The 56,616-nt window shown below is 68.4% G+C and carries 51 protein-coding genes and 1 other RNA gene (1 of these 52 only partly in view); 26 read left to right on the forward strand and 26 right to left on the reverse strand.

The features are described 5' to 3' along the window. Positions 1-70 precede the first annotated feature (70 nt). On the forward strand, positions 71-385 hold the full coding sequence (locus tag ACE3QW_RS05605) for a lipoprotein (protein WP_374250773.1): 315 nt from the start codon (positions 71-73) through the stop codon (positions 383-385). 125 nt (positions 386-510) lie between these two features. Continuing rightward, positions 511-1,779, forward strand: coding sequence for a diaminopimelate decarboxylase (gene lysA / locus ACE3QW_RS05610; RefSeq protein WP_250165438.1), 1,269 nt, complete (start codon positions 511-513; stop codon positions 1,777-1,779). Between the two features lie 21 nt (positions 1,780-1,800). Here lysA and ACE3QW_RS05615 read toward each other — a convergent pair whose 3' ends face one another. From ACE3QW_RS05615 to ACE3QW_RS05630, 4 genes are all read right to left on the reverse strand, one after another. Then, a complete protein-coding gene (locus ACE3QW_RS05615; protein ID WP_374250774.1) occupies positions 1,801-2,757 on the reverse strand; it encodes an esterase-like activity of phytase family protein in 957 nt (318 codons plus the stop codon). A gap of 53 nt (positions 2,758-2,810) precedes the next feature. Continuing rightward, complete coding sequence (gene cobT / locus ACE3QW_RS05620) at positions 2,811-4,709, reverse strand: cobaltochelatase subunit CobT (protein WP_374250775.1); 1,899 nt, start codon at positions 4,707-4,709, stop codon at positions 2,811-2,813. Positions 4,710-4,833: 124 nt separating this feature from the next. Then, the gene (gene cobS, locus ACE3QW_RS05625; protein ID WP_029556246.1) at positions 4,834-5,817 is read right to left on the reverse strand and encodes a cobaltochelatase subunit CobS; all 984 of its coding nucleotides are present in this window, start codon (positions 5,815-5,817) and stop codon (positions 4,834-4,836) included. 103 nt (positions 5,818-5,920) lie between these two features. Then, the gene (locus tag ACE3QW_RS05630; RefSeq protein ID WP_024276620.1) at positions 5,921-6,532 is read right to left on the reverse strand and encodes a J domain-containing protein; all 612 of its coding nucleotides are present in this window, start codon (positions 6,530-6,532) and stop codon (positions 5,921-5,923) included. Positions 6,533-6,773: 241 nt separating this feature from the next. Here ACE3QW_RS05630 and ACE3QW_RS05635 point away from each other — a divergent pair, with 241 nt between their 5' ends. The 3 genes from ACE3QW_RS05635 to gyrB all read left to right on the forward strand — a co-directional run bounded on the left by ACE3QW_RS05635 (position 6,774) and on the right by gyrB (position 10,398). Continuing rightward, positions 6,774-7,073, forward strand: a complete 300-nt coding sequence (locus ACE3QW_RS05635; RefSeq protein WP_029556247.1) for a BolA family transcriptional regulator — start codon at positions 6,774-6,776, stop codon at positions 7,071-7,073. A 48-nt stretch (positions 7,074-7,121) separates the two neighbouring features. Continuing rightward, positions 7,122-7,838, forward strand: coding sequence for a 7-cyano-7-deazaguanine synthase QueC (queC, locus tag ACE3QW_RS05640; RefSeq protein WP_374250776.1), 717 nt, complete (start codon positions 7,122-7,124; stop codon positions 7,836-7,838). A gap of 133 nt (positions 7,839-7,971) precedes the next feature. Then, the gene (gene gyrB, locus ACE3QW_RS05645; RefSeq protein ID WP_250165441.1) at positions 7,972-10,398 is read left to right on the forward strand and encodes a DNA topoisomerase (ATP-hydrolyzing) subunit B; all 2,427 of its coding nucleotides are present in this window, start codon (positions 7,972-7,974) and stop codon (positions 10,396-10,398) included. 45 nt (positions 10,399-10,443) lie between these two features. Here gyrB and rnpB read toward each other — a convergent pair. Both rnpB and ligA read right to left on the reverse strand, forming a co-directional pair. Beyond that, an RNA gene (rnpB, locus tag ACE3QW_RS05650) (RNase P RNA component class A) lies at positions 10,444-10,812 on the reverse strand. A 60-nt stretch (positions 10,813-10,872) separates the two neighbouring features. Next, positions 10,873-13,011 carry an NAD-dependent DNA ligase LigA gene (gene ligA, locus ACE3QW_RS05655; RefSeq protein ID WP_374250777.1) on the reverse strand — a complete coding sequence of 713 codons (2,139 nt, stop codon included), beginning with the start codon at positions 13,009-13,011 and terminating at the stop codon, positions 10,873-10,875. Between the two features lie 135 nt (positions 13,012-13,146). Between ligA and ACE3QW_RS05660 the strand changes: the two genes are divergently transcribed. After that, positions 13,147-15,141, forward strand: a complete 1,995-nt coding sequence (locus tag ACE3QW_RS05660; RefSeq protein ID WP_374250778.1) for a cytochrome c — start codon at positions 13,147-13,149, stop codon at positions 15,139-15,141. 123 nt (positions 15,142-15,264) lie between these two features. On the opposite strand, the gene ACE3QW_RS05665 is transcribed toward ACE3QW_RS05660, so the two are convergent. Together ACE3QW_RS05665 and ACE3QW_RS05670 are read right to left on the reverse strand one after the other, a co-directional pair. Then, positions 15,265-15,567, reverse strand: a complete 303-nt coding sequence (locus tag ACE3QW_RS05665; protein WP_029556252.1) for a hypothetical protein — start codon at positions 15,565-15,567, stop codon at positions 15,265-15,267. Between the two features lie 163 nt (positions 15,568-15,730). Then, a complete protein-coding gene (locus ACE3QW_RS05670; RefSeq protein ID WP_374250780.1) occupies positions 15,731-16,456 on the reverse strand; it encodes an arylesterase in 726 nt (241 codons plus the stop codon). Here ACE3QW_RS05670 and ACE3QW_RS05675 point away from each other — a divergent pair. From ACE3QW_RS05675 to ACE3QW_RS05725, 11 genes are all read left to right on the forward strand, one after another. Next, positions 16,455-17,174 (forward strand): ABC transporter ATP-binding protein, encoded by a 720-nt coding sequence (locus ACE3QW_RS05675; RefSeq protein ID WP_374250782.1) that lies wholly within the window; start codon positions 16,455-16,457, stop codon positions 17,172-17,174. The two genes, ACE3QW_RS05670 and ACE3QW_RS05675, sit on opposite strands and share 2 nt — an antisense overlap. After that, on the forward strand, positions 17,171-19,717 hold the full coding sequence (locus tag ACE3QW_RS05680) for an ABC transporter permease (RefSeq protein ID WP_374250783.1): 2,547 nt from the start codon (positions 17,171-17,173) through the stop codon (positions 19,715-19,717). The genes ACE3QW_RS05675 and ACE3QW_RS05680 overlap by 4 nt, the downstream gene beginning before the upstream one ends. A 191-nt stretch (positions 19,718-19,908) precedes the next feature. Next, entirely contained in the window at positions 19,909-20,409 is a 501-nt protein-coding gene (locus tag ACE3QW_RS05685) for a Spy/CpxP family protein refolding chaperone (protein WP_250165447.1), read from the forward strand. Further along, entirely contained in the window at positions 20,409-20,720 is a 312-nt protein-coding gene (locus tag ACE3QW_RS05690) for a GCG_CRPN prefix-to-repeats domain-containing protein (protein WP_038192807.1), read from the forward strand. Before ACE3QW_RS05685 ends, ACE3QW_RS05690 begins: the two co-directional genes overlap by 1 nt. 110 nt (positions 20,721-20,830) lie before the next feature. Beyond that, positions 20,831-21,085: a GCG_CRPN prefix-to-repeats domain-containing protein gene (locus tag ACE3QW_RS05695; RefSeq protein ID WP_250165448.1), complete on the forward strand. Its 255-nt coding sequence runs from the start codon at positions 20,831-20,833 to the stop codon at positions 21,083-21,085. 130 nt (positions 21,086-21,215) lie between these two features. Further along, positions 21,216-22,559 carry a DUF3422 family protein gene (locus ACE3QW_RS05700; protein ID WP_250165449.1) on the forward strand — a complete coding sequence of 448 codons (1,344 nt, stop codon included), beginning with the start codon at positions 21,216-21,218 and terminating at the stop codon, positions 22,557-22,559. A 36-nt stretch (positions 22,560-22,595) separates the two neighbouring features. Next, the gene (locus ACE3QW_RS05705; RefSeq protein WP_029556260.1) at positions 22,596-23,426 is read left to right on the forward strand and encodes an alpha/beta hydrolase; all 831 of its coding nucleotides are present in this window, start codon (positions 22,596-22,598) and stop codon (positions 23,424-23,426) included. Positions 23,427-23,457: 31 nt separating this feature from the next. Next, on the forward strand, positions 23,458-24,096 hold the full coding sequence (locus ACE3QW_RS05710; RefSeq protein ID WP_284145295.1) for an MBL fold metallo-hydrolase: 639 nt from the start codon (positions 23,458-23,460) through the stop codon (positions 24,094-24,096). Between the two features lie 33 nt (positions 24,097-24,129). Next, positions 24,130-24,837, forward strand: a complete 708-nt coding sequence (locus ACE3QW_RS05715; RefSeq protein ID WP_374250784.1) for a DUF1045 domain-containing protein — start codon at positions 24,130-24,132, stop codon at positions 24,835-24,837. Next, positions 24,834-25,448 carry a chloramphenicol acetyltransferase gene (locus ACE3QW_RS05720; RefSeq protein ID WP_374250785.1) on the forward strand — a complete coding sequence of 205 codons (615 nt, stop codon included), beginning with the start codon at positions 24,834-24,836 and terminating at the stop codon, positions 25,446-25,448. The genes ACE3QW_RS05715 and ACE3QW_RS05720 overlap by 4 nt, the downstream gene beginning before the upstream one ends. Before the next feature lie 145 nt (positions 25,449-25,593). Next, positions 25,594-26,580, forward strand: a complete 987-nt coding sequence (locus ACE3QW_RS05725; RefSeq protein WP_029556264.1) for an SIS domain-containing protein — start codon at positions 25,594-25,596, stop codon at positions 26,578-26,580. 69 nt (positions 26,581-26,649) lie between these two features. Here ACE3QW_RS05725 and ACE3QW_RS05730 read toward each other — a convergent pair whose 3' ends face one another. From ACE3QW_RS05730 to ACE3QW_RS05815, 18 genes are all read right to left on the reverse strand, one after another. Further along, positions 26,650-27,438: an N-acetylmuramoyl-L-alanine amidase gene (locus ACE3QW_RS05730; RefSeq protein ID WP_374250786.1), complete on the reverse strand. Its 789-nt coding sequence runs from the start codon at positions 27,436-27,438 to the stop codon at positions 26,650-26,652. Beyond that, positions 27,438-28,142: a TerB family tellurite resistance protein gene (locus ACE3QW_RS05735; RefSeq protein WP_374250787.1), complete on the reverse strand. Its 705-nt coding sequence runs from the start codon at positions 28,140-28,142 to the stop codon at positions 27,438-27,440. The genes ACE3QW_RS05730 and ACE3QW_RS05735 overlap by 1 nt, the downstream gene beginning before the upstream one ends. Before the next feature lie 102 nt (positions 28,143-28,244). After that, on the reverse strand, positions 28,245-29,093 hold the full coding sequence (locus tag ACE3QW_RS05740; protein ID WP_374250788.1) for a quinoprotein dehydrogenase-associated SoxYZ-like carrier: 849 nt from the start codon (positions 29,091-29,093) through the stop codon (positions 28,245-28,247). An 87-nt stretch (positions 29,094-29,180) separates the two neighbouring features. Beyond that, positions 29,181-29,774, reverse strand: a complete 594-nt coding sequence (locus tag ACE3QW_RS05745; protein WP_374250789.1) for a PQQ-dependent catabolism-associated CXXCW motif protein — start codon at positions 29,772-29,774, stop codon at positions 29,181-29,183. An 8-nt stretch (positions 29,775-29,782) separates the two neighbouring features. After that, a complete protein-coding gene (locus ACE3QW_RS05750) occupies positions 29,783-30,676 on the reverse strand; it encodes a substrate-binding domain-containing protein (RefSeq protein ID WP_374250790.1) in 894 nt (297 codons plus the stop codon). Continuing rightward, on the reverse strand, positions 30,648-31,190 hold the full coding sequence (locus tag ACE3QW_RS05755; RefSeq protein ID WP_029556270.1) for a c-type cytochrome, methanol metabolism-related: 543 nt from the start codon (positions 31,188-31,190) through the stop codon (positions 30,648-30,650). Before ACE3QW_RS05755 ends, ACE3QW_RS05750 begins: the two co-directional genes overlap by 29 nt. A gap of 250 nt (positions 31,191-31,440) precedes the next feature. Further along, complete coding sequence (xoxF5, locus tag ACE3QW_RS05760; RefSeq protein ID WP_029556271.1) at positions 31,441-33,246, reverse strand: lanthanide-dependent methanol dehydrogenase XoxF5; 1,806 nt, start codon at positions 33,244-33,246, stop codon at positions 31,441-31,443. Positions 33,247-33,598: 352 nt separating this feature from the next. Further along, positions 33,599-34,573 carry a quinoprotein relay system zinc metallohydrolase 2 gene (locus tag ACE3QW_RS05765; RefSeq protein ID WP_374250791.1) on the reverse strand — a complete coding sequence of 325 codons (975 nt, stop codon included), beginning with the start codon at positions 34,571-34,573 and terminating at the stop codon, positions 33,599-33,601. A gap of 1 nt (position 34,574) precedes the next feature. After that, positions 34,575-35,315, reverse strand: coding sequence for an ABC transporter ATP-binding protein (locus ACE3QW_RS05770; protein WP_029556273.1), 741 nt, complete (start codon positions 35,313-35,315; stop codon positions 34,575-34,577). Beyond that, positions 35,284-36,045, reverse strand: a complete 762-nt coding sequence (locus ACE3QW_RS05775) for an ABC transporter permease (protein ID WP_374250792.1) — start codon at positions 36,043-36,045, stop codon at positions 35,284-35,286. Before ACE3QW_RS05775 ends, ACE3QW_RS05770 begins: the two co-directional genes overlap by 32 nt. Then, on the reverse strand, positions 36,042-37,067 hold the full coding sequence (locus tag ACE3QW_RS05780; protein ID WP_374250793.1) for an ABC transporter substrate-binding protein: 1,026 nt from the start codon (positions 37,065-37,067) through the stop codon (positions 36,042-36,044). The genes ACE3QW_RS05775 and ACE3QW_RS05780 overlap by 4 nt, the downstream gene beginning before the upstream one ends. Before the next feature lie 159 nt (positions 37,068-37,226). Then, the gene (locus ACE3QW_RS05785) at positions 37,227-38,471 is read right to left on the reverse strand and encodes a phenylacetate--CoA ligase family protein (RefSeq protein ID WP_374250794.1); all 1,245 of its coding nucleotides are present in this window, start codon (positions 38,469-38,471) and stop codon (positions 37,227-37,229) included. A 179-nt stretch (positions 38,472-38,650) separates the two neighbouring features. Then, entirely contained in the window at positions 38,651-39,496 is an 846-nt protein-coding gene (locus tag ACE3QW_RS05790) for an ABC transporter ATP-binding protein (protein ID WP_029556277.1), read from the reverse strand. A 133-nt stretch (positions 39,497-39,629) separates the two neighbouring features. Further along, positions 39,630-40,910 carry an ABC transporter substrate-binding protein gene (locus tag ACE3QW_RS05795; RefSeq protein WP_029556278.1) on the reverse strand — a complete coding sequence of 427 codons (1,281 nt, stop codon included), beginning with the start codon at positions 40,908-40,910 and terminating at the stop codon, positions 39,630-39,632. 77 nt (positions 40,911-40,987) lie between these two features. Further along, positions 40,988-42,058 carry a branched-chain amino acid ABC transporter permease gene (locus ACE3QW_RS05800; RefSeq protein WP_374250795.1) on the reverse strand — a complete coding sequence of 357 codons (1,071 nt, stop codon included), beginning with the start codon at positions 42,056-42,058 and terminating at the stop codon, positions 40,988-40,990. A gap of 4 nt (positions 42,059-42,062) precedes the next feature. After that, positions 42,063-42,956, reverse strand: coding sequence for a branched-chain amino acid ABC transporter permease (locus ACE3QW_RS05805; RefSeq protein ID WP_024276586.1), 894 nt, complete (start codon positions 42,954-42,956; stop codon positions 42,063-42,065). Next, positions 42,956-44,905 (reverse strand): long-chain fatty acid--CoA ligase, encoded by a 1,950-nt coding sequence (locus ACE3QW_RS05810; RefSeq protein WP_374250796.1) that lies wholly within the window; start codon positions 44,903-44,905, stop codon positions 42,956-42,958. Before ACE3QW_RS05810 ends, ACE3QW_RS05805 begins: the two co-directional genes overlap by 1 nt. Before the next feature lie 22 nt (positions 44,906-44,927). Beyond that, the gene (locus tag ACE3QW_RS05815; protein ID WP_245279297.1) at positions 44,928-45,776 is read right to left on the reverse strand and encodes an ABC transporter ATP-binding protein; all 849 of its coding nucleotides are present in this window, start codon (positions 45,774-45,776) and stop codon (positions 44,928-44,930) included. Positions 45,777-45,945: 169 nt separating this feature from the next. Here ACE3QW_RS05815 and ACE3QW_RS05820 point away from each other — a divergent pair, with 169 nt between their 5' ends. The 9 genes from ACE3QW_RS05820 to ACE3QW_RS05860 form a co-directional block, all read left to right on the forward strand. Further along, complete coding sequence (locus ACE3QW_RS05820; protein ID WP_374250797.1) at positions 45,946-47,577, forward strand: AMP-binding protein; 1,632 nt, start codon at positions 45,946-45,948, stop codon at positions 47,575-47,577. Positions 47,578-47,885: 308 nt separating this feature from the next. Next, a complete protein-coding gene (locus ACE3QW_RS05825) occupies positions 47,886-48,572 on the forward strand; it encodes a TetR/AcrR family transcriptional regulator (protein ID WP_374250798.1) in 687 nt (228 codons plus the stop codon). Between the two features lie 308 nt (positions 48,573-48,880). Next, complete coding sequence (locus tag ACE3QW_RS05830; protein WP_374250799.1) at positions 48,881-50,488, forward strand: carboxyl transferase domain-containing protein; 1,608 nt, start codon at positions 48,881-48,883, stop codon at positions 50,486-50,488. 25 nt (positions 50,489-50,513) lie between these two features. Continuing rightward, positions 50,514-51,302, forward strand: coding sequence for an enoyl-CoA hydratase/isomerase family protein (locus ACE3QW_RS05835; protein WP_374250800.1), 789 nt, complete (start codon positions 50,514-50,516; stop codon positions 51,300-51,302). Beyond that, entirely contained in the window at positions 51,299-53,299 is a 2,001-nt protein-coding gene (locus ACE3QW_RS05840) for an acetyl-CoA carboxylase biotin carboxylase subunit (RefSeq protein WP_374250801.1), read from the forward strand. The genes ACE3QW_RS05835 and ACE3QW_RS05840 overlap by 4 nt, the downstream gene beginning before the upstream one ends. Then, positions 53,299-54,204, forward strand: coding sequence for a hydroxymethylglutaryl-CoA lyase (locus tag ACE3QW_RS05845; RefSeq protein ID WP_374250802.1), 906 nt, complete (start codon positions 53,299-53,301; stop codon positions 54,202-54,204). Before ACE3QW_RS05840 ends, ACE3QW_RS05845 begins: the two co-directional genes overlap by 1 nt. A 157-nt stretch (positions 54,205-54,361) precedes the next feature. Further along, positions 54,362-55,066, forward strand: coding sequence for an alginate O-acetyltransferase AlgF (locus ACE3QW_RS05850; protein ID WP_374250803.1), 705 nt, complete (start codon positions 54,362-54,364; stop codon positions 55,064-55,066). 9 nt (positions 55,067-55,075) lie between these two features. Then, complete coding sequence (locus ACE3QW_RS05855; RefSeq protein WP_374250804.1) at positions 55,076-56,461, forward strand: MBOAT family protein; 1,386 nt, start codon at positions 55,076-55,078, stop codon at positions 56,459-56,461. 10 nt (positions 56,462-56,471) lie between these two features. Then, positions 56,472-56,616 carry the start of a hypothetical protein gene (locus ACE3QW_RS05860; RefSeq protein ID WP_374250805.1) on the forward strand. It continues 938 nt past the right edge of the window, so 145 of the gene's 1,083 nt are visible here — the first part of the coding sequence; it begins with the start codon at positions 56,472-56,474; the stop codon falls past the right edge of the window.

Genomic DNA, 56,616 nt, shown 5'->3' on the forward strand with positions numbered 1-56,616 from the left:
CCGGGGGCTCGCCTTTGCCGCAGCGCGGGCTATAGTGGCGCCGACCTTGATGCCAATGGCACGGACGAAGATGCGAACCCTTGCGACCCTGATGGCCCTCTGCGGCACCCTCGCCCTCGCGGCGTGCGGCGTGAAGGGTCCGTTGGAGCCCCCGCCCGGCGCCCATGCGGCGGCCCCCCCGCCGAAGCCCGCCACGGCCACGGCTGCGGCGGATTCCAGCAGTTCCTACACACCACCCAAGACGGCCGCGGAGTTCAACGAGAGCGCGGTTCCGCACGCCTCCTGGGAGAAGAAAAAGACCTCCAGCTCCTCCAGCAGCTCGGACAAGCTGCTGAAGGGCATCGACCGCCCCGACCAGCCGCTCCTCATCGACGGCCTGCTCTGATCCGCAGGCCCGAAGGCCGCGCTGAACGGCCTTCCGTACAAGAACCCCTTCCTCGCTCCCCGGCGCCCGCCTGACGGCGCCACCCCGGCCGGGCGCGCAGAACGAGCCTCCGACAAGCCGCCCCGATGCACCATTTCGATTATCGCAACGGCCGCCTCCATGCCGAGGACGTGGATCTCACGTCCCTCGCCGCCGAGGTGGGCACGCCCTTCTATTGCTACGCCACCGCCACGCTGGAGCGGCACTATCGCGTGTTCATGGAGGCGTTCGCCGGCCGCGACGTGCTGCTGTGCTACGCGCTGAAGGCCAATTCCAACCAGTCGGTCATCTCCACCCTCGCCCGCCTCGGCGCGGGGGCCGACATCGTTTCTTCCGGCGAGCTGATGCGCGCCCGCGCCGCCGGCGTGCCGGGCGAGCGCATCGTCTTCTCCGGCGTCGGCAAGACGCGGGAGGAAATGGGCGAGGCGCTGGACGCCGGCATCCTCTGCTTCAATGTGGAGAGCGAGCCGGAACTGGATGCCCTGTCGCAGGTCGCCCTGTCCAAGGGCGTGACGGCGCCGGTCTCCATCCGCGTCAATCCGGACGTGGACGCGAAGACCCACAAGAAGATCTCCACCGGCAAGTCGGCCACCAAGTTCGGCATCCCGATCTCCCGCGCGCGGGACGTGTACGACTACGCCGCGCGCCTGCCCGGCCTCGCCATATCCGGCGTGGACATGCACATCGGCAGCCAGATCACCGACATGGCGCCGTTCGAGAACGCGGTGACGCTGCTGGCCGAGCTGGCGCGCGACCTCATGGCCGCCGGCCACCGGCTGCACCACATGGACCTCGGCGGCGGGCTCGGCGTGCCCTATGCCGCCTCCGACCCGGTACCGCCCTCCCCCGCCGCTTATGCCGAAGTGATCGGGCGGGCGCTCGGCGACCTGAAGCTGCCGCTGGTGTTCGAGATGGGACGGATGCTGGTGGCCAATGCCGGCATCCTCGTCACCCGCGTGATCTATGTGAAGAAGGGCGAGGGCAAGACCTTCGTGGTGGTGGACGCCGCCATGAACGACCTCATCCGCCCCACCCTCTACGAGGCCCACCACGACATCGTGCCGGTGGCCGAGCCGGCGGCCGGCGCCGCCCTGGTGATCGCCGACGTGGTCGGCCCGGTATGCGAGACCGGCGATTTCCTCGCCCTCGACCGGCCGCTGCCGGAGGTGAAGCCCGGCGACCTGCTGGCGGTGATGACGGCGGGCGCCTATGGCGCCGTGCAGTCCGGCACCTACAACACCCGCGCCCTGGTGCCCGAGGTGCTGGTGCGCGGCCCCCAAGCGGCGGTGGTCCGCCCGCGGGTCGATCCCGCGGCGCTGATCGCCCTCGATCGCCCGGCCCCCTGGCTGGATTGAGCCGGCGCGATCAGCCGCGCCTCAGTCCCCCGACACCGCGAAGCGCAGCAGGATGGTGCGCTGGAGCGGGCTGAAATTGTCGTCGGAAATCAGGGTCAGCAGGATCTCGCCGGCGCTGCCGCGGGTGACGCCGAGGCCTTCCATGTTGTCGATCTCGTAGCCCATGTCGAAGCGGCCCAGCACCTCGCCGGTGATGCGCGCGCCCGGCTTCACCTCGCTGGCCGGGAAGCGGCGGAGCTGCATGTTGACGCCTTCGAGCGGCGTATAGTGGCGCTCCAGAAGGTAGAAATTGCCGTCCGGACCGAGCGCGAGGTCGGTGGCATCGAACGGGCCGCTCTTGGTCACGGTGAAGGTGCCCGGTGTGGGACCGCCGATGATGAAGCCGGGCAGGTCGTCCGCCTTCTTCGCCCCCTCTTCCCCGATGGCGATGAGCGCGCCCTTGAGCGGGCCGGAGGGCATGAAGGCAAGGCTTTCGAGGCCGGTGTTGCGCCTCAGCCCCTTGATGGCCGGTGCCGGCACCAGCGTGCCGCGCTGGCCGAGGGCATCGCGCGGATAGCGCCAGATTTCGTTGATGGTCTCCATCGCCACATAGGCGGCATCGGGCGCGAGGGTGACGGATTCCACGTCCTCGCGGGCGTTTTCGGCCTGCACCTTGCCATCGGCATCGAGCAGCGCCGCCGCCTTGACGTCGGCGAGGCCGGTGGGGCGGTCATTCTCCGTCACGAGACGACCAGAGAGGAACAGGCCGGCATCGGTGATGGCGAGGAAGTGCCCGTCCTGCTCCAGCGCGAAGCCGGAGATGCCGCCGAAGCCGGGAAAGGGCGAGGTCAGCACCAGCCCGCCAAGGAACCGCAACGGGCCGAACTGGGTCAGCTCATCCCCGCGCTTGAAGGTGGCGACGGGTTGCGCCGTGACCGTGATGGCCACGGGCTCGGGCGGCAGCGCGCCCGGCTTGGAGAAGGCAAGATTGAACAGCAATGCGCCGCCGAGAATTCCGGCGGCGACAATGCCTAAAGCGCGCAGGCCCCGCTTCAATGCAGGCGGCCGCCCCGCGACGCCCCCTTGCCGCCACCACCGGGGGTTTCCTCGAACAGCTCGGCGAGCTTCTCGGTCATCACCCCGCCCAGCTCCTCGGCGTCCACGATGGTGACGGCGCGACGGTAGTAGCGCGTCACGTCGTGGCCGATGCCGATGGCGATCAGCTCCACCGGGGAGCGGGTCTCGATCTCGGTGATGATGTGCCGGAGGTGCCGCTCCAGATAATTGCCGGCGTTCACCGACAGCGTGGAATCGTCCACCGGCGCGCCGTCGGAGATCATCATCAGGATGCGCCGCGCCTCGGTGCGCGCGAGCAGGCGCTTGTGCGCCCAGTCCAGCGCCTCGCCGTCGATGTTCTCCTTGAGGAGGCCCTCGCGCATCATCAGGCCGAGGTTGCGGCGCGCCCGGCGCCACGGGGCGTCGGCCGACTTGTAGATGATGTGCCTGAGGTCGTTGAGGCGGCCGGGAGCGGCGGGCTTGCCGGCGGCGAGCCAGGCCTCGCGGGACTGGCCGCCCTTCCAGGCGCGCGTGGTGAAGCCCAGCACCTCCACCTTCACGCCGCAGCGCTCCAGCGTGCGGGCGAGGATATCGGCGCAGGTGGCGGCCACCGTGATGGGCCGGCCGCGCATGGAGCCGGAATTGTCGATGAGCAGCGTCACCACCGTGTCGCGGAAGTCGGTGTCCCGCTCGCGCTTGAAGGACAGCGCCGCCATGGGGTCCATGATGACCCGCGGCAGGCGCGCGGGATCGAGCACGCCTTCCTCCAGGTCGAATTCCCAGGCGCGGTTCTGCTGCGCCAGCAGCTTGCGCTGGAGGCGGTTGGCGAGGCGCGCCACCACGCCCTGGAGATGGGCCAGCTGCTTGTCGAGATAGGACCTGAGGCGCGTCAGCTCCTCGGGATCGCAGAGATCCTCGGCCGAGGTCTCCTCGTCGAACTTGGTGGTGAAGGCGTGGTATTCCGGCCCGCGATTGTCGTGCGTCATCGGCGGACGCGGCGACCACGGCTCGGCCGGCTCCTCGCTGTCGCCCATCTCGGTGCCGTCGGGCACGTCGGCGGGGGGCGCGGCCTCGCTTTGGGCGGCAGAGTCGGGCATCTCCTCCTCGGAGAGCTCGGCCTCCATCTCGGTGGCGCCCTGCTGGCTGTCGTCCTCACGGCTTTCGCCGTTCTCGCCGCCCTGCTCGTCGGCGCCGCCCTCGTTCTCGTTCTCCTCGGGCTCCTGCTCGGTGTCGAGGCCGCTTTCCTCGCCCATGTCGAGGGAGGCGAGGAGATCGCGGGCGATCTCGCCGAACTTCTTCTGGTTCTCGATGCTGTCGATGAGCCGCGCGAGGTCGCCCTCGGCCCGCTCCTCGATGAAGGGGCGCCAGAGGTCCACCACGCGCCGGGCATCGGGGGGCGGGGGCTCGCCGGTCAGGCGCTCGCGCACCATCAGCGCCACCGCGTCGGCGATGGGGGCCTCGGAGCGCTCGGTGATGTCGGCGAAATTGGCGCGGTGGTAGCGGTCCTGCAGCATGGCCGCGAGATTGCGCTTCACGCCCGGCATGCGGTTGCCGCCGATGGCCTCCACCCGCGCCTGCTCCACCGCCTCGAACACGCCGCGGGCGACTTCGCCCTGGGGCAGCATCTTGCGATGGACGCCGGGGTCGTGACAGGCGCGGCGCAAGGCGAGGGAATCCGCATGGCCGCGCACGATGGCGGCGTCCTGGAGGGTGAAGCGGCGCGGCGGCTCGGGCAGGCGCACCCGGTCCGGGCCGAGCGCCGGACGCTCGGAGGCGAAGGTCACCTCGAACTCGGAGACGCCGGCGATGGCCTTGAAGCAGCCGGTGACGGCGCGCTTGAACGGCTCGGACGGCGCTTCCTTGGGGGCCTTGCCGGTGGTGCGGTTGGTGGCCATAGCGCGTGCTTCTTCGGCTCTTGCGTCTTTGAGAAGCGCTTCGCGAAGAGGCGCCTCCTGCGGGGAAACAGGCCACGCCGTGGCGCAGCCCGTTCAATGCAAGGCGCGGCTGAGCCGCACCGGTTCAGGACAGAGCGACGTTCACCGTGCTCTCGGCCAGCTCCTGGCCGAAGCAGCGCTGGTAGAACTCCGCCACCAGCGGGCGCTCCAGCTCGTCGCACTTGTTGAGGAAGGTCACGCGCAGGGCGAAGGCGATGTCGCGGAAGATGTCCGCATTCTCGGCCCAGGTGATGACCGTGCGCGGGCTCATGACGGTGGAGAGATCGCCGTTCATGAACGCCTGCCGGGTGAGGTCCGCGAGGCGGACCATGCGGTTCACCGTGTCGCGGCCTTCCACGTTCTGGAAGTGCTTCGCCTTGGCGAGGACGATGTCCACTTCCTTGTCGTGGGCGAGATAGTTCAGCGAGGTGACGATGGACCAGCGGTCCATCTGCGCCTGATTGATCTGCTGGGTGCCGTGATAGAGGCCGGTGGTGTCGCCGAGGCCGATGGTGTTGGCGGTGGCGAACAGGCGGAACGCGGGGTGGGGGCGGATCACCCGGCTCTGGTCGAGCAGGGTCAGGCGGCCGGAGCTCTCCAGCACGCGCTGGATCACGAACATCACGTCCGGGCGGCCGGCGTCATATTCGTCGAACACGAGGGCGACGTTGTTCTGGTAGGCCCAGGGCAGGATGCCATCGCGGAATTCCGTGACCTGCAGGCCGTCCTTCACCACGATCGCATCCTTGCCGATGAGGTCGATGCGCGAGATGTGGCTGTCGAGGTTGATGCGCACGCACGGCCAGTTCAGCCGCGCCGCCACCTGCTCGATATGGGTGGACTTGCCGGTGCCATGGTATCCGGTGACCATCACGCGACGGTTGCGCGCAAAGCCGGCCAGGATGGCCAGGGTGGTCGGCCGGTCGAACAGGTAATCCGGGTCCAGCTCGGGGACGTGGGAGTCGGCTTCGGAGTAGGCCGGAACCTCCATGTCGATATCGATGCCGAACGTCTGGCGAACCGACACCTTCATGTCCGGCATCGGGGCAGTGGTCTCCAAACCGCTCATAACTCCTCCGTCGGCGCGCCCCGCGCGCCCCATTTCGTGTCCGTATCCATCACGGCGCGGTCCGAGGAGCCGCCTCCGCGTCGCCGGCGATCCTGAGGACCGCTCAGCAAAAACCTGCCTGCTTGAGGCTGTTGTAGGCCTGGATGACGCTGCGCAGGCGGTCCTCCGAGGAACGGTCGCCGCCGTTCGCGTCGGGGTGGTGCAGCTTCACCAGTTCCTTGTAGCGGGCCTTGATCTCGACCGCGCTGGCCGACATTTCGAGGCCCATCACCTCCAGCGCCCGCCGCTCCGCGGTGCGCACGATCTTGCCGTCCGGCTCCGGCCGGTCGGCCCGGAAGGTGCCGCCCATCTCGGCGGTGAAGCCGAAGGGATCGCGCATGCCGTCGCCGGTGTCCGCGCCCGGCCGGCGGCCGCTGGCGCCCTTCATACCCATCTTCCAGGTGGGGCGATGGCCGGTCAGCGCGTCCTTCTGGTAGGCATACACCGCGTCGTCGGTCATGCCCGAGAAATAGTTGTAGGACTGGTTGTACGCCTTCACATGGTCGAGGCAGTAGGACCAGTACTGGCCTTCCTGATGCCGCCCCTTGGGCGCCTTGTGCGTGCCCTCCGCCGTGCAGCCCGGCCACTGGCAGCCCGTCAGCGACAGCCGGGGGCGATGCCGGTCGTCGGCGGGCTTGACCCGGATGCGGTCGAAAAGGGGGGAGTCGAATTTCATGGCCGATCGATTATGTGCGTCGTTCCGCGGCGCGGCAAGGAATTGCGGTGCAGCGCGTGGAGAAAGCGCCATGCCACAGGGGTAGCGGGGGATGTGACGTCGGGAGCGGAAGCGGCTAAGCCGGCCTCATCGTGACCGAGGGTGGCAGGCCGCGACAAGCCCCATATAATGCCGCCCACGCGGGAGCGCCATAACCGGCCGCGTTCTTCGGTCCATTCCTTTTCACAGAAGCCTTTTCATCATGTCCCACTCTTCCCTTTCCGACATCCGCCAGACGCTCGAAGCCGGCCTCAGCCCTCTCGCCCTCGAGCTTGAGGACGAGAGCCACAAGCATGCCGGCCACGCCGGCGTGATGCATGATCACAAGGGCGCCAATCGCGGCGACGGCGGCATCACCCACCTCAGGGTGCGGGTGGTCTCCCCGAGCTTCACCGGCAAGAGCCGGGTGGAGCGGCACCGCATCGTCAACGGCCTGCTGGAAGGCGAGATCGCGCGCGGTCTGCACGCCCTGGCCATCGAGGCCAAGGCGCCGGGTGAATGAACCGCCCCCGGCGAATGAACCTGGATTCGGTAAAGGGGCCGCCTGCGCATGGCTGAGGCCGCGTTGCATCGGGAAGAGGGCGCGCTGGTCCTCTTTTCCGGCGGGCAGGATTCCGCCACCTGCCTCGCCTATGCGCTGGAGCGCTTCGGCCGGGTGGAGACCCTGGGCTTCGACTACGGCCAGCGCCACGCGGTGGAGCTGGAGCGCCGCCCGGTGCTGCGCGCCGCCTTCCGCGCCCTCAACCCGCTGTGGGATGCCCGGCTCGATGCCGACCACGTGCTGGACCTGCCCGTGCTCGGCCAGATCTCGGACACGGCCCTGACCCGCGACGTCGCCGTCCACATGGAGGCGAACGGCCTGCCGAACACCTTCGTGCCCGGCCGCAACCTCGTCTTCCTCACCTTCGCCGCCGCCCTCGCCTATCGCCGGGGGCTCCGCCACATCGTCGGCGGCATGTGCGAGACGGACTTCTCCGGCTATCCCGACTGCCGGGACGACACCATCAAGGCCATGCAGGTGGCCCTGAACCTCGGCATGGAGAAGCGCTTCGTCCTTCACACGCCGCTCATGTGGATCGACAAGGCCGAGACCTGGCGCCTCGCCGAGCATCTGGGGGGCCGTCCGCTGGTGGATCTCATCGTCGAGGAGACCCACACCTGCTATCTCGGCGACCGCGGCCACCGCCACGCCTGGGGCTATGGCTGCGGCGAATGCCCCGCCTGCAGGTTGCGGGCGGATGGATTTGCACGCTACAGCGCCGGCTGAATGGCCCCTAAATGGCCGCCGAGCCTTGGAAAACGCAGGAAAACAAGCCGAGCCGCCACCAAATAGCCGCCGCGTTGCGTTAGATTTGCTACACCTCAGATCGCTAAGTCGCAGAATCGAATCGGAAGTCCCCATGGCCGAACCCGTGCCCGCCGAGTCCCCCGACGACTACGGCGCCCAGTCCATCCAGGTGCTCAAGGGCCTCGATGCGGTCCGCAAGCGTCCCGGCATGTACATCGGTGACACGGACGACGGCTCGGGCCTGCACCACATGGTCTACGAGGTGGTGGACAACGCCATCGACGAGGCCCTGGCCGGCTGGGCCAAGGAAGTCACCGTGACACTGGAGGCCGACGGCTCGGTGACCGTGACCGACGACGGCCGCGGCATCCCCACCGACCTGCACCCCGAGGAAGGGGTTTCCGCCGCCGAGGTCATCATGACCCAGCTGCACGCGGGCGGTAAGTTCAACCAGAATTCCTACAAGGTCTCCGGCGGCCTGCACGGCGTGGGCGTCTCGGTCGTGAACGCCTTGTCCACGACGCTCGACCTCACCATCTGGCGCGACGGCAAGGAGCACTTCATGCGCTTCCGCCACGGCGACGCAGAGGCGCCGCTGAAGGTGGTGGGCGCGGCGCCGGCCGGCAAGCGCGGCACGAAGGTGACGTTCACGCCTTCGCCCCAGACCTTCACCCGCATCGAGTTCGACTACGCGACGCTGGAGCATCGCCTGCGCGAGCTGGCCTTCCTCAACTCCGGCGTGCTCATCGTGCTCACCGACGCGCGCGGCGCCGAGCCGAAGCGCGAGGAGCTGCATTACGAGGGCGGCGTCGAGGCCTTCGTGAAGTATCTCGACCGCAACAAGGCCGCGCTCATCGCCAAGCCCGTGGTGATCCGCGCCGAGAAGGACGGCATCACGGTGGAGGCCGCGCTTTCGTGGAACGACGGTTACCACGAGAACGTGCTCTGCTTCACCAACAACATCCCCCAGCGCGACCGCGGCACCCACTTCACGGGCTTTGCCGCCGCGCTGACCCGGCAGGTGCTGGGCTATGCCAACTCGTCCGGCATCTCCAAGAAGGAGAAGGTGGACCCCACCGGCGAGGATTGCCGCGAGGGCCTCACCGCCGTGCTCTCGGTGAAGGTGCCGGACCCGAAATTCTCCTCCCAGACCAAGGACAAGCTCGTGTCCTCGGAAGTCCGCCCGGTGGTGGAGAACCTGGTCGGCGAGGCGCTCGGCAACTGGTTCGAGGAGAACCCGGTCGAGGCGAAGAGCGTGATCGGCAAGGTGGTGGAAGCCGCCGCCGCCCGCGAAGCCGCCCGCAAGGCGCGCGACCTCACCCGGCGCAAGAGCCCGCTGGATGTCGCCTCCCTGCCCGGCAAGCTCGCCGACTGCCAGGAGAAGGACCCGGCCAAGTCCGAGATCTTCATCGTCGAGGGTGACTCGGCCGGTGGTTCCGCCAAGCAGGGCCGCGACCGTGCCTTCCAGGCCGTGCTGCCGCTCCGCGGCAAGATCCTCAACGTGGAGCGCGCCCGCTTCGACAAGATGCTGTCGTCCGAGCAGATCGGCACGCTCATCACCGCGCTCGGCACCGGCATCGGCCGGGACGATTTCGACATCGCCAAGCTGCGCTACCACAAGATCATCATCATGACGGACGCCGACGTGGACGGCGCCCATATCCGCACCCTGCTGCTCACCTTCTTCTTCCGGCAGATGCCGGAAATCGTGGACGCAGGCCACCTCTTCATCGCCCAGCCGCCGCTCTACAAGGTCGCGCGCGGCAAGTCCGAGACCTACCTCAAGGACGAGAAGGCGCTGGAGGACTACCTCATCACCACCGGGCTGGAGGAAGCCTCCCTCCATCTCGCCACCGGCGAGGTGCGCACCGGCGCCGACCTCGCCCATGTGGTGGACGTGTCGCGCCAGCTGCGCAGCGCGCTCGGCGGCCTTCATCCCCGCTACAACCGCGCGGTGGCGGAGCAGGCGGCTCTCGCGGGCGCCTTCGCTCCGGCGGCGCTGGAAGACGAGGCCACCGGCTCCGCCGCGGCCGCCGAGGTGGCCCGCCGCCTCGATGCGCTGGCGGACGAGACCGAGCGCGGCTGGGCCGGCATCTGCGACGAGACCGGCTATGCCTTCTCCCGCACCGTGCGCGGCGTCGCCGAGGTGGCGCGGCTCGACCATGCCTTCATCGCCTCCCCCGAGGCACGCCGGCTCGACACCCTCGCCCGCGACCTCGACGGTGTGTTCGCCGCCGCCGCGACCCTCAAGCGCCGGAGCGACGAGCAGGTGCTGTTCGGCGCCGTGGACCTGTTCGACGCCGTCACCGATTCCGGCCGTAAGGGCCTCTCGCTCCAGCGCTACAAAGGCCTCGGCGAGATGAACCCCGAGCAGCTCTGGGAGACAACGCTGGACATCAACGCCCGCTCCCTCCTCCAGGTGCGCGTGAAGGAAGTGGACGCCGCCGACGACCTCTTCAGCCGCCTGATGGGCGACACGGTGGAGCCCCGCCGCGAGTTCATCCAGGAGAACGCGCTGCGCGCCAGCGTGGACGTGTGAGAGGACGCGGCCGGGCGCCGCGTCACTCGTCCGATTTCCGAGAGAAACACCAGCCGGCCTGTAAGCCGGGTTCTGTACGGCGGGCTTGCGCCCGCGTGGCGACCATTCCTCTGGGACGCCGGTTGCCCGGCGCCTCTAGCAGTCAACCCGGACGGCGCCCCGTAGACAGGGGTGGTTTCCCGTGCCGTCCCTATTCGACTTTGCTCCCGGTGGGGTTTGCCGTGCCGCTCCCGTTGCCGGTCGCGCGGTGGGCTCTTACCCCACCGTTTCACCCTTACTCGCGCATGCGCGAGCGGTCTGATTTCTGTGGCACTTTCCCTGGGGTCGCCCCCGCCGGACGTTATCCGGCACCGTGTCTGCGTGGAGCCCGGACTTTCCTCGACACCGAAATGCCGCGGCCGCCCGGCCGGCTGGTGGGGGAGGAATGGGGGTTCAGGGGCGGGGCGTCAAGGGGCGTGAGCCGGCGAAACGCCCTCACCCCACGAGTTCGAACCACGCGTCCTCGGTAATCACTCTCACGCCCAGCGCCTGCGCCTTCTCCAGCTTCGAGCCCGCGCCGGGGCCGGCGACGACCAGATCGGTCTTGGCCGAAACGGAGCCGGCGACCTTGGCACCCAGCCGCTCGGCCATGGCTTTCGCCTCGTCTCGGGTCATCTTCTCCAGCGAGCCGGTGAAGACCACGGTCTTGCCGGCCACCGGGCTTTCGGCGGCGACGCGCTCCATGGGGGCGGGCGTCACCTCGGCCAGCAGGGCGGCGACCACCTCGCGGTTACGCGGCTCGTGGAAGAACTCGATGACGGCTTCCGCCACCACGTCGCCCACGCCGTCGATGGCCAGCATCTCCTGCCAGGCGTCATTGCCCTTGGGGTGCTCCTCGTCCGGAATGACGGCGGCCAGCGCGCCGGCTTCCAGCGCTTCCACCGTGCCGTAATGGCGCATGAGGCGCTTGGCGTTGGTCTCGCCCACATGCCGGATGCCGAGGGCGAAGACGAAGCGGTCCACCGCCACGTTCCGACGCGACTGGATGGCCGCGAACAGGTTCGCCGCCGAGGTCTTGCCCCAGCCCTCACGGTTTTCCAGCCGCTGGAGGGAGCGCGCGTTGCGCGCCTCCAGGGTGAAGATGTCGGCGGGCGAGGCGATCAGCCCCCAGTCGTAGAAGGCGCGCACCTGCTTCTCGCCCAGCCCCTCGATGTCGAAGGCGTTGCGCGACACGAAGTGCCTGAGCCGCTCCACCATCTGCGCCGGGCAGATGAGGCCGCCGGTGCAGCGGCGCACCACGTCCATCTTGCCGGTCTTGGTGTCCACCTCGCGCACCGCGTGGGAGCCGCAGGCGGGGCACAGGGTGGGGAACTCATACGGCTTCGACCCCTCCGGCCGCTTCTCTTCGATCACCCGCACCACCTGCGGGATCACGTCGCCGGCGCGCTGGACCACCACCGTGTCGCCGACGCGGATGTCCTTGCGGGCGATCTCGTCCTCGTTGTGCAGGGTGGCGTTGGCCACCACCACGCCGCCCACCGTCACGGGCAGCAGCTTCGCGACCGGGGTGAGGGCGCCGGTGCGGCCCACCTGGATGTCGATGGCCTCCAGCACCGTGGTCGCCTGCTCGGCCGGGAATTTGTGGGCGATGGCCCAGCGCGGCGAGCGGGAGACGAAGCCGAGGCGCCGTTGCAGGTCGAGCCGGTCCACCTTGTAGACCACGCCGTCGATGTCATAGGGCAGGCTCGCCCGCTGCGCCTCGATGGAGCGGTAATGGGCGACCAGCTCCGCCGCGCTGGTCACGCGCACCATGAGCGGGTTGGTGGAGAAGCCCCAGCGGGCGAAGGCCTCCACCATGCCGTGCTGGGTTTCGGCCGGAAGCGGCGTCGCCTCGCCCCAGGCATAGGCGAAGAATTTCAGCGGCCGCGAGGCGGTGATGGCGGGGTCGAGCTGGCGCAGGGAGCCGGCGGCGGCGTTGCGCGGGTTCGCGAACACCTTCTCTTCCGCCGCCGCCTGCCGCGCGTTCAGCGCCTCGAAATCGGCCTTCGCCATGTAGATCTCGCCGCGCACGTCGATGACGTCGGGCACGCCACGGCCATGGAGCCGGTCGGGGATATCGGCGATGGTGCGCACATTGGCGGTGACGTCCTCGCCCTCGGCACCGTCGCCGCGGGTGGCGGCCACCTCAAGGCGACCCTCCACGTAGCGCAGCGAGCAGGAAAGCCCGTCGATCTTCGGCTCTGAGGTGAAGGCCACCTCCTCTTCCGCCCCGAGCCCGAGGAAGCGCTTCACCCGCGCCACGAACTCCTCGACCTCATCGTCGGAAAAGGCGTTCTGCAGCGAGAGCATGGGCACGCCATGCACCACCTTGCCGAATTTCTCCGACGGCGCGGCGCCCACCTTGGCCGAAAGGCTGTCCTCGCCCACGAGGCCGGGAAAGCGCGCCTCGATGGCCTCATAGCGGCGGCGCAGGGCGTCGTATTCGGCATCGGAGACGACCGGCGCGTCCTCACGATAATAGGCCGCGTCGTGGCCCTTGATCTCCTCGGCGAGGGCCGCGTGCTCGGCGGCGGCGTCGGAGGGCGAGAGGTCCTCCACGGTGAGGGAGCGCAGGGGCAAAGCGGGCTTGGTCATCGTCGGCGGTTCCCGGCAGGCGTCCGCCGTCGCCGGCGGGGGCAGCAGCTATATCCCCTCCGTCTGGTTTTCGATCAATGTCGCGTTCTTGAAAAATGTCTAAGGTACGCCGACGCGAATCTCATGGGGGATGAAATGGTCAGGGTGTCCCGATACACGCGCCGGCTTGCGGCGCTTGCCGCCGCCACTTTTCTCGGCGCCGCAACGCCGGCTCTGGCGCAGTTCGCCCCCGACCCGTCAGCCGATCCGGCCCTCGTGGCACGCGGCGAATACATCGCCAAGGCGGCGGACTGCATGCCCTGCCACACCGGGGACAAGTCCAAGCCCTTCGCCGGCGGCCTCGCGCTGAACACGCCCTTCGGCGCCATCTACTCGCCCAACATCACGTCCGACCGCACCACTGGCATCGGCCTGTGGACCTACGACCAGTTCGTGAACGCGGTGCGCAACGGCATCCGCAAGGACGGGGCCTATCTCTACCCGGCCATGCCGTTCGACGCGTACACGGAGATCACCGACGACGACATGAAGGCCCTGTGGGCCTATGCGCGCGCCATCCCGCCGATCCCGAACACCCCGCCTGACAACCAGCTGGAATTCCCGTTCAACATCCGCCTCGGGATGCTGGCGTGGCGCGAGCTGTTCTTCGATCAGGGCCGCTTCCACCCGACCGCGGGCAAGAGCGCCGAGTGGAACCGCGGCGCCTATCTCGTCAACGCGCTGGGCCATTGCGGCGATTGCCACACCCCGCGCAACCTGATGGGCGCGACCAAGGCCAAGGCCGCCTTCCTCGGCGCCGACATCGACGGCTTCTGGGCACCCGACATCGACACCGCCTCGCTCAAGAAGACCTGGACGCCGGAGACGCTGACCACTTTCTTCGCCACCGGCTCCGTGCCGGGCAAGACCTCGGTGTTCGGCCCCATGGCCGAGGTGATCCATGATTCCGTGAGCAAGATGACCGCGCAGGACCGTGCCGCGCTCGTCACCTACCTGTTCGATGCGCCGCCCCCGGCCGACAAGCCGGCGGTGCAGAAAGCTTCGCCCCTTTCGGCCGACGTCTATGCGCGGGCGTCCAAGCTCTACATCGACAATTGCGCCGTCTGCCACATGGACAAGGGCGCCGGCCGCACCGACACCATCCCCGCGCTCGCCGGCAACCCGGCCGTGATCGCGGCCGAGCCCTACAACATCATCATGGCGGTGCTGGGCGGCCTGCCGGCGGGCGGTACCTACGGCGCCATGCCCTCCTTCGCCGGCCGGCTCAACGACCAGCAGGTGGCGGACCTCGCCAATTACGTGCGCACCTCGTGGGGCAATGCGGCCGCACCGAACGTGACTCCCTCCATGGTCGCGGCATGGCGCGCCGCCGCGGCGCCGGACTACGGCACGCAGGCGGCCTCCGCCTTCACCTGCCCCGACGTGGGCGGTGCTCCCGGCTCGGATGGCCCGGACGCGAAGGCGGTTGCCGCGCTCTCGGCCATGATGGCCGGCGGCCAGCGCTCCATTCCCATGATGGTGGACACCTACAAGGCCGCCTCCGGCTCGTCCGGCTCGGGCACGATCGTGGATGCGCTCACCGCCGCCTATTGCCCCGTTGTGGCCAAGAGTAACGCGCCCGACTGGCAGAAGACCGCCGAGCTGCGCCGCTTCACCCTTCAGGCCGCCATGGAGGTCTCGCGCCGCACGATCTCCGGTCCGGTGGACAGCCAGCCCATCGCCTGGGCGCTGCCGGTGGGTCCCGGCCTCGTGCTGAAGGAGCCGGCGAGCCTCGCCGACAAGCTGGCCTGCCCGGCCGATGACGGCAAGGCAGTGCCGACCGACCTCTCGGCGGGGGCGGCCAAGCTGCTCACCGGCGTGAAGCCCCCCATGCAGGGCGCGGCCATCGCCTCCGCGGCGACCACGCTCTACCAGCAGAACCCGAAGGCCCGGCCGTCCGACGTCGCCAACGCCCTCATCGCCTCCTATTGCCGGATCGTGACGGGGGTGAAGACATCGGTGGCGGAGCAGAACGCGCTGCTCAACCAGTTCGCCGGTCAGGCGGTGCAGACGCTCCAGCTGCTGCCCCCGCGCAAGACGGTAGTGGAGGCCGCCCCAGCGGCGGCGCCGGCTCCCGCCAAGAAGAAGTGAGGTTCCGGCCGCCCTCCCGAAGGGCGGCCGTTAACCCTGTTTCATGTGAAACGGCCGCTCCGGAAACCGGGGCGGCCGTTCGCTTTTGTGCCGGAAAATCGGTGAGGGCGGCGCCGGCGGGCGTCAGTCGTGACTCTGAAGGCCGTCGTGGACGTCGAACACCACGTTGCCCTGCCGCCAGGCGAACGGAGCGCCGGGGGTCTGCACCTTGATCTCGCTCTGGGGAATGAGCTTGTCGCAGAGCATCACCAGGATGTCCTCGAGGGGGGCGGTGGTGTCGTTCTCCTCGGTCATGCGATCGATGGAGATCTCGCCGCCTTCCACGCCGTCGTCCTCGATGTGGACGATGAAAATCTCTTCGTGGCCGTGGATGCCATGGGCGGTGACGCGGAACGTTTCTCCCTGATACTCAAATTCCCGGACCATTGTTCATTCTCACTGCTGTCATTGAAAAATACGCTGGGACGCAACGGTACTGGCGGGGCAACCCCCAAAAAACGGCGAAATCTAGAATCGTGACTATGGATTGGTCAAGACCTGATCGGCCTAGGTCAAATTGATGAAATAGTAAGCAAAAGATCGGTGCCCGTTATCGCGCCGCCGTTTCCCGGGCACGCACCACCAATTGCTCCGCCGTGGGCAGGATGCCGGCGACGATGCGGTCCACGCCTTCGGGCGTGGGATGGAGCCCGTCCGGCAGGTTCAGCGCCCGGTCGCCGGCGATGCCTTCGAGGAAGAAGGGATAGAGCAGCACGCCCTCGGCTTCGGCGATGTCCGGGAAGATCTTGTCGAACGCCTCGCGGTAGGGCCGGCCCATGTTGGGGGCCGCCTTCATGCCAGCGAGGAGCACCGTGATGCCGCGCTTGCGCAGCCGCTGGACGATCTCGGTGAGCGCCTTGCGCGTCACCGCCGGGTCGAGCCCGCGCAGCATGTCGTTGGCGCCCAGCTCCACGATCACCGCGTCCGTGCCCTGCGGCACCGACCAGTCGAGGCGGGCGAGCCCCTGGCTCGCGGTCTCGCCGGAGACGCCGGCATTTTCCACCTTCACGTCCAGCCCCTTCGCCCTCAGCGCGGCTTCCAGCCGGGCGGGAAAGGCGGCGGTGCGCGGAATGCCGTAGCCGGCGGTCAGGCTGTCGCCAAAGGCGACAATACGCAGCGGTGCCGCCGCCGCCCCTGACGCGAACGTGAAGACGAGGAAAGCGGCGATCAGCCCCGTCACCGCCTTAAATGACAGGTCCCATGGGGCAACCGGCAGGTCTCTCTTTCCTCCCTGCCCGACCCCACGCAGCACCGGACGCACGGCAAACCCTGGCATGGACGATATTTCCTCTCCGCTTCGCACCATCGCGCTGAAGCATGTGGACCTTTCCCTCGGTACGGGGGCGGCCCGGGTTCATGTCCTGAAGGACATCTCTGTCGAGATCGGGGCAGGCGAGGCGGTGGGCCTCGTCGGGCCGTCGGGGTCCGGCAAGTCGACGCTGCTCATGGTGATGGCCGGGCTGGAGCGGGTGGATTCGGGGCAGGTGAACGTCGCCGGCACGGACATCACGCGCCTCGGCGAGGATCCGCTGGCGCGCTTCCGTGGCCGGCATGTGGGCATCGTCTTCCAGTCCTTCCACCTCATCCCGACCATGACCGCGCTGGAGAACGTGGCGGTGCCGCTGGAACTCGCCGGCCGCGCCGACGCCTTCGACCGCGCGCGGCAGGAACTCGCCAATGTGGGCCTCGCCGAGCGGGCGCAGCATTATCCGGGCCAGCTCTCCGGCGGCGAGCAGCAGCGCGTGGCGCTGGCCCGCGCCCTCGCCCCCGAGCCGCCCATCCTTGTCGCCGACGAGCCCACCGGCAATCTGGACGAGGCCACCGGCCGGCAGGTGATGGACCTCATCTTCTCCGTCCACCGGGCGCGCGGCACGACGCTGGTGCTCGTCACCCATGATGCGGCACTGGCCCACCGGTGCAGCCGCGTGCTGCGCCTGCGCTCGGGGGTGATCGAGGAGGACAGCAGGTCCGGCCTCGAGGTGGTCGCCCGATGAGCCGTGCTTCTTCGCGGCTTCCCGTGCCGCTGCGTCTCGCCCTGCGTGAACTGCGCGGTGCGCGGCGGGGCTTCGGCATCTTCCTCGGCTGCCTCGTGCTGGGCGTTACCGCCATCGCCGGCATCGGCTCTTTCGCCGGTGCCCTCACCCAGGGGCTGGAGCGGGAGGGCCGCGCCATCCTTGGCGGCGACGCCGGCTTCAGCGTCGTGCAGCGGGAGATGACGGCGGACGAGCGCGCCAGCCTCGACCGCCACGGCACCCTCGGCTCCGTCGCTCTTCTGCGCGCCATGGCCCGGACCGAGGCGGGCGATGCCTCCCTCGCCGAGGTGAAGGCGGTGGACGGCACCTATCCCCTCGTCGGCACGGTCGGCCTCGATCCGCCTATGCCAGTCGCCGATGCGCTGAAGGAGAAGAACGGCTTATTCGGCGCCGCCGCCGATCCGGTGCTGCTCGGCCGGCTCGGCGTGAAGACCAGGGACCGCATCCGGCTGGGCGATGCCACCTTCGAGGTTCGCGCCACGCTCACCAGCGAGCCGGACAAGCTCTCCTCCGGCGTCGGTCTCGGCGCCCGCCTCCTCATCTCCCAGGCCGCGCTCCCGGCCACCGGCCTCATCCAGCCCGGCAGTCTCGTGCGCTGGAGCTATCGCCTGCTGCTGGACAATCCCGCCCCGGAGAACCTGAAGGCGGTGATGGGGGAGGTGCGCGAGCCCATGGGCCGCGCCGGCTTCGAGGTGCGCACCCGCGACGGCGCGACGCCCCAGCTTGCGCGCAATGTGGGGCGCATCAGCCAGTTCCTCACTCTCGTGGCGCTCACCGCGCTGCTGGTGGGCGGGGTGGGCGTCGCCAATGCGGTGTCGAGCCATCTCGCCGGCAAGCTGGAGGTCATCGCCACCCTGAAAGCGGTGGGCGCGACCCGCCGCGACGTGTTCCTCACCTATGGCGCGGAGATCGGCCTCATCTCCGCCTTCGGAATCGTGCTCGGCCTGATTCTGGGTGCGGCGCTACCCTTCGCCGCCACCGCTGCCATCGGCGCGCTCGTGCCGTTTCCCCTCGATCCGCAGCTCGATTGGGCGGCGCTGGCGCGAGCGGCGCTCTACGGGCTAGTGGTCGCCGCCGTGTTTTCGGTGATCCCGCTGGCGCGGGCGCAGGAAGCCCGGGTTTCGGCCCTGTTCCGGGACGGCATCGGCGAGATGCGGCGGCGCATTTCCCTGCCCTATCTGCTGCTCGTCGGCGGCCTCGGCGCGGCGCTGGTGGTGCTCGCCCTTTTCACCTCCGACGACAAAAGGGCCGCCGCGATCTTCCTCGCCGCGGCTGCCGCCGTGTTCGTGCTGCTGCGGCTGGTCGCCTCCGGCCTCATGGCCCTCGCCCGGCGGGCTCCTCGGCCGCGCGGCGCGGCAGCGCGCCTCGCCCTCGGCAACATCCACCGGCCCGGCGCGCTCACGCCTTCGGTCGTGCTCTCGCTGGGGCTGGGCCTGTCGCTGCTGGTGGGCATCTCGCTGGTGGACGCCAGCCTCAACCGCGAACTGAACGGTCCCGTGCGGGAGAATGCGCCGAGCTTCTTCTTCGTCGACGTGCCGAACAGCGAGGAAGCCGAATTCCGCGCCTTCCTCGCCGAGCAGGCGCCGGGGGCGGTGGTGAAGTCCGTGCCCATGCTGCGCGGGCGCATCACCCATGTGAAGGAGATCCCCGCGGAAGAAGTGAAGCCCCGCCCCGATGCCGCCTGGGTGTTGCAGAGCGACCGCGGCATCTCCTCCTCCGCCACCGTGCCCGAGGGCTCCACCGTGGTGGCCGGGAAGTGGTGGACGGGAGACGAGACCGAACCCCTCGTTTCCTTCGACAGCGAACTGGCCGCCGGCCTCGGCCTCAAGCTCGGTGACACGGTGACGGTGAGCGTGCTGGGCCGCAGCGTCACCGCCCGCATCGCCAACCTGCGACAGGTGAAGTGGGAGCGGCTCGGCATCAATTTCGTCATGGTGTTCTCGCCCGCGACCTTCGCCGGCGCGCCCTATACGGTGCTCGCCACCCTCGCCTTCCCGGATGGCGGCGACACGGCGCGGGAGATCGCGCTGCTCAAGGCCATGGCCGCGCGCTTCCCCGCCATCACCACGGTGCGGGTGAAGGAGACGCTGGAGGAGGCGCAGCGGATGCTGGACAACCTCTCCCTCGGCATCCGCGCGGCCAGCCTCGTCACCCTCATCACATCGGTCCTGGTGCTGGCCGGGGCGCTCGCCGCCGGGCGCGAGCGGCGCATCTATGATGCGGTGATCCTCAAGACGCTGGGCGCCACCCGTGGCCGGCTGACCCTCGCCTATGGCCTCGAATACGCTGGCCTCGGCCTCGCCACCGCCATCGTCGCGGCGGCGGCGGGCACGGCGGCGGCCTGGGGTGTGGTGACGCAGGTGATGGACATCCCCTTCACCTTCGCCCCCCTTCCCGCCCTCGGCGCAGTGGTGGCGGCGCTGGCGGTGACGCTGGTGGTCGGGCTGCTGGGTACCCTTCGGGCACTTTCGGCGCCCCCTGCGCGGGTGCTTCGACACCTTTAGCCAAGTATTTGACGGTACGTTATTCTTCGCCGGCTCCACGAAATATTTACCGGCATTCGTGGAGGAATGGTACCAAACTGCACCGCGTCGACGCCTCGCGAATCGGCGCGGCCCCGGATGCGCGCCGCTTCCGGCACGATCCCGGACAGACCGGCCGGCACTCCGCCGGACCGCACAGGGAGCAAAAGAACATGCGCTCTTTCCGTCAGTTCGCCCTCGCCTCGGCGACGGCCGTGGCCCTCGGCACGGTCTTCGCGGGCGGCATCGCGGCCGCCCAGCCGGCGCCCGCCGCTCCCACCGACGCCGCGCCCTACACGGCCGAAGACGCCGCGGCCGTGCTCGACGCCCGCCTCGCCGCGCTGAAGACCGTGCTGCGCCTGACCCCCGACCAGGAGAAGCTCTGGCCGCCGGTGGAAGCCTCCATCCGCGACGCGGTGAAGGGCGCCATCGAACGCCGCGAGAAGCGCCTCTCCGCCCCGCCGCCGGCCACCGTGCTGGACGTGCTCGCCAACGTCGCCACCGCCGAACAGGCCCGCGGCAAGGCGCTCGCCAACTTCGTCGAGGCGGCCAAGCCCTTCGTCGCCTCGCTGACCCCGGCCCAGCGCAACCGCATCCCCACCTTCCTCGGGGTGCATGACAACGGCCAGCAGCCCAACACCTCCGAGCTGTGGATCTTCGAGGAGGAGGAGTGATGCGCGCGCTGACACTTCTCGCCCTCGCCGCCCCGGCGCTCGGCGCCCTCGCCGCTCCGGCGGCCGCCTTCCCGCTGCCGCAGGCGCCTGAGGTCGCGACCGTCCAGACCGTGGCCGGCGGCTGCGGCGTCGGTTTCCATCGCGGCCCGTGGGGCGGCTGTCGCGGCAATGGTGCGGTGTATGTGGCCCCGCACGCGGTCGTCGTGGCGCCCCGTCCGGTCGTGGTCGCGCCCGGCCCGGCAGTGGTCGTGCCCGCGCGTCACTGCTGGTGGCGTGCCGGCCCCTACGGCTCGGTCCGCGTGTGCAACTGAGGCGCCGCTGAAGCGTTACTCCAGGGCGGCGGCTGGACCGCCGCCCTGCCCATCGCGTCGTAAAACGGCGGCGGGCACGCCGCTTCGCTCTCGGCAACAGGAGAGACATCATGCGCAAACAGATCCTGATCGCCGCCGCCGCAGCGGGCTTTCTCGGGCTCGGCACCGGCGTCGCCGCCGCCTTCCCGGCGCCCCAGCCGCTCGATCGGCTCGCGACGGTCCAGACGGTCGCTGGCGGCTGCGGCATCGGCTGGCACCGTGGCCCCTGGGGTGGCTGTCGTCCGAACTACTGGCGGCCGTATTGGGGGCCGCGCTATTGCTGGTGGCGCCCCGGCCCGTGGGGCCCCGTGCGCGTCTGCCGCTGAGGCAGACCAGCGCCTCACCTCGGTGCAGGCACACCTCTTGCCGCCCGGTGCGACCACAGGGCGGCCGCCGAACGCTTGATCGGACGGCGCCGCCGTGCAAGCACGGAAAAAACGGGAGGGGAGCGCCATCATGACCAAAGGCGAGGCGGATCTCGTCATCGGCGAAGGGCGGGCGCTCGGCGCCCACCCCTTGCGCGCGGCCATCCTGAGGGAACTGCATGCGCGCCCCTTCGTGCCGGTCTCGGCACCGCGCCGCATGCTCCATGCCGCCTTCCTGCTGGATGCGGCGGGCGCCCAGTCCGACCGCGCCGCGCTCGCGGCGCTGTGCAACGCCCGCGGGCTGCCGGCCCCGGCGCCGGGGGCGAAATATCATCACGTCTCCTTCGGCGGCGCCGAGCTGCGCTGGGAAAGCCACGCGGAATTCTGCACCTACACCTGGGACCTGCCCTCCCTTGACCTTGCGGAGGGGGGCCTGCCGTTCCAGCCGCCGGCGACCACCCTCGCCAGCCCCTTCGGCGAAGTGCCGCAGCCCGGTCCGCTGCTGGTGGCGGTGGATCTGCACCTCCTGCGGGACACCGCCGAGGACTTCTTCCTCGAAAAGGTGTTCGACCGCTCCAGCCTCGCCCGCGCGGACGTGAGCGACGGCTTCGCCGAGATCGCCACCGACTTCATGGCCGATCCCTCCGGCTTCGTGCGCATCCTGGTGCGCGACCGCGGCCTCGGCGCCGACGCATGCGGCGCGCTGGTGCAGCGGGTGCTGGAGATCGAGACCTACCGCACCCTCGCCCTTCTCGGCCTCCCGGAGGCGCAGCGCCTCGCGCCCGAGGTGGCCCGCATCGAGCAGCGGCTCGCCGGCTCGGCCACCGAAATGATGTCGGCCAAGGGCCTTTCCGACAACAACCGCCTGCTGGACGAACTGGTGGCGCTGGCCGCCGAGCTTGAGGCGGGGGCCACCGCCTCCCTGTTCCGGTTCGGCGCCAGCCGCGCCTACATGGAGATCGTGCGGCTGCGCCTTGCGACCATCCGCGAGATGTCGGTGCCGGGCTTTCCCACCTGGCAGCAGTTCCTCGACCGCCGCATGGCGCCGGCCATGCGCACCTGCTTCACGCTGGAGGAGCGGCAGGACAAGATCGCCCAGAAGCTCGCCAACGCCGCCGACCTGCTGCGCACCCGCGTGGACGTGGAGCTGGAGCAGCAGAACCGCGACCTGCTCACCTCAATGAACGACCGCACCCGCCTGCAGCTGCGCCTGCAGCGGACGGTCGAGGGCCTGTCCGTCGCGGCGATTTCCTATTATGTCGTCAGCCTCGTGCACCACCTCGCCGAGGGCATCCACGAGAGCGGCGTCGACGCCAGGATGCTCGGCATCCACATCGACGTGGGGCTGGTGACGGCGGCCGCCGTGCCGCTGGCGCTCTTGGGCGTGTGGTCCGTGGTGCGACGCATCCGCAGCGCCCACGGCGACGGGGATTGAACGACGGGGATCCAAAAGAGTTTAGGGGGAGGGCTGATGGACCACGAGGTCGAATACAACAACCGTGCCCGCGTGCCGGACCATCCCGCCATCTTCGAGCGCTGGGCGCACAGCTCGGCCGCCATGCGCGGGGCAGCGGTGGCGGCCGACCTCGGCGTACCCTACGGCTCCGGCCCGCGGCAGATCCTCGACATCATCTGGCCGGGTACCGACCGGCAGGCGCCGGTGGTGCTGTTCCTCCACGGCGGCTACTTCCAGTCTCTACACCCGCGCGATTTCACCTTCGCCGCGGCCGGGTGCCTCGCCCATGGCGTCGCCATGGCGTTCGCCGGCTATGACCTCGCGCCGCTGGTGCCGGTGGGCACCATCCTCGCGCAGGCGCGGGCCGCGGCCATCACCCTCTACCGCCTCGTCGGCCGGCCGCTGGTGGTGTGCGGCCATTCCGCCGGCGGGCACCTCGCCGCGGCGCTGGCCGCCACCTCCTGGCGGGAGATCGATGTGGACACGCCGGACAATCTCATCCCGTCCGGTCTCGGCATCTCCGGCGTCTATGAGCTTGAGCCGCTCGTCCCCACCTCCATGAACAAGGCGCTGCGCCTCGATGCGGAGGAGGCCCGGCGCCTCTCCCCCGCCTCCTGGCCGGTGCCGGCGGGACGCAGCTTCGATGCCTTCGTCGGCGGGGCCGAGAGCGCGGAATTCCTGCGGCAGGCCCATGACCTCGCCGCGAGCTGGCGCGCCAAGGGCGTGGCCGCGCAGGCTTTCGACGTGCCGGGCGCGAACCACTTCACGGTGGTGGATACGCTCGCTGATCCCTCCTCGCACATGGTGCGCCGGCTGGTGGAGATGGCCCGCGCCATCTCCCAGTGACCAGCACACGACACGCCAGAACGGACCTTTCATGCAGCCCATCCAGATTGCCGTCGTGCCCGTCACGCCGTTCGAGCAGAACTGCTCCATCCTGTGGTGCACCAAAACCATGAAGGGCGCGGTGATCGACCCCGGTGGCGATCTCGACCGCATCCGCGCCGCCATCGCCGAGACCGGCGTGACCATCGAGAAGATCCTGCTCACCCACGGGCACGTGGATCACGCCGCCGGCGCTGCTGAACTGGCGGAAAGCCTCGGCGTGAAGGTGGAAGGCCCGGGCGCGGCGGACCAGTTCATCATCGACGACATCCCGCGCATGGCCGAGAAATACGGCATCGAGGGCGCCCGTTCGGTGACGCCGGACCTCTATCTGAACGAGGGCGACACGGTGAGCGTGGGGGACGTCTCGCTGGAGGTGCTGCACGTGCCGGGGCATACGCCGGGGCACATGGTGTTTGTCCACCGCCCGGTGGGCCTCGCCATCGTCGGCGATACCCTGTTCCGCGGCTCGGTGGGGCGCACGGACTTCCCCTATGGCGATCCCGATCTGCTCATCAAGGGCATCAAGGAAAAGCTGCTGCCGCTCGGCGACAACATGGTCTGCCTTCCCGGTCATGGTCCTGTCACGAGCATCGGCGACGAGAAGGCGCATAATCCCTTCCTGCGCTGACCATCCGAGCACCCACTCTTCAGGAGACCGCCCGTGACTGCCGCCCGGCGCTACGCCGTCTACCTCGCCCCGCCCGCCGATGGCGCCCTCTGGCGCTTCGGCTCGGCGGCGCTCGGCTATGACGCGGAGACGGGCGCCGCGCTGGCTGCTCCCGACATCGCCGGCTTCGATGCGGCGGCCTGGCATCAGGCGACCGCCGAGCCCCGCCGCTACGGCTTCCACGGCACGCTGAAGGCGCCGTTCCGGCTCGCGGACGGCGCGTCCGAGGACGATCTGGCGCAGCTCATGGCCCGCTGCGCCGCCGGCCATCATGCCTTCGAGATGCCGCCGCTGGAGGTCCGCGCCATCGGGCCGTTCGTGGCGCTGGTGCCGGCCGTTCCGTCGCCCAAGCTCGAAGACCTCGCCCGCTCGGCGGTGCTGGAGCTGGATGGCCTGCGCGCCCCGCTCTCGGCCTCGGAGATCGCGCGGCGCAAGCCCGACCGGCTCTCCGCGCGGCAGCTCGGCTATCTGGAGGCCTATGGCTACCCATACGTCCTCGACGAATTCCGCTTCCACATGACGCTGACCGGTCCGCTGCCGGAGCCGGAGCGGGTTCAGGCGCTGAACGCGCTCACCGCCGCCTTCGCCGCCAGTGGCGCGGACGTGCCGGCGACGATCACGGACATGGCGCTCTACGTGCAGGAGCCCGGGGCGCCTCAGTTCCGGCTCCTGCGGCGGTATCCGCTGGGAGCCACCCAATGAAGCAGCTCGGTGAGACGCCGCTCATCGATCCCACGGCGCAGGTCCGTGCCTCCACCCTCGGCCGCTACACCGAGGTCGGTCCGCGCACCAAGCTGCTCGAAGTGGAGATGGGCGATTACTCCTACGTGGTGAACGATTCCGACATCGCCTATGCGCGCATCGGCAAGTTCTGCTCCATCGCCGCCATGACCCGCCTCAATCCCGGCAACCACCCGACGTGGCGGGCCTCCCAATCCCATTTCCTCTATCGCGCCTCCGCCTATTTCCCCGGCGAGGAAGACGAGACGGATTTCTTCCAGTGGCGGCGCGACCAGCAGCTGACCATGGGCCATGACGTGTGGATCGGCCACGGCGCCGTGGTGCTGGCCGGCCGCAGCATCGGCACCGGGGCCGTGGTGGCGGCGGGCGCGGTGGTGTCGAAGGACGTGCCCGCTTATGCCATCGTCGCCGGCGTGCCGGCGCGCCTCGTGAAGTGGCGGTTTCCCGAGGAGATCGCCGCGCGCCTCCAGGCGCTCGGCTGGTGGGACTGGCCCCACGCGCAGCTCCGCGCCGCCTTGCCGGATTTCCGCAGCCTCCCCATCGAGGCCTTTCTCGAGAAATACGAAGGCTGAAGGCCGCGCCTTTAGCCAACCCGATACCGCCGCCGCCCCGCCGCTCCCCTTCGGCGCGGAAGGGTGCTAATCATCGCCGATGATGCGTTCTCCGGTGAACAAGACTCCCGCCGACGGCGATCCCGAGGGTCCCGGCGGTTCCGACATGCCGCCCGTCCCCCATATCCATCCCGCGTCCGTGGTCTCGGCGCTGGCGACCCTCGATGCCGAAAAGGCCGGGCTCGAAGCCCTCGCCAAGGCCATGGCCGGCCCGCTCGGCGCCGCCTTCGACGTGGCGGTGGCGACCATCCAGAATTCCCACGGCCGGGTCATCATCACCGGCATGGGCAAGAGCGGGCACGTGGCGCGCAAGATCGCCGCGACGCTCGCCTCCACCGGCACGCCGGCCCACTATGTCCATCCCGCCGAGGCAAGCCACGGCGACCTCGGCATGATCACCACCGACGATGTGATCGTCGCCTTGTCGTGGTCCGGCGAGACAGTGGAACTGCGCGATCTCGTGGAATATTCGCGCCGCTTCGACGTGCCGCTGATCGCCTTCACGTCCAATCCCACCAGCGCCCTCGCCTCCTCGGCCAGCGTGGTGCTGAACCTGCCGGTGGCGCAGGAGGCCTGCCCGCACGGGCTCGCCCCCACCACCTCCACCCTCATGCAGCTGGCGCTGGGCGACGCGCTGGCGGTGGCGCTGCTGCAGAGCCGCGGCTTCACCGCGCTCGATTTCCGCCAGCTCCATCCCGGCGGCAAGCTGGGCGCCAGCCTGAAATTCGTGCGCGACGTGATGCGCGCGGGCGAGGCCCTGCCGCTCGTGCAGAGCGGCACCAAGATGGGCGCGGCGCTGGTGGAAATGAGCGCCAAGGGTCTCGGCTGCGTCGGCGTGGTGGCTCAGGACGGGGCGCTCGCCGGCATCGTCACTGACGGTGACCTGCGCCGCCACATGGCCAACGACCTCGCCGCCCGCACGGTGGACGAGATCATGACCCCGGCCCCGCGCACGGTGCGGCCGGACCAGCTCGCCTCCGAGGCGCTGAACATCCTGAACGCGCGCAAGATCACCGCGCTACTGGTGGTGGAGGACAGGGCGCCCGTGGGCGTGCTGCATATCCACGATCTGCTGCTCACCGGCATCGCCTGACCGAACGGGCACGCGCCCGTTCAAGCCCGCGCGGCGATGGAGCGAAGCGGCACGGCATCCCGCGTCGCCTCAGGCCACCGGGATCGCCTTGTCCGGCCGGGTGGCGATCAGGTTGCGAAGGGTGAGCAGGGTCGAGGCATCCGCCACCCCATCCACCTGCGAGGGGCGGAAATGGCGCTGGAAGGCGGCCACCACCTCGGCCGTCGCCGCGTCATACGCGTCATCGAGAGCAATGCCGTAGCCATACCACGCCAGCATGGCTTTCAGCGCCGCCACTGGCTCCCCCGCATCGCCCGGCATGAAGAACCGCCCCCCGGTGATGTGCGCCTCCGGCACCAGATGGCCGACGCCCGCCGCGTGGAGGACGCCCCACGGAAACCGCTCGCCGGGATCGCGCTTGCGCGCCGGGGCGATGTCCGAATGGGCGAGCACCCGGTCGGCACGGATGGCGTGGCGGGTGATGATGTCCTGCGACAGGGCGATCACCCGCGCGATCTGCACATCCGGGAAGGGCGGCAGGCCGAAATCGTGGCCGCCATTGACGATCTCGATGCCGATGGAGCGGGAATTGGTATCAGTGATGCCTTCCCACGAGGACAGCCCCGCGTGCCAGGCCCGCGCGCCCTCCGCCACCATCTGCACGATGCTGCCGTCCTCCCGGATGACATAATGGCAGGAGACCTCGGCCGCCGGCGTCCGCAGCAGCTCGATGGCCGCATCGGCGCTGCCCATGCCAGTGTAGTGCAGGACCAGCATGTCGATGCTTGAGCGGCGCTCGCCGAAATTCGGGGAGGGAACAAGCGTATCCACCAGCGCCGAATCGGAGGCGACAAGTTCGGGGGCGGCGGGCGCGTCCATCACAGGCCCCTCTGTCGGGCGATGGTGGAATAGGCGGCATTGAGCGCCGCCACCCGATCATTGGCGAGCTTGATGGCGGCGGGTGGCAGGCCACGGCCGGCGAGCCGGTCGGGATGGTGGGTCGAGACCAGCGCGCGCCAGTGCGCCTTCACCTCGTCGTCGCTGGCGCCGGGGTCGAGATCGAGCACGGCATAGGGATCGCCCGGACGGCGCACATGGCGCGCCTCGATGCGTTCATAGGCCAGTCCCTCGAAGCCCAGGATGCGGGCGACCTCGGCGAGGAAGACGAGCTCCTTGTCATGCAGGGCATGGTCCGCCTTCGCCACGTGGAACAGCGCGTCCATGAGGTCTTCCCGCGTGTCCGGCGCGTCGGCGAACAGGTCCGCGACCTGATGGGCGTAGGCCTCGAAGCCGGCGGTATCCTGCTTGGCGAGATTGTAGAGCCGCGCCACCGCGTCGAGATCCTCGGGCGGGATGTCGAACACCTCGCGGAAGGCCTCCACCTCGGCCGGCACCACCACGCCGTCGGCCTTGGCCATCTTGGCGGACAGCGCAATGAGGGCGATGGAGAAGGCGGCAGGCTTGGGCGCGGGAGCGAGCAGAACGCGGTCGATCACATGGCCCGCCAATGCCCCGAGCAGGGCACCGAGCGGCCCCCCCAGCGCAAATCCCACACCTGCCCCGCCGATGAGACCGTAAGCCACCTGATCCTCCGCATCCGCTCCGGCGGAGCTAGAGCAGGGATGCGGCGCCGGCAAGGCGTGGGACGGAATGACGAGGCGAAGGATGCCCTAAAGCGTCGGGGCTCAGCTCCCGTTGCCCGGGAAGGTCCGGGCGAAGATCTTGCCCTCCGTGTCCTCGGCGCGGACCGAAACCGGGGCTGCGGAGGGGGTGAAGCTGAAGCGGAAGGTGGGGTCCTCGCTGATGGAGATGCCGCCCTCCATGGCGAAGATGAGCTTGGCGCCCTGCTTCACCTGAACCTCGCGCACGAACCATGCCGGCGTGTAGCCGCGCGTCGCCTCGTCCATCTGCAGGCCGGAGAAATTGGGATGGCGGATCTGCACCTGCGCCTCCGCGCGGCCGGAATCGGCAAAGGACCGGAATCGGATCTCGCCGAGCTTGGCGATGCTCTCCGCCGTGTCCTTGGTCGCCGGCGCGGAGCAGCCGCCCGCTGCCTTCACATAAGCCTTCGTCATGATGAGGGCGCCGTCGCTGGTCTCGGCCACGGCGCGCACCCAGCTGTAGGAATTCACCCGCACCCGCACGGAGAGCGAGAAAGTGCGGATGCCGTCGCCGAAGGCGAATCGGCCGGCCACAGGCGACGGGTTCTCGTCGATGATGAGCGTCACCGCCTTCAGCGTGCGCGGATCGTCCTTGGGCAGTTCGAGCGCGAGGGTGAGGGGCACGAGGGCGGCATCCTCCGCCCGGCCCGGCGCGTCGATCCGCACCGCATTGCCGGCGTCGCTGATCTTGGCCGAAGGGAAGATATCGCCGCGGATGGACGACCATGTGGCTTCCGGCCTGTCGGGGTCGGCCTGCGCGGACTCGGCGGCGGCGGGGCTGGCGAACACAATGGCCAGCGGCATTGCCGAGAGTAGAGCCGCGAGCACGGCCCCCGTGGTGCCGGCGGAACAGCGCAGGGATAAGCGCTTCATGGCATTGCCTCCCAAGAGTCGGTCATGGCCGTGTCGGCCTTATTGTCCGCGCCGCGTTTGCCGGCGACGCACGGGTCGGGTTCCGCCCTAGGGGCGCGGCTGCGCCGCTTCCAGCGGAAGCCCGGCTTCGCCCCAGCCGTCTACGCCGGTGGGAAACCAGGATACGTCCGTGTAGCCATAGGCGAGGGCGCGCTTGGCGGCGTTCCACGACATCCAGCAATCACGCTGGCAGAAAATCACAAGCGGCGCATTCACATCGCCGCGGGTGACGGCGGAAAGGCCGGCGCGGAAATAGCTTTCGGTCTCCGCATTGAGCGCGCCGAAGCCCACATTGGGCAGCCACATGGCACCCGGAATGGTGGAATGGGGCTGGTCCCGCCACAGCGTTCCCGCCGGCAGGCCCGCCGGCTTGGGCGGGCGCGGCAGCACGTCCACGAAGGCGACTCCGCCCTTGCGCCACAGCTCGGCCGCAGCGGCAGCATCGAGCACGCGGGCGCCATGGAGCGTCGCCGGCACCGGCGCACGATAGGCGTCCAGCCGGTAGCCCTCGGGCTCTGCCGGTGGAGCAGCGGTCGGGGCGGAAGGGGCGGCGACGGGCTGAGCAAGGGCCGGCATCGCCAGCAGGCAGAGCCCGCCCAGCACAGCGATCGCAAGGCGGCTGCTCCGGCCCGCTCCCTGCATCGTCCGGCTCACTGGCCCGGCGTCCCGGCGTGCGGCGCGATGGGCTGGCCGTCCTCGTCCAGAAGCGGGACGTGATAGGCGACGAGCACCTTCTCGATGTCGTCGGCGCGCTTGCGCAGCACGGTGTTCAGCGTCTGCTTCCAGATGTGGTCGGTGGGGCGGACGCCCATGGTGATTCGGTAGGCCAGCGCCGGGCGGGGTGCCTCCTTCACCAGCGGGATCACCTTGAGTGGCGTCGCTGACCGCGCCGCGAAATAGCCGGCCGAGGGGCCCCAGAGCAGGCCGCCGTCGATCTCGCCGGCATTGAGGCTGGCAAGCATCTCCTCGGCCGGGGAGGCATAGCGCCGGTCCACGAGGAGCGAATAGGTGCGGGCGTTGCCGATGAGCCCCAGTTCAAGAAGGTGGTCGGCCGGCGGGGTCGCGGCGATGACGCCGAGTTTCGCCGTCTTGAGCTTCGGATCGGACAATTGGGTCACGCCGTCGAGCGGACCGCCGGCCTTCACCACCAGCACGAACACCGATTCGTAATAGGGGTTGGTGTGCAGGACGAGGTCGGCACCGGCCACATAGCCGATGATGACGTCGCACAGGCGACGGCCCAGCGAGTTGCGCACGAAACCGGGGCCCTGCGGCATCAAATAATAGCGCAGGGGCAGCTTGAGCTCGTCGGCGACGATGGCCGCGATCTTGTTCTCGAATCCCTCACCGACGGAATTCGAGAACGGCATGTTGGCGGGATCGGCGCACACCCGGAGGGCATCCGCCGAGACCTGGTCTGGAATCTGCTGCCCACCGGCCCCCGAAGGGCTGAGCAGCAGGATGGCGGCGAGGGCTGCCGTCGCAAGCGACGCCAGCAGGGGCGCGAACCGTTCCCTACTCGCCGAGGCAGGCCTTCTCGGCATCGGCAATCTCCTTCGACTTGTCGTCCCGCTTGGCGGGGCGGACGCGGCCCAGAGCGTCGGTGGAGCGTGCGCGCAGATAGACGTAGAGGTCGTCGAGGTAGCACATCACGTTCTTGTTCAGGCCAAACGACGGCATCACCCGGTCGTTGCCGTTGCTCAGGTTCTGGCGGCCGCCGACGACCACTTCGCTGAACTGGTCGAAGTTCATCGTCTTCAGCGAGTCGGCGAGGGCCGGGGCGTAGGTGGAGCCCATGCCGTCCGGGCCGTGGCAGACGTGGCACTCGGCGTGGTAGCGGCGGTAGCCGGAATAGGTCAGCCAGTCCACCTGGCCATCGGGCTTGATGTTGTAGGTGGGCGCGCCGTCGACGTCGTAATAGCGGCCGCCCTCCTCCTTCACCGGCTTGGGGTCCGCCGGCTTGGTGGTCTCGGCGCGCGAGGCGGTGCTGCCGAGGGCGAGCGAGAAGGCGGCGAGGAAGAATGCGCCGGCGCGGGTCAGGGTGAGCGAGGAAACCACACGATCTCTCCAAAACGACTGACGAAGGGCGAAGACGGGCCCTGGGGGGCTGGGCGCATCCGTCTCCGGTTTCGCAAGGGGCCGGGCCGCGAAAATCCCGCATCGGCGGGCGCGAGCGCCGGGCGCAGGTTCCCGTTCCGGCTCTGGCCGGCGGGGCATTCCCTGCTGTGAAAAGGATCGGGCCGGCGGGGGTCTCCCCAAGCCGGCCCGACTGCGCATGCGAGATGCGCCTGGCCTTAACGCCGCCCGATCATTGCGGGATGGCGAAGACCGTCAGCTGACCGCCGAGGGCGGTGTAGTTGCTGAGGGCCGCATAGCCACCCACCGCGCCGAGGCCGGCGTTCGGGTCGGTCAGTCCGGCCGCGAGGCCGATGCCGGCCCAGCCGCCGACACCCGAGAGCACAGCCACATACTGCTTGCCCTTGTGGGTGTAGGTCATGACGTTGCCGATGATGCCGGACGGGGTCTTGAACTTGTAGAGTTCCTTGCCCGTCTTGGCGTCGACCGCCTTCAGGTAGCCTTCGAGGGTGCCGTAGAACACCACGCCGCCGGCAGTGGAGAGAGCGCCGGACCACACGGAGAACTGCTCCGGGTTGGACCACACGATCTTGCCCTGCTTGGCGTCCCACGCGATGAAGTTGCCCATGCCGCCATGGCTGCCGGGAGCCGGGAACATGGAGAGCGTGGCACCCACATAGGGCTGGCCGGGGGTGTAGCTGACGCGGAACGGCTCGTAGTCCATGCACACATGGTTGGTGGGCACGTAGAACAGGCCGGTGTCAGGCGAGTAGGACGCAGGCTGCTGGTCCTTGGTGCCGAGTGCCGCCGGGCAGATGCCGGTGGAGTTCACATCTTCGCCGTTCTGCTCGGTGGAATACTTGGCCACGACCAGCGGACGACCATAGGTCGGGCTGTTCTTGTCCATGTCCACCTTCGAAGCCCAGTTCACCGCCGGGTCGAACTTCTCGGCCACGAGCAGCTCGCCGGTCTTGCGGTCCAGCGTGTAGCCGAAGCCGTTGCGGTCGAAGTGCACCAGCGTCGGGCGGGTCTGTCCGCCGATCTGCTGGTCGGCGAGGATCATCTCGTTGATGCCGTCATAGTCCCACTGGTCGTGGGGCGTCATCTGATAGACCCACTTGGCGACACCGGTGTCGGCGTCACGGGCGAAGATGGTCATGGACCACTTGTTGTCGCCCGGGCGCTGCTTCGGGTTCCAGGTCGAGGGGTTGCCCGAGCCGTAATAGATCAGGTTGAGCTGCGGGTCGTACGAATACCAGCCCCAGGTGCAGCCGCCGCCGGTCTTCCACTGGTCGCCCTGCCAGGTGGCGAGGGACGAATCCTTGCCCACGGGCTTGCCGAGCGCAGTGGTCTTCTCGTCGAACAGGATCTGGCTGTCCGGGCCGACGGAATAGGCGCGCCACGCCTGCTTGCCGGTGTTGATGTCGTAGGCGGTGACGTGGCACTGCACGCCGAACTCGCCGCCGGAGATGCCCACGAGGACCTTGTCCTTCACCGGCATCACGGTGGCGGTGTTGGTCTCACCCTTCTTGGGATCGCCGTTCACCACCGACCAGGCCACCTTGCCGGTCTTGGCGTCGAGCGCCACGACCTTGGTGTCGGCCTGATGCAGGAACACCTTGCCGTCGGCATAGGCGAGACCGCGGTTCACCGTATCGCAGCACATCACCGGAATGACGGTGGGGTCCTGCTTCGGCTCGTACTTCCAGATGATCTTGCCTTCGTTGTTGAGGTCGAGGGCATAGACGATGTTCGGGAAGGGCGTGTGGACATACATGATGTCGCCCACGACCAGCGGAGAGCCCTCATGGCCGCGCAGCACGCCCGTGGAGAAGGTCCAGGAGACCTGGAGCTTGTTCACGTTGTCGGTCGTGATCTGCTTGAGCTTGGAATGGCGGGTGTTGGCGTAGTCGCCGGTCTGGAGAACCCACTGGTTGGGGTCCTGGGTAAGCTTGAGAACACTGTCATTCGCGCTGGCGGGCGCGCCGAAAAATACGGTTGCCGCCGCCGTGGCGGTCAAAACCAAAAGACGTCTCATCCGGGCTTCCTCCGATGGATGCGGGTCCGCCTCCACGCGCATGTGGAGCGGGAAACGCACTGAGCGTTTGTTTTCGCCTTGGGGGACTCCATCTACTTCGGCAGCGTGTCACGACCGGCGTGATGCCCTGAAGCCTTGCGGTGACAAGTGCGTCCCGCAGGCCTGCGAACCAACCCCGCGTTCCCCGCACGGAGCTGTTGAAGCCGAAGCTGTGAGGAACGTAAGCAATGTTTTCGCCCAAGGCAATACGCCAAATGTCCGGTTGACGAGGCGATTTATACTGCAAGCGCGAAGTTGCCCTACGTAATTTTGCAGCGCAGCAATATTCGCGTTCGGCTGCGGCTGCGCGGCCCTATTCCCATTCCAGCTCGTGATAGGCCGACGTCGCGTTGCGGGCGTTGAAGTCGTCGAACAGCTTCCAGTCCGGCGCCTCCTCGCGACCAGCCGCGCGGGCCGCCTCGGCCATGGTGCCGCCGGCCTTGACCGTGGCACGCACGTCGGCGACGAGGCGTTTGAGATAGCGCTCGGTGGGCGCCGCAGCGTCCGGCCAGGGGGCGGAGGCGGGACCGTGGCCCGGCACCACGCGGGCCGCGGGCCGGCGCTTCATCTCCTCCAGGAGGGCGATCCAGCCCAGGGCCTTGCCGTCGAGGGCGGGGACATGCCCCAGGAAGAGAAGATCGCCGAGGAACCAGGTGCTCGTCTTTTCGTCGAATACCGTGAGGTCGGTGGCGGTATGGGCGGTCGGCCACGCCTCGAGGCGCAGCGGACGCTCCCCGAGATCGATGCTGCGCACCTTGTCCACGGTCTCGTCGGGCAGGATCACCCGCGTCCCCTCCGCCGCCTCCGGGCCGATGAGGCGCTCGGTGGCGGAAAGGTAGGAAGAGGCGCGGGCGGAGAGCGCCTCCGGCAGGTTGTGATGGCCGATGAAGGTCACGCCCGGCCCCACGAACGCGGCATCCCCGAGCACGTGATCGGGATGCATGTGGGTGTTGATGACATAGCGGATCGGCAGCGTCGTCCGGGCCCGGATGGCCGCCTTCAGCGCCTCCCCCGCCGCCTTGCTGCCGCCGGTGTCGATCACCGCCACGGCATCCTTGCCGACGACGAAGCCGGCATTGCCGACGAAGCCGAGATTCTTCGGCAATGCAAGGGCATAGGGTGCCTGATGGACGAAGACGCCAGGGGCGATCTCGCTCACCGCGAACGGCTCCGGCTGCGCTTGCGCTGCAGTTGGAATCGCGCCCACCAGCAGCGCCGCGAGCGCCGCGCCTGCGGCCACGCGCTGCACCGTCTGGGGCTTGCAGCCATGGGCTCCGGAACGCTCCATCTCACCCCTCCCGCAGCAGAGGAAAGCGCGCAGCCAGCGCCGCCCGCTCGGCCTCGATCCATGGACCATCGCGCATGGCTCGCGGCAAGGCGAGACACACCTCCTCGACGACGTGGGTGGGCCGTGGCGCCAGCATAACCACGCGGTCGGCCAGCTCCAGCGCCTCGCGCACATTGTGCGTCACCATGAGCACGCTGGTCCCGCCGTCCGCCGCCAGCGCCACGTAGCGGCGCAGCTCTGCGGCGGCCTGGGCATCGAGGGAAACGAAGGGCTCGTCGAGCACCAGAAGGTCCGGCTCCAGCGCCATGGCGCGCGCCAGCGACACCCGCCGGGCGAGGCCCAGCGACAGCTCGCCGGGATAGCGCGCCGCATGGGCCGAGAGGCCGAAGCGCGCGATCAGCGGAGCGAGGTCCATGGCCCGGCGCGCCTTCGGCAGCACGAGGCGGATGTTCTCCTCCACCGTGCGCCACGGCAGAAGACGCGGTTCCTGGAAGGCGACGCCGATGGAAAGGGTCGCGGGATCGGGCTTCACCTCGCCCTCGAAGGCGCGGTCGAGCCCGGCGAGGATGCGCAGCGTCGTCGTCTTGCCGCAGCCCGAGGGGCCGATGAGGCAGACGAATTCGCCCCTGCGAAGGGCGAGCGTGATGCCGCACACGGCCTCCATCCCGGTCCCGTCGGGCCGCCGGTAGGTCTTGGCGCGGATGACCGCCTCAATGAGCGGAGAGGCGCCAGCGTCGGACATGGGCTTCATAGGGCTGCAGCACGCCGTATTCGATGGCCAGCATGACCGCCATGAAGGCCAGCGAATAGCCGAGCACGGCGGTCACGTCGAACAGCTGGAAATAGACCGAGATGGCGTAGCCGACGCCGTTGGGGCGCCCCAGCAACTCCACCACGAGCACGATCTTCCACACCAGCGCGAGGCCCGAGCGCGCCGCCCCCGCGAGATGCGGCTGCAACTGCGGGATCAGCACGTGGCGCAGCCGGTCCATGGGCGACAGGCGGAAGGCGCTCGCCATCTCATCGAGTTCCGGGGAGAGCGCGCGGGTGCCCTCGCGCATCAGCACCGCCACGGTCGGAATCTTGTTGAGCGCCACGGCGAGCACCGCCGCCGCCTCGGTGAGGCCGAGCCAGATGTAGCAGAGCACGGTAATGACGAGGGCGGGCGTGTTGAGCAGAACGATCACCCAGGTATCGAAGGCCGTGTCGAGTCTGCGCGAGCGGCCGAGCCCGACGCCGATGGCGCAGCCCAGCGCCATGGCCACCACGAAGGAGACGACGACCCGCCCGAGCGTGATGGCGATGTTGGAGACAAGATCGCCCCCGGTCGCCTCACGCGCGATGAAGGCGAACACCGCATGCGGCGCCGGAAGGGACCGGCTGTGCGCCAGGGTCGCCGTGATCTCCCATGCCAGCAGCAGCAGGACGAGCGAGGCCGCCCGCGCCGCGGTGCCCGAGGACAGGAGCTTCATCGCGCCGCCGGCGCCTGGAAATAGAGGTCCGCCGGCAGGCGCGTGGCGCTGCCCACCAGCTTCGTTCCGCCGAGCTTCACCAGAACGGCATAGAGCTGCGCGGCAAGCGTCTGCTCCTCGGCAAGCGACAGCCGGGGGATGCCGGCGAGGAAGCCGCGCCGCAGCGCCTCGAAGGTGGCTTCGTCGCCCGCCTGCATCTGCGCCCGCGCCGCCGCCCAGCCGGGCCCGGAGCGGGCGGGATCAGGATCGGCCAGCGCCGTCTTGGTGGCGCGGGAGGCGGCGGCGAAGGCGGCGACCGTACCGGGGTTCGCACGGGCGAAGGCGCCGTCGAACACGTAGCCTACCAGCGTCGGCTCATGGGCGAGGCCGAAGCCCTTCACCATCTCCTCCACGGTGAGCATCTGCCGGAAGCCCTTGGGCTCCAGACGCGCGGCGAAAGTCCAGTAGATCAGCGCCGCGTCGAGATGGCCGGCCTCAAGTTCGGCGGCAAGCAGGGGCGGCGCGGCGAACACCGGCTGGGCGGCCGTCTGGAGATCGAGGCCGGCCTTCTCCTGCGCCGTCGCCTTGAGCATGAGCCAGCTTTTGTCGAGCGGGCCGCCGGCGACCCCCAGCCTCTTGCCGGCGAGGTCCGCGACGGAGCGGATGGGGGAGCCCTTGGGCACCATCACCGCCCCTTCCGAGGAGGAGAAGGGGATGTAGACGAGATCGCGCCCGTCCGCCTTTACCCGCGCCGCCCAGAGCAGATCGCTGACGATGGCATCCGCCGCCCCCGCCATGAAGGCGACGCGGCCGGCGTCATTGTTGGCATAGCGGGTGACCTCGAGCGTCACGCCATTGGCCGCATCGAGCCCCAGCGCGCCCATGGCCGCGATTTCCCAAGCGGCCGAGCCGAATTGCAGGATGCCGAGGCGGATGGGCGGCAGCGCGGCACGCGCGGGAGAGAACGGCCCGCCGGCAAGCGCGACGGCAGCGCCGTACAGCGCGGCGCCCGAGAGCGCCAGCAGGCGGCGGCGCGTGAGCATGGCCTTCCTCCCGAAATCCTCCGGCCGACGCCGCGCCCGCGACCCCGCCCGATGCGCCGCCACTGTGGCGACGCCGGGAAGAAGTGTCCATAACGATCTGAAACAAAAGGGCTTTTCTGAGAGGAATTTAAGAAAGTCGGAAAGGGAAGAGTTCCCGCCTCACACCGGACGGCGGTCCTCGATGGTCTTGGCGTCAGCGGGCAGCGTGCCGGGCGAGAGCACGACGAGCCGGCCGCGCAGCTTGGTGGCGGAGCGGATGTCCTCCAGCAGGGCATCCTGCGAGAGCGCGGCGGCGTCCGCCACCTCGATCTCCAGGGCCATGTCGTCCTGATCGCCCGCGCGATCCACCACGAGGCGGGCCCTCGCCACGGCCGGATGCTTCTTCACCGCCGCCTGAACCTGCACGGGATGCACGAACATGCCGCGGATCTTCGTGGTCTGGTCGGCGCGGCCCATCCAGCCTTTCAGGCGGATGTTGGTGCGCCCGCAGGGGCTGGTGCCCGGCATCACGGCGGAGAGGTCGCCGGTGGCGAAGCGCACGAGGGGATAGTCAGGCTCGAACAAAGTGACGACCACCTCACCCACCTCGCCCACGGCCTCCACCGGATCGCCGGTGCCGGGGCGCAGAATTTCCACGAGGCAGCCCTCGTCGACGATCATGCCGTCCTCGGCCTCGCTCTCATAGGCGACGAGGCCGAGGTCGGCCGTGCCGTAGCACTGGCGGGCGGTGATACCGGCGGCCTTCAGCTCGGCCCGATGGACCGGCAGGAAGGCCTCGCCCGACACCAATGCCTTGGTGAGGCAGGAGATGTCGGTGCCGGTCTCCCGCGCCTTGTCCACGAGGATCTTCAGGAAGGAGGGTGTGCCGCCGTAGCCCTGCGGGCGGATGTCGGCGATGGCGCGCAATTGCTGGTCGGTCTGGCCGACGCCGGCCGGCACCACGGCGCAACCCAGCGCATGGGCGCCACTCTCGATCATCGAGCCGGCGGGGGTCAGGTGATAGGAGAAGGAATTGTGCACGATGTCCCCGGCGCGGAAGCCGGCCGCGAACAGGCCGCGGGCGAAGCGCCAGAAATCGGGGCCATGACCCTCCACGTCATAGATGGGGCCGGGCGACATGAAGATGCGGGCCAGCCTGCCGGGCGGCGTCGCGTTCAGCCCGCCGAAGGGATAGTTCCTCGGCTGGATCTCAAGCAGATCCGACTTGCGGGTGACGGGCAGCTGCGCCAGCGCCGCCCGCGTGGTGATGGCGGCCGGGTCCACGTCCTTGAACAGTGCGGCGAAATAGGGAGCCTTCGCCTTGGCGTGGGCAACCTGCGCGGCGAGCGCCTGCATCAGCGCCTGCTCGCGCGCTTCGGGATCGCGGGTCTCGCTGGCGTCGTAGTGGCGGTTCGGATCGGTCATGGTGTCTTCCTGTCCCGCGCCCTGTCCCTTTTGGTGCCGTCATGGCCGGGCTCGTCCCGGCCATCCACGTCGGGCCGCCGGAGAAATGGTTGGTAGTGTTCCCGGCCGCTCCACGTGGATGGCCGGGACAAGCCCGGCCATGACGCCGTGCTGTTCAGATCGCGGCGCCCCCGCTAGCCTCAGAGCCACCGTTTCCGGCGCTTGAAGCTCTTCAGGTTCTTGAAGCTCTTGCGCTCCTCGCCGCCGCCCTGGCCGAGGTAGAATTCCTTCACGTCCTCGTTGGTCGCCAGCATCTCGGCACTGCCATCGAGCACGATCTTGCCCTGCTCCATGATGTAGCCGTAGTCCGCCACGGAGAGCGCCACGCGGGCGTTCTGCTCCACCAGGAGGATGGTGACGCCGAGGTCCTGGTTCAGCTTCTTGATGATGGAGAACACCTCCTTCACCAGAAGCGGCGACAGGCCCATGGAGGGCTCGTCCATGAGGATGAGCTTGGGGCGGGACATGATGGCCCGGCCGATGGCCAGCATCTGCTGCTCGCCGCCCGAGAGATAGCCGGCAAGGCCGGTGCGCTCCTTCAGGCGGGGGAAGTATTCGTAGACGCGCTCGATGTCGCTCTTCACCTCGTTGTCGCGCCGGGTGAAGGCGCCGAGGCGGAGGTTCTCGAGGCAGGTCATGTCGGCGATGATGCGGCGGCCTTCCATCACCTGGAAGATGCCGCGGCGAACGATCCTATCCGGCTCGATGCCGTTGATGCGCTCGCCCATGAAGGTCACGTCGCCACGGGTGATCTCGCCGTCCTCGGTCTTCAGGAGGCCGGAGATCGCCTTCAGCGTGGTGGACTTGCCGGCGCCGTTGGAGCCGAGCAAAGCGACGATCTGGCCCTTCGGCACCTTCAGGGAAAGGCCGCGCAGGACGAGGATGACGTCGTTGTAGACCACCTCGATATTGTCCACCGACAGGAGCGGGGGCGCGGTCTCGGCGGCGGGTTCGAACTTCAGTGCGGCCTCGGCCATGGCATTCATCCTCATCGCACCGTCATGCCCGGGCTTGTCCCGGGCATCCACGTCGTCCCGCAGGAGCCGACCGCGCCAGATGCGCCCGGCCGTCCCACGTGGATGGCCGGGACAAGCCCGGCCATGACGCCCTGTTAAAGCCTCACCAGCCCTGCAGTTCCGTCTTGCGCGGCAGGTCGATGGTGGCGACCTTTTCGAGCTTGATGGTGCCGGCCTTCACGAGGTCGGCCACGGAGGCGTCCGTGGGGCCCGTCACCACGGAGCGGTAGAGGTCCACGCGGGTGGTGGGGCGGTGGTCGGTGGCGGTCCAGGTGGAGGGATTGCACACGCCGTCCATGCCCTTCGGCACCCAGTCCTTCTTCTGGTACATGCCGTCGCGGATCTTCACGCCGGTCACGCCGCCGTTCTTGTCCGCCCACTCCATGGCTTCCTTCATGTAGAGGGCGGTGCAGATGGCCGCGAGATAGTGCACCGGGCGATAGGCCGCGCCCGAGGCATCCGACATCTTGGAAATCTCCTTGGCGGTGGCAAGGCCGGGCGCCGAGCCGTTCCAGGTCACGGCGGTGCGCACCGGGAAGACGACGCCGTTGGCGGCCTCGCCGGCGGCCTTCATGGCGTTCTCGTCCATGCCCCACACGTTGCCGAGGAACTGCACGTCCACACCGGCGGTCTTGCACGCCTTCAGCACCGAGATGTTGGAGCCGGCGGTGTTGCCGAGATACGCGTAGTTGGCGCCGGACTGCTTCAGCGTCAGGCACTGGGGCGTGTAGTCACCCGGCGTGAGGGCGAAGGTGATGGGATCGAGCACCTCGAAGCCGAGCGACTTGGCATATTCCGCCGCCGCTTCCTTGGGCGAGTTCGGGTAGGGGTGGTTGGCGCCCATATGGACCCACTTGGGCTTGCCGGGCTTGCCCTTCTTCTTCCAGTCGTCGGCGGCCCACTGCACCATGGCGCGGGCGGCGTCCGAATAGGACGGGCCGTAGAAGAAGTTGAACGGCGCGGCGCGCTCGCTCTTGGCGTTCACCTTGCCCACGGGATCGGTGAGGGAGGCGGAGTAGGAGCCCGAGTAATAGGGGATCTCCTCCTTCGTCACCATGCCCACGAGGGCTTCGGTATCGGCGGTGCCCCAGCCCTGGATGGCGACCACCTTGTCGGTGCCCACCCACTTCTTGAAGGCGGCCAGCGCGCGGGGCACCTGGTAGCCGTATTCGTTGAAGTCGGAATTGATCTTCTTGCCGTTGACGCCGCCATTGGCATTGATCCAGGCGATGGTGTCCTGGATGCCCTGACCGTAGGGCTGGCCCACGTCCGAGGTGCCGCCGGAATAGTCGGCGAGATGGCCGATGTTGATCGACTGCGCGAGCGCGGGCGTCGCTGCGGCAATCGCCAACGCAGAGACGAGGGAAAGGGTCAGTCGCTTCATCTGTGGCTCCTTGGGTTTCCTCTTGCGCCGGGCGGTCTGCGCCGCCTCGGCTCGGGTTTCGTCGGGACCTGAACGCGTCAATAGGAGAAGGGATAGAGCTTCCAGTAGGCCTTGATAAGGCGCCAGCGGTGGGCGAGGCCGTCCGGCTCGAAGATGAGGAAGAGGATGATGGTGAGGCCGATCAGCATCTCGCGCATGTAGGTGATGCCGTCTTTGAGGTGCAGCGCCTGGTCGATGGCCGAGCCCTGCAGCGCGGATGCGAGCCAGCCGGTGGCCTCGGGCAGCAGCACCATGAACACGGTGCCCATCAGCGAGCCCATGATGGAGCCGAGCCCGCCGATGATGATCATGCCGAGGAACTGGATGGAGAAGAGGATGTCGAGCCCCTCCACCGACATGAAGCCCACATAGTGCGCATAGAGCGCCCCGCCGATACCGGCGTAGAAGGACGAGATGCCGAACGCCATGGTGCGATACTTGGTGAGGTTCACGCCCATCATCTCGGCGGAGAGATAATGGTCGCGCACGGCGATCAGCGCCCGCCCGTCGCGGCTGCGCATGAGATTGGTGGCGCCGATGTAGCCGATGACCACGAAGAACAGCACCACGTAGAAATAGCGCGCATCGCCCGACATGTCGTAGCCGAACAGGGTGAAGGGCGCGGCGATGGCGCCGTGGGTGCCGCCGGTGAACCATTCGGCGCGCACGAAGAAGTCCTGCAGGATGAACTGGGCGGCGAGCGTCGCGATGGCGAGGTAGAGCCCCTTCACCCGTGCCGCCGGCAGGCCGAAGATGAGGCCCACCACAGTGGTCCACAGCCCCGCCAGCACGATGGCGAAGAGCACCGGCACGCCCTTGTTGGCCAGATAAGCGGAGGCGAAACCGCCGAAGCCGAAGAACACCGCGTGGCCGATGGAGATCTGCCCGGAAAATCCGACCAGGATGTTCAGCCCCAGCGCGGCGATGCCGAGATAGCCGATCTGGATCATCAGGCTCAGCACGTAGCGCGAGGCGAACAGCGGCGTGCAGCACAGGGCCGCGATGGCGAGGATGACGAAGATCAGCGTCAGCCGCGTCTGGAAGATGGTCTGGTCGGCCTTGTAGCTGGTGCGATAGTCGCCGCACGGCCGCAGGGAGGTGAGCGCCATGACCTCAGACCCTCTCGATGTCGCGGGTGCCGAACAGCCCGTAGGGCTTGATCATCAGGATGATGATCAGGGCGTAGAAGGGGATGATCTCGTAGAGGTTGCCCCACTTCAGATACTGGCTGTCCACGTATTGGCCGAGGTTTTCCAGGAGGCCGACGATGAGACCGCCCACCACCGCGCCGAACACGCTGTCGAGGCCGCCGAGGATCACCGCCGGGAACACCTTGATGCCGAAGTAGGAGAGCGCCGACGACACGCCGTTGACGATGCCCACCACCACGCCGGCCACCGCTGAAACCGCCGCCGAGATACCCCAAGAGAGCGCGAACACCTGGCGCACCGAGATGCCGAGGGACTGTGCCACCTGCTGGGAGAAGGCGGTGGCCCGCATGGCGAGGCCGAGCCGCGAGTACTTAAAGAACCAGGCGAAGCCCGCCATGATCGCGAGGCTGACGCCCGTGGACATGAGATAGGCCGTCTGCACCTGCAGCCCCAGGATGTTCACCTGTGCCACCGGGAAGATGGGCGGGAACGGCTGCGCGAAGGTGCCGAACATCCACTTCATCAGCGCCTGGAAGAAGATGGAGAGGCCGATCGTCACCATGATGACGGAGATGATCGGCTCGCCGATGAGCGGGCGCAGCACGATCATTTGCACGGCGATGCCGAACACCATCATGAAGCAGACGGCGATGAGGAAGCCCCAGAAGAAGGGGATGTTCCAGGCGGTCAGCAGCCACCAGCAGGTCCAGGCGCCGATGAGCAGGAACTCGCCCTGGGCGAAGTTCACCACCTGCGAGGCCTTGTAGATGAGCACGAAGCACATGCCGACCACGCCATAGAGCGTGCCGATGATGAGCCCGTTGATGATGAGCTGAAGCAGGAGCTGGGATTGCATCACGCCGCCCTCTTTTTTCCGTCATCCTTCACCGGCGGCGGGGCGCCGAGGTCGATGACGTCTAGCTTGGTCTTGATCCGCTGGCGGGTGCCGTCCTGGAAGGTGATGGTGGTGTCCACGTCGATCACCTTCTGCCCCTCGTACATGGCATCGATGATGGTGCCGTAGCGCTCGTTGATGACGCCGCGGCGCACCTTGCGGGTGCGGGTCAGCTCGCCGTCGTCGGCGTCCAGCTCCTTGTAAAGCAGGAGGAAACGGCCGATGCGCTGCTTCTCGGCGAGCGTCCGGTTCACCCCCTCCACTTCCTTCTTCAGAAGCGCGATGACTTCGGGCCGCGCCGAGAGGTCCGTATAGGTGGTGAACGAGATGCGGTTCTTCTCCGCCCACTTGGAGACGATGGAGAAGCGGATGCAGATGAGCGCCGCCAAGCTGTCGCGCCCGTCGCCCAGCACGACCGCTTCGGCCACGTAAGGCGAGAACTTCAGCTTGTTCTCGATATATTGCGGCGAGAAGCGATCATTGTGCGAGGTCTTCGCCATGTCGCGGATGCGGTCGATGACGACGAGATGGCCCTTGCCATTGAAGAAGCCGGCATCACCCGTGCGCATCCAGCCTTCCTCGGCGAAGGACTTTTTCGTTTCCTCGTCGTTGCGGAAGTAGCCGGTGAACATGTTGGCGTGGCGGGTGACCACCTCGCCGAGGCCGTTGGGATCGGGATCGTCGATGCGGATCTCGACGCCCTCGAACGGCACGCCCACCGTGTCGAAATCGACGTCCTTTTCCTTGTGTAGCGTGTAGGCGCCGAGCAGTTCGGTCTGGCCGTAGAGCTGGCGCATGGGCACGCCCAGCGCGAGGAAGAAGCGGAAGGTGTCCGGCCCCAATGCCGCGCCGCCCGTGGCGGCGGATTTCAGGTGCGAGAAGCCGAGGCGGTCGCGCAGGGCCCTGAACAGGATGAAGTCGGCGAGGGGGGAGCGCCGCCCCTCGTCCAGCGCCTTGAGGCCGAGCTTCATGCCGAGGTCGAACATGCCGCGCTTCAGGGCGGAGGAATCCATCATGCGCGAGCGCACATCGGCGGCAATCTGCTCCCACACGCGTGGAGCGAACAGCACGAAGGAGGGGCCGATCTCCCGCATGTCGGCCATCAGCGTCTCCTGCTCCTCCACGAAGTTCACCTTCATGCGGGAGATGAGCGCCTGACCGAAGGCGTAGATCTGCTCCATGATCCACGGCATCTGCAGAACACTGACGTATTCGTCGGTGGGCAGGCGCGGGTCCATGTCCAGATAGGCCCGGCAATGCCTCAGCAGCGCGCCGCCTGTGAGCATGGCGAGCTTGGGGTGGGAGGTGGTGCCCGAGGTGGTGCAGAGGATGGCCACATCCTCGCCCTTGCCGGCATCCACGAGGCGGTCATAGGCGCCGGCATCGCGGGCAGCCACCTCGGCGCCGCGCTTCTCCAGCTCCTTCAGCGAGATGAGGCGCGGATCGTCATATTTGCGGATGCCGCGCGGGTCGGAATAGACGATGTGCCGGACGGTGGGGATCTTCTCGTCGAGCGAGAGCAGCTTGTCGACCTGCTCCTCGTCCTCGGCGAAGACCACCGCAACATCTGCGTAAGTGACGAGATAGGCCACCTCGTCGCCCAGCGCATCGCGATAGATGCCGAGGCTCATGCCGCCGATGGCATGGGCGGCGATCTCGCCCATCAGCCATTCCGGCCGGTTGTCGCCGATGAGGCCGATCACGTCACCGCGGGAGACGCCGAGCGTGGTGAGCCCGAGGGTCATGTCGCGCACACGGGTCGCGACCTCGCCCCAGGTGTAGGAAATCCAGATGCCGAGGTCCTTCTCGCGCAGCCACGTCTCGCCGGCGTGGGCTTTCGCGTTCAGCCGCAGCAGCTTCGGCAGGGTGTCGTGGACCGTGACGTCGGGATAGGCGGGAATGGGAGCCATGGTGCGCCTCAGCCTTGCCGCATCATGCGGACACGGCGGCGGGCGCCGCCTCTTCGATCTCAAGATCCTCCTCGCCGAGGTAGGCCTTGCGAACGTGCGGATCGGCCAGCACGGCGGCGGGCTCGCCCTCCACCAGCTTGCGGCCGAAATCGAGCACCATCACCCGGTGGGAGATGTCCATCACCACGCCCATGTCATGCTCGATCATGATGATCGTCATGCCCCATTCCTCGTTGAGATCGACGATGTAGCGGGCCATGTCCTCCTTCTCTTCGAGATTCATGCCCGCCATGGGCTCGTCGAGGAGAATGAGCTTGGGCTCCAGCGCCACCGCGCGGGCGAGTTCCACGCGCTTGCGAAGCCCGTAGGAGAGGGTGCCGGCGGTGGCCTTGCGCACATGCTGGATATCGAGGAAGTCGATGACCTCCTCCACCTTGCGGCGATGCTCCAGCTCTTCCTTCTGCGCGCCGCCGATCCAGTAGAGCGCACCGGTGAAGAAGTTGTTCTTCAGGAGGTGATGGCGGCCGACCATGATGTTGTCGAGCACGCTCATGTGACTGAACAGCGCGAGGTTCTGGAAGGTGCGGCCGATGCCGATCTCGGCGCGGCGATTGGGCTTCAGCTTGGTCACGTCGGCGCCATCGAACACCACGCGCCCGTCGCTCGGCGTGTAGCGGCCGGAGATGCAGTTCAGCATGGATGTCTTGCCGGCGCCGTTGGGGCCGATGATGGAGAACAGCTCGCCGGGGCGCACATGGAAGCTCACATCGGACAGCGCCTTGAGGCCTCCGAAGCGGAGCGAGATGTTCTGCACATCAAGCAGGGCAGACACGCCCGTGGCAGCTCCGGCCGAAGCGGCAGGTAGCGACATGGTCCCCTCCCTATCCCGCATCGCGGGTTGGCTTCTATGAGCCGCTATCTCATATTATGAGACGCTGATTGATTTCATTATCGAGCGACCGTTTGAATCTTTCAAGCGAGACTTAAGGCGATCGCGAAAAATATTGCGGTCGATTTGAATTCGTCTCACATAATAAGACATGCTTGCGTCTTCCGATCCGGACTCGGGCCCCAAGGGCGCCCAAAGCTTGTCCCGGGCCATTTCGGTCCTGCGGGCCGTGGCCGGTGCGCCGTCCCATGGCGCGCGCCTCGCGGAACTCGTCGAGGGCACCGGGCTTTCCAAGGCCACCGCCCATCGTCTTGCCGCGGCGCTCGTTCACGAGGGCTTACTGGCCTATGACGCGGCGAGCCGGTTCTACACCTTCGGCGAATTCTTCCTGGAGATGAGCAATCGGGCCGGGAAACCTCCGGCCTCAGGCACGCCACAGCCTGACCCCGCGCCCAATCCGAGCCTGTACCAAAGGCCGGAATATTGCGGGAACGCCATATCCCTCGCTCACCTGCTCTGCGACCGGCACCTGCCGGGCAAGCGCGCCCTTCCGGCCATGATCCACGAATCGGTATCGGGCCAGACCTCGGAACTGAGCTTCGGCAGGCTGTCGGACTATTCATCGCGGTTTGCCCGTGTCCTGACGTCCGTCGGCATCAGGAAGGGCGACCGCGTCGCCGTGATGCTGCCCAAGGGCGTTGAACTGATCATTGCGGCCCTCGCAATCTGGCGGGTCGGCGCGGTCTACATGCCGCTCTTTTCCACCTATTCCGCATCGGCCGTGAATGCCCGTCTGGAGGCGGGCGGCGCGAAGGCGATCGTCGCAGATCGCGTGCTGGTCGAGCGCGCCCGCAAGTACATCACGCCATCCACTCCTGTCTTTCTCGTGGAGGGAGACCATATCAACCGCATAGAAGGGCGCCTCACGCAGTTCTGGTCGTCGATCTACGAGGCGGAGCCGCTGGCCGAAGCCGCCACCTATGGCGAAAACGACCCGTTCATCATGACCTATTCGGCCAAGGTGGTGGAACCGAGATACGGCATCCTGACCCCCGTCCGCGCCCTGGCCGAAATCGAGCAATACATGCGCCACGGGCTCGACGTCCGTGACGAGGACGTATTCTGGAACATGACCGACCAGGGTTGGGAGTACGGCGTTTTCTACGGTCTCGTCGGCCCGCTCCTGATCGGCAAGTCCATCCTGTTCTGCGACGGGCCCTACGACGTCTCGCAAGGCTACCGTGTCCTGTCGAAGTTCCGCGTCACCAACCTTACCGCCGCCCCGTCACAGATCCGGGCCTGGCGCCGCGGCGATCCCGTCGCGGCATCGCATCGTCTCGCGCTGCGCATCGTCACCGTGGGCGGCGAGCCCCTGCCCCAGGACATCATCTCCTGGGTCACGCAGAAGCTCGGCGTGCCGCTGGTGAACCAGTATGGCCACCGCGAAGCGGGCATGATCGTCGGCATGAAGCATGACCCGCATGATCCCCGCTCCCTCGATCGTGTGTCCGTCGGCCGGGTCGCGCCCGGATTTTCCCTCGTCGTCCTCGACGAGACGGGCGCCGAGCTGGGCGTGGGCGCGGAGGGAATACTGGCGATCCACGTTCCGCGCTCGCCGCTCTTCTGGTTTCGCGCCTACAGCCAGGACGAAACGGCGACGGAGGCCAGATTTCGGTTCGGCCGCGACTATTACATCACCGGGGATACCGGCCACGTGGATGCAGACGGCTGCGTCCACTACGCCGGAGAAGCATCCCACGCCATTTCGATGCACAAGGATTGAGAGGTCACGCCCGCAGGGTGGCCATGTCGTCATCTCCCCATCCGGCGCTCCGCGCTGTGCGGCGGACCGGGTGCGTTGTCCGATTTCTCGGCCCGGTCGTTTCGCCGGTTTGGTTAAACAATCAAGCGTTCTTTTTTATTGTGGTCAAGCGGCATTTCGTGTCGCAAGATGATCTTGCATCGTGGGGGCTGGGCTCGCACTCTGCCACCCGGATCGCAGCCGGATTGCGCGTTCGCGCAGTCCGCTGGCGCAATGAAGACACCCGGGCCGGACCTTTGAAGGGCCGGGACATCGAACGTTAAAAGGCAATGGCGCGCACCATCGGTTCCAACGGCGCACGCACCGCCGAAGCCATCCGGCAGGCGGGCGTCAAGCTCATCTACAAGCATGGCTATGAGGCCATGAGCCTGCGGCAGCTGGCGGCCGAGGTGGGCCTTCAGTCCGGCTCGCTCTACAAATATTTCGACAACAAGCAGACCCTGCTGTTCGACATCGTGCGCGACCACATGGAGGATCTGCTCGGCAAGGCCGAGGCGGACCTCGCCGGCATCGAAGACCCGCTGGCGCGTCTCAGGGTCTTCTGCGCCTTCCACCTGCGCTACCACATGACGCGGCTCGCCCACGTCTTCATCGCCAACATGGAAATCCGCAGCCTCGACGAGGCGCATCGCGCCGTCGTGGTCGGCCTGCGCCGGCGCTATGAGGGGCTGCTGGAGGGCATCCTGCGCCAGGGTGCGGCGCAAGGCGTGTTCGAGGTGCGCGAGCCCAAGGTCGCCACCTACGCCATCATCTCCATGCTCACCGGCATCTGCATGTGGTACCTGCCCGGCGGCCGATTGAGCCAGGACGAGATCGTCGACACCTATACGGCGCTGGTCATCGGCGGCGTCACCGGAGGGGCCCCGCTTCAGCCCCTCGCAGCCCCCGCGGAGCTTCCGGTACATGAGAAGCCGACGCGCCGGCCCGCCTCTGTCCCCAAGGCCGCGCGGACGTGATGGGACGGCGCGCCGTCCCTCGAAAATGACAGCGCGAAAGCCCTTGCGCCTCCAATAAAAAAACGTACGATCGTTTCCAAGCCGGCATCGACCGGCGCCGAGGGAGACGCCCGAGCCGCCTTGCGCCCAGCTGCGCGGGCATCGGCGCGCTTTGCCTCCGGCTGCCCCGCTGCCGGTTCGCGAGAGCCGGGCTCCTCGAGGATCGTCGGTCCTTGTGGAGGTCGTTTCTCTTGAGGCGAAAGGGCGTGCGCTCCGGCCGATCATCGGTCCGGCGGTCGTGCGCCCGGGCATTGGGGGCGAGAGCGCTCATGGCGATCATCGAGGATGCGGTCGACCGCCGCTCCGACGCATTCCGCCGCAACCGCGAGGCGCTGGAAGCCTCCGTTGCGGAGCTTCGGTCCGTCGTGGAAAAGGTGGCGGAGGGTGGCGGCGCCGTCGCCCGCGAGCGCCACCTGAAGCGCGGCAAGCTGCTGCCGCGGGACCGTATCCGCACGCTGCTCGACACCGGCTCGCCCTTCCTGGAATTCAGCCAGCTCGCCGGCTACGGCATGTATGACGACGAGGTGCCCGCCGCCGGCATCATCACCGGCATCGGCCGCGTCTCGGGCCGCGAATGCGTCATCGTCACCAACGATGCCACGGTGAAGGGCGGCACCTATTTCCCCATGACGGTGAAGAAGCATCTGCGCGCCCAGCGCGTCGCGCAGGAAAACCACCTGCCGTGCATCTACCTCGTGGATTCCGGCGGCGCGAACCTGCCGAACCAGGACGAGGTCTTCCCCGACCGCGAGCATTTCGGCCGCATCTTCTTCAATCAGGCCAACATGTCGGCACAGGGCATCCCGCAGATCGCGGTGGTGATGGGCTCCTGCACCGCCGGCGGCGCCTATGTGCCGGCCATGGCCGACCAGTCCATCATGGTGAAGAACCAGGCCACCATCTTCCTCGGCGGCCCGCCGCTGGTGAAGGCGGCCACGGGCGAGGTCGTCACCGCCGAGGAGCTGGGCGGTGCGGAGGTCCACACCCGCACCTCCGGCGTCGCCGACCACATGGCGGAGAACGACGCCCATGCGCTGGGCATCGCCCGCGCCATCGTCGCCGACCTCAACACCACGAAGGCTCATTCCCTCGACATCCGCGAGCCGCGCGCGCCGCTCTACGATGCGAAGGAGATTTACGGCGTCGTCTCGGCCGATCCCAAGCAGCCGTTCGACGTGCGCCAGATCATCGCCCGCATCGTGGACGGCTCCGAGTTCGACGAGTTCAAGCCGCTCTACGGGCCGACGCTGGTGACAGGCTTCGCCCGCATCTTCGGCTATCCCGTGGGCATCATCGCCAACAACGGCATCCTCTTCTCCGAGAGCGCGCTGAAGGGCGCGCACTTCGTGGAATTGTGCTGCCAGCGCAATATTCCCCTCGTCTTCCTGCAGAACATCACCGGCTTCATGGTGGGGCGGAAATATGAGGCGGGCGGCATCGCCAAGGATGGCGCGAAGTTCGTCACCGCCGTGTCCTGCGCGTCCGTGCCGAAGTTCACGGTGGTGATCGGCAATTCCTTCGGCGCCGGAAACTACGGCATGTGCGGGCGCGCTTTCGATCCGCGCTTCCTGTGGATGTGGCCCAATGCCCGCATCTCGGTGATGGGCGGCGAGCAGGCGGCGGGGGTGCTGGCGCAGGTGAAGCGCGACGGCATCGAGGGTCGCGGCGGCTCGTGGCCGGCAGAGGAGGAGGAAGCCTTCAAGGCGCCCATCCGCCACCAGTACGAGGTGCAGGGCCACCCCTATTATTCCTCGGCCCGGCTGTGGGACGACGGTGTGATCGACCCGGCCGACACCCGCATGGTGCTGGCCCTCGCTTTGTCCGCCGCCCTCAACGCCCCCGAGCAGGAGACACGCTTCGGCGTGTTCCGCATGTGATGGACGGGCGCGAAAGGCGAAATCCATGAGCCCGAGCACTGGCCTCACCACAACCGTCGAAGATGGCGTCGCCATCCTCACCCTCGACCGGCCGGAGGTGCGCAACGCCTTCGACGACGCGCTGATCGCCGCGCTGACGCAGGCCTATGAGGCGGCCATCGCGGACCCGTCGGCCGTCGCCATCCTGTTGCGCGCCAATGGGCCGGTCTTCTGCTCCGGCGGCGATCTCAACTGGATGCGCCGCATGGCCTCCTATTCGCGGGAGGAGAACCTTGCCGATGCGCTGGGCCTCGCGAAGCTCATGCGCACCATCGATCTCTCGCCGAAGCCCACCCTCGTGCGCATCCACGGTTCGGCCTTTGCCGGTGCCACCGGTCTCATCGCGGCCAGCGACATCGCGGTGGCGGTGCCGGAGGCGGAATTCGCCGTCACCGAGGTGCGCATCGGCCTCATCCCGGCGGTCATCAGCCCCTATCTGGTGCGGGCCATGGGGGCGCGGCAGGCGCGGCGCTATTTCCTCACCGCCGAGCGGTTTTCCGCTGCGACGGCGCTGGGGCTGGGCCTCGTTCATGAGGTGGTGCCCGCGGAGGAGCTGGACGCCGCCATCGCCCGCCATCTCAAGGCGCTGAAGGCGGCGAGCCCCGCCGCTGTGGCCGCCACCAAGGCGCTCGTCGCCGCCGTGGACAAGCCCCTCGACGACCACGTCATCACCGACACCGCCCATCGCATCGCCGACCAGCGCGCCAGCGCCGACGGCCGCGAGGGCGTCACCGCCTTCCTCGAAAAGAGAAAACCCAATTGGGGGGCCGCATGATCCGTCCCATCCGCACCCTGCTCGTCGCCAATCGCGGCGAGATCGCCGTGCGCGTGATGCGCACCGCCAAGGCTCTGGGCCTGCGCACCGTCGCCGTCTATTCGGAGGCGGACTCGGACGCGCTGCATGTGGCCGTGGCGGACGAGGCCTATCCCATCGGCCCGGCGCCGGCGCGCGAGAGCTATCTCAGGATCGACGCCATTCTCGACGCCGCGAAGAAGAGCGGGGCGGATGCCATCCATCCCGGCTACGGCTTCCTCTCCGAAAATGCCGCCTTCGCCGATGCCTGCGAACAGGCCGGCATCGTCTTCGTCGGCCCGCCCGCCTCGGCCATCCGCGCCATGGGCTCCAAGAGCGCCGCCAAGGCGCTGATGGAGAAGGCGGGCGTGCCGCTTGTGCCCGGCTATCATGGCGAGGATCAGGATGCGGGCCTGCTCGCCCGCGAGGCGGAGCGCATCGGCTTCCCGGTGCTCATCAAGGCCTCGGCCGGCGGCGGCGGCAAGGGCATGAAGGTGGTGCGCTCGGCCACCGAGTTCCCGGAGGCTTTGGCCTCCGCCCAGCGCGAGGCGAAGAGCGCCTTCGGCGACGACAAGGTGCTGGTGGAGAAATATCTCACCACCCCGCGCCACATCGAGGTGCAGGTCTTCGCCGACAGCCACGGCAATTGCGTCTATCTCCACGAGCGCGACTGCTCCATCCAGCGTCGCCACCAGAAGGTGGTGGAGGAAGCCCCTGCCCCCGGCATGACGCCGGAGCGCCGCGCCGCCATGGGCCAGGCGGCGGTGGATGCGGCCAAGGCAGTCGGCTATCGCGGCGCCGGCACGGTGGAGTTCATCGCCGAGGGCGAGCATTTCTATTTCATGGAGATGAACACCCGCCTTCAGGTGGAGCATCCGGTGACGGAAGCCATCACCGGTCAGGATCTGGTGCAATGGCAGATCCGCGTCGCGCAGGGCGAGACCCTGCCGCTGACGCAGGAGGAGATTCCCCTTGAGGGCCACGCCATCGAGGTGCGGCTCTATGCGGAGGACCCGGCGCGGGACTTCCTGCCTCAGGTGGGCCGGCTCGATCACCTCGTCCTGCCCTCCCATCTCGACCACACGCGGGTGGATACCGGCGTGCGGGCGGGGGATACGGTCTCCATTCACTACGATCCGATGATCGCCAAGATCATCGTCTCCGGCGCCGACCGGCTCGAAGCCGTGCGGCGGCTGGAGGCGGCGCTCGCCGCCACGGAAGTGGTGGGGCTCGCCACCAACCGGGTGTTCCTGAAGGCCATCGCCGCCCATCCGGCCTTTGCTGCGGCCGAACTCGACACCAATTTCATCGCCCGCCACCAGGACGTGCTGCTGCCCGCCCCAGCGCCGGTGGACGACATGGTGCTGGCCCTCGCCGCCCTCTCCATCCTGAAGGAGGAGGCGCGCCAGTCGGCGGAGACGGTGGATGCGGCCGATCCGTGGTCGCCCTGGGGCCTCGCGCCCGGCTGGCGGCTCAACCGCGACGCCCATGTGGACCTGACCTTTGCCGACCGCGAACGGCGCATCGACATCCGCGCCCATTTCCGCCCCCACGGCTTCATCCTGGCCTTGCCCGGCGGCGATATGGCGGTGGAGGGCGAGGCGGAAGCGGACGGCAGCCTGCGTGCCCGCCTCGACGGGGTGGCCCTTTCGGCGCGGGTGATCCGCACCGGCAACCGCCTCACCGTGTTCGTGCGCGGCGGAGAATATGCGGTGGATTTCATCGATCCCCGCCTCGCCTCGCAGGCCGCCACCGGCACCGCCGGCCGCCTCGTCGCGCCCATGCCTGGCACCATCATCCGCATCGCGGTGGAGGAAGGGCAGGAGGTGACGAAGGGCGCCGCTTTGGTGGTGGTCGAGGCGATGAAGATGGAGCATACCGTCGCCGCGCCGCGCGATGGCAAGGTGAAGGCGCTGAAATTCGCCGTGGGCGACCTCGTGGACGAGGGCGCCGAGCTTCTGGTTCTGGAGGACGCCTGATGGCCCGCCCCGCTTCCGTCCGCATCGTCGAGGTCGGCCCCCGCGACGGGCTGCAGAACGAACCGGGCATCGTGCCCCTCGATGCCAAGGTGGCGCTCATCGACGCCCTCGCCGACGCCGGGCTGAAGATGATCGAGGCCGGCTCGTTCGTTTCGCCCAAATGGGTGCCGCAGATGGCCGACACCGCCGAAGTGCTGGGCGCCATCAACCGCCGGGCCGGCGTGCGCTACACCGTGCTGGCGCCCAACCTGAAAGGGCTGGAGCTGGCGCTCGCCTGCGGCATCGAGGAGGTGGCGGTGTTCACCGCGGCCTCGGAGGCGTTCACGCAGAAAAACATCAACTGCACCATCGCCGAGAGCCTGGAGCGCTTCACCCCTCTCATCGATCTCGCCCGCGCACGGGGTGTCGCGGTGCGCGGCTATGTGAGCTGCGCGCTCGGCTGCCCCTATCAGGGCGAGGTGCCGGTGGCGAAGGTGGTGGAGGTGTCGGAAGCCCTCACCGCCATGGGCTGCTACGAGGTCTCGGTGAGCGACACCATCGGCGTCGGCACGCCCGACCAGGCGCAGGCGGTGACCGGAGCCGTCGCCGAACGCATCGGCCTGGAGCGCACCGCCATCCATTTCCACGACACCTACGGGCAGGCGCTGGCCAACGTGCTGGCCTGCCTCGATATCGGTGTCGCCAGCGTGGATTCGGCCGTGGCGGGGCTTGGCGGCTGTCCCTATGCCAAGGGCGCGTCCGGCAATCTCGCCACCGAGGATCTCGTCTACATGCTCAACGGCCTCGGCATCGAGACCGGCGTCGATCTCGACCGCCTCGCCGCCGCCGGCCGCGCGATCACCGCAGCGCTCGGTCGCACGCCGGCCTCCAAGGTCGCGCAGGCGCTGGCGGCCAAGTGTGCGTGACGACCGGCTGAGGCGGAGCTGGTGGCGTCGGCCGCCCTTATCCCGTAACCTTAACGGCAGTTGAAGGGGGCGCTCCGTTGCCTTGACGGGATGCAACCCCTAACTGTCGCCAAGTGAAACCGGCGCAGGGTCTGCCGGTCAGTCCGGGATCGCGCTCATGCTCGCGTCCAATGCCGCTTTGACCGTTTCGGGCCGCGCCATGCGGCGGTTCGCGCTGGCGACCTTTGCGCTTGCCGCTCTTGCTGCTCCTGCGGCTGCGCAGGAACTGACCCGTCTTTATGCGCCGAAGCCGCCCACCGGCTCGGCTTATGTCCGGGTGGTGGACCTTGCCGCGAGCGGCGCGCCCATCTCAATCGGCAGCGCGGCGGCTGCGGCCGTTCCCGCCGGCGACACCGCCACCATCTACCGCATCGTGAAGGGCGGTGCCCCGCTCGCCGTCAGCATTGCCGGCAAGCCGGCCGAGGGCGGCATCGTTCCGCCCGCCGATGCCTTCTCCACCGTCATCGTGCCGGCCTCGGGGCCCGCAGTGGTCATCACCGATCCCACCGAGGGCCGCAACGATCTGAAGGCGCAGCTGCGTGTCTACAATCTGGTGCCCGGCTGTGCGGCAAGCGTGGCAGTGGCGGATGGCGGTCCCGTCGTGTTCGAGGGCGTCGCCACCAACGACACCCGCCAGCGCGCCATCAATCCCATCGAGGCGGTTCTGGCGGCAAGCTGCGGAACGGCGGTGTCGCAGCCGCTGAAGCTGCCGCCCCTGAAGGCGGGCGACCATTACAGCCTGTTCCTCCTGCCCGGTGCCAACGGGCCGAAGCTGACGGGCCAGCGCGACGAGACGGAGCCCTATCGCGGGCCGGGCAACTGATCCGGCCCCATGGTCTTCGCCTCCGATAGCTTCCTCTTCCTGTTCCTCCCGGTCTTCCTCATCGTCTATGCGCTGACGCCGGGCATGGCGCGCAATGTCGCCATCCTCGCCTTTTCCTGGCTGTTCTATGCTTGGTGGCGGGCGGACTTCCTGCCGCTCATCGTCTCCATCGCCATCTGGTCGTGGGCGACGGGCCTGTGGATCTCCCGTGCCGAAGGGCGGGCGCGGGGCTGGGCGTTGTTCATCGGCATCGTCTGGCCGCTCGCGTCGCTGATCTGGTTCAAATACGCCAACATGCTGGTGCATTCGACCGAGGTGCTCACCGCCTCGGTCTGGGGCTGGCCGGGCGTGCTCTTGCCCATCGGGCTTTCCTTCTTCGTGTTCGGCGCCATCTCCTATTCCACGGACGTGTTCCGCGGGACGGTGAAGGCCGAGCCTTCGTTCGTGAACTATGCCACCTACCAGTCCATGTTCGGCCACCTCGTGGCGGGTCCGGTGGTGCGCTACGAATGGGTGGCGCAGCGCCTGAAGGAGCGCACCTTCCACCGCGCCGAATTCATGTTCGGCGTCGAGCGCTTCATGCTCGGCTTCGCCCAGAAGGTCCTGATCGCCGACACCCTCGCCCCCATGGTGGATGCCGGCTACGCCATCGCCCATCCCACCACGGCGGATGTGCTGCTCTCCGTCACCGGCTACACGCTCCAGCTCTATTTCGACTTCTCCGGCTACAGCGCCATGGCCATCGGCCTCGGCCTGATGGTGGGGCTGAAATTCCCGGAGAATTTCGACAACCCGTATCTCTCCACCTCACTGGCCGAGTTCTGGCGGCGCTGGCACATCTCGCTGTCGAGCTGGCTTAGGGACTATCTCTACATTCCCCTGGGCGGCAATCGCGGGTCCACGGGCCGCGTGTCCACCAACCTCCTCATCACCATGGGCCTCGGCGGCCTCTGGCATGGCGCGAGCTGGACCTTCCTCGTATGGGGCCTCTGGCATGGATTCGGGCTCATGGTCGGGCGGGTGTGGAAGAACCTCGGCCTGCCGGGAACGGGGGCGCTTGCGGGGCATGTCCTCACGCTCGCCTTCGTCATGGTCGGCTGGGCGCTGTTCCGCGCGCAGAGCTGGGCCGAGGCGGGGGTGATCTTTTCCGGCCTCGCTGGTACCAACGGCATCCCGCTGAGCCCGGCCATGGGCGCGGCCATTCGGCCGGTGGAGATCGCGACGGTCGTGCTCGGCATCGGCCTCGTCTATTTGCCGAAGTTCATGCGCATCGATCCCTCCGCGCCCAATCCCGGCCATTGGCTGCGCGCCTGGACGGCGCTGCCTTTGTTCCTGTTCGCCGTGCTGGTGCTGCAGGGGCGGATGGTGGTGCCCTTCCTCTATTTCCAGTTCTGAGGGGGGGACGATGCCGCATCTCGCCCGCGCCCTCGCAACCCTCGCCTTCCTGGCGCTGATGCTGACCGGCCTCGGCTTCGTCGCCATGCACCTGAAAGGCGAGGAGGCGCGCACGGCGCTCGCGGCGGCGGCGTCCCCCGAAAATGTCCTGACCG

The sequence above is a fragment of the Xanthobacter sp. genome (genome assembly GCF_041911315.1).
Classification (GTDB): domain Bacteria; phylum Pseudomonadota; class Alphaproteobacteria; order Rhizobiales; family Xanthobacteraceae; genus Xanthobacter; species Xanthobacter aminoxidans.

Coding starts and splice junctions, on each gene's coding strand:
- ACE3QW_RS05780 (WP_374250793.1), bottom strand. CDS start 37,067: ATGCTCACGCGCCGCCGCCTGCTGGCGCTCTCGGGCGCCGCGCTGTAC.
- ACE3QW_RS05690 (WP_038192807.1), top strand. CDS start 20,409: ATGCGCGCGCTGACACTTCTCGCCCTCGCCGCCCCGGCGCTCGGCGCC.
- ACE3QW_RS05660 (WP_374250778.1), top strand. CDS start 13,147: ATGGTCAGGGTGTCCCGATACACGCGCCGGCTTGCGGCGCTTGCCGCC.
- ACE3QW_RS05605 (WP_374250773.1), top strand. CDS start 71: ATGCGAACCCTTGCGACCCTGATGGCCCTCTGCGGCACCCTCGCCCTC.
- ACE3QW_RS05835 (WP_374250800.1), top strand. CDS start 50,514: ATGAGCCCGAGCACTGGCCTCACCACAACCGTCGAAGATGGCGTCGCC.
- ACE3QW_RS05790 (WP_029556277.1), bottom strand. CDS start 39,496: ATGAATGCCATGGCCGAGGCCGCACTGAAGTTCGAACCCGCCGCCGAG.
- ACE3QW_RS05795 (WP_029556278.1), bottom strand. CDS start 40,910: ATGAAGCGACTGACCCTTTCCCTCGTCTCTGCGTTGGCGATTGCCGCA.
- ACE3QW_RS05730 (WP_374250786.1), bottom strand. CDS start 27,438: ATGGACGCGCCCGCCGCCCCCGAACTTGTCGCCTCCGATTCGGCGCTG.
- ACE3QW_RS05850 (WP_374250803.1), top strand. CDS start 54,362: ATGCTCGCGTCCAATGCCGCTTTGACCGTTTCGGGCCGCGCCATGCGG.
- ACE3QW_RS05765 (WP_374250791.1), bottom strand. CDS start 34,573: ATGGAGCGTTCCGGAGCCCATGGCTGCAAGCCCCAGACGGTGCAGCGC.
- ACE3QW_RS05805 (WP_024276586.1), bottom strand. CDS start 42,956: ATGCAATCCCAGCTCCTGCTTCAGCTCATCATCAACGGGCTCATCATC.
- ACE3QW_RS05845 (WP_374250802.1), top strand. CDS start 53,299: ATGGCCCGCCCCGCTTCCGTCCGCATCGTCGAGGTCGGCCCCCGCGAC.
- ACE3QW_RS05675 (WP_374250782.1), top strand. CDS start 16,455: ATGGACGATATTTCCTCTCCGCTTCGCACCATCGCGCTGAAGCATGTG.
- ACE3QW_RS05695 (WP_250165448.1), top strand. CDS start 20,831: ATGCGCAAACAGATCCTGATCGCCGCCGCCGCAGCGGGCTTTCTCGGG.
- ACE3QW_RS05815 (WP_245279297.1), bottom strand. CDS start 45,776: ATGTCGCTACCTGCCGCTTCGGCCGGAGCTGCCACGGGCGTGTCTGCC.
- ACE3QW_RS05770 (WP_029556273.1), bottom strand. CDS start 35,315: ATGTCCGACGCTGGCGCCTCTCCGCTCATTGAGGCGGTCATCCGCGCC.
- ACE3QW_RS05855 (WP_374250804.1), top strand. CDS start 55,076: ATGGTCTTCGCCTCCGATAGCTTCCTCTTCCTGTTCCTCCCGGTCTTC.
- ACE3QW_RS05680 (WP_374250783.1), top strand. CDS start 17,171: ATGAGCCGTGCTTCTTCGCGGCTTCCCGTGCCGCTGCGTCTCGCCCTG.
- ACE3QW_RS05665 (WP_029556252.1), bottom strand. CDS start 15,567: ATGGTCCGGGAATTTGAGTATCAGGGAGAAACGTTCCGCGTCACCGCC.
- ACE3QW_RS05630 (WP_024276620.1), bottom strand. CDS start 6,532: ATGAAATTCGACTCCCCCCTTTTCGACCGCATCCGGGTCAAGCCCGCC.
- ACE3QW_RS05710 (WP_284145295.1), top strand. CDS start 23,458: ATGCAGCCCATCCAGATTGCCGTCGTGCCCGTCACGCCGTTCGAGCAG.
- ACE3QW_RS05740 (WP_374250788.1), bottom strand. CDS start 29,093: ATGAAGCGCTTATCCCTGCGCTGTTCCGCCGGCACCACGGGGGCCGTG.
- xoxF5 (WP_029556271.1), bottom strand. CDS start 33,246: ATGAGACGTCTTTTGGTTTTGACCGCCACGGCGGCGGCAACCGTATTT.
- ACE3QW_RS05785 (WP_374250794.1), bottom strand. CDS start 38,471: ATGACCGATCCGAACCGCCACTACGACGCCAGCGAGACCCGCGATCCC.
- ACE3QW_RS05670 (WP_374250780.1), bottom strand. CDS start 16,456: ATGCCAGGGTTTGCCGTGCGTCCGGTGCTGCGTGGGGTCGGGCAGGGA.
- gyrB (WP_250165441.1), top strand. CDS start 7,972: ATGGCCGAACCCGTGCCCGCCGAGTCCCCCGACGACTACGGCGCCCAG.
- cobS (WP_029556246.1), bottom strand. CDS start 5,817: ATGAGCGGTTTGGAGACCACTGCCCCGATGCCGGACATGAAGGTGTCG.
- ACE3QW_RS05745 (WP_374250789.1), bottom strand. CDS start 29,774: ATGCAGGGAGCGGGCCGGAGCAGCCGCCTTGCGATCGCTGTGCTGGGC.
- ACE3QW_RS05820 (WP_374250797.1), top strand. CDS start 45,946: ATGCTTGCGTCTTCCGATCCGGACTCGGGCCCCAAGGGCGCCCAAAGC.
- ligA (WP_374250777.1), bottom strand. CDS start 13,011: ATGACCAAGCCCGCTTTGCCCCTGCGCTCCCTCACCGTGGAGGACCTC.
- cobT (WP_374250775.1), bottom strand. CDS start 4,709: ATGGCCACCAACCGCACCACCGGCAAGGCCCCCAAGGAAGCGCCGTCC.
- ACE3QW_RS05810 (WP_374250796.1), bottom strand. CDS start 44,905: ATGGCTCCCATTCCCGCCTATCCCGACGTCACGGTCCACGACACCCTG.
- queC (WP_374250776.1), top strand. CDS start 7,122: ATGGCTGAGGCCGCGTTGCATCGGGAAGAGGGCGCGCTGGTCCTCTTT.
- ACE3QW_RS05685 (WP_250165447.1), top strand. CDS start 19,909: ATGCGCTCTTTCCGTCAGTTCGCCCTCGCCTCGGCGACGGCCGTGGCC.
- ACE3QW_RS05800 (WP_374250795.1), bottom strand. CDS start 42,058: ATGGCGCTCACCTCCCTGCGGCCGTGCGGCGACTATCGCACCAGCTAC.
- ACE3QW_RS05635 (WP_029556247.1), top strand. CDS start 6,774: ATGTCCCACTCTTCCCTTTCCGACATCCGCCAGACGCTCGAAGCCGGC.
- ACE3QW_RS05720 (WP_374250785.1), top strand. CDS start 24,834: ATGAAGCAGCTCGGTGAGACGCCGCTCATCGATCCCACGGCGCAGGTC.
- ACE3QW_RS05825 (WP_374250798.1), top strand. CDS start 47,886: ATGGCGCGCACCATCGGTTCCAACGGCGCACGCACCGCCGAAGCCATC.
- ACE3QW_RS05775 (WP_374250792.1), bottom strand. CDS start 36,045: ATGAAGCTCCTGTCCTCGGGCACCGCGGCGCGGGCGGCCTCGCTCGTC.
- ACE3QW_RS05725 (WP_029556264.1), top strand. CDS start 25,594: ATGCCGCCCGTCCCCCATATCCATCCCGCGTCCGTGGTCTCGGCGCTG.
- ACE3QW_RS05705 (WP_029556260.1), top strand. CDS start 22,596: ATGGACCACGAGGTCGAATACAACAACCGTGCCCGCGTGCCGGACCAT.
- lysA (WP_250165438.1), top strand. CDS start 511: ATGCACCATTTCGATTATCGCAACGGCCGCCTCCATGCCGAGGACGTG.
- ACE3QW_RS05840 (WP_374250801.1), top strand. CDS start 51,299: ATGATCCGTCCCATCCGCACCCTGCTCGTCGCCAATCGCGGCGAGATC.
- ACE3QW_RS05700 (WP_250165449.1), top strand. CDS start 21,216: ATGACCAAAGGCGAGGCGGATCTCGTCATCGGCGAAGGGCGGGCGCTC.
- ACE3QW_RS05830 (WP_374250799.1), top strand. CDS start 48,881: ATGGCGATCATCGAGGATGCGGTCGACCGCCGCTCCGACGCATTCCGC.
- ACE3QW_RS05750 (WP_374250790.1), bottom strand. CDS start 30,676: ATGCCGAGAAGGCCTGCCTCGGCGAGTAGGGAACGGTTCGCGCCCCTG.